At 46.4% G+C, this 55,277-nt stretch carries 64 protein-coding genes, 1 pseudogene and 1 riboswitch (2 of these 66 cut by a window edge); of the genes and pseudogenes, 45 read left to right on the top strand and 20 right to left on the bottom strand.

The genetic code is table 11. The features are described from left to right. Positions 1–637, top strand: the final stretch of a protein-coding gene (locus D2910_RS05505; RefSeq protein ID WP_117312674.1) for a phytoene desaturase family protein. 821 nt of this gene lie to the left of the window's left edge; 637 of the gene's 1,458 nt are visible here — the last part of the coding sequence; the start codon falls outside the window, past its left edge; it ends in the stop codon at positions 635–637. After that, a complete protein-coding gene (locus D2910_RS05500; protein ID WP_117312673.1) occupies positions 637–1,467 on the top strand; it encodes a phytoene/squalene synthase family protein in 831 nt (276 codons plus the stop codon). Before D2910_RS05505 ends, D2910_RS05500 begins: the two co-directional genes overlap by 1 nt. Positions 1,468–1,571: 104 nt before the next feature. On the opposite strand, the gene D2910_RS05495 is transcribed toward D2910_RS05500, so the two are convergent. From D2910_RS05495 to D2910_RS05480, 4 genes are read right to left on the bottom strand one after another with little or no spacing between them, the layout of a single operon-like run. Then, the gene (locus D2910_RS05495) at positions 1,572–3,053 is read right to left on the bottom strand and encodes a phytoene desaturase family protein (RefSeq protein ID WP_117313050.1); all 1,482 of its coding nucleotides are present in this window, start codon (positions 3,051–3,053) and stop codon (positions 1,572–1,574) included. Then, positions 3,050–4,159, bottom strand: coding sequence for a glycosyltransferase family 2 protein (locus tag D2910_RS05490; protein ID WP_117312672.1), 1,110 nt, complete (start codon positions 4,157–4,159; stop codon positions 3,050–3,052). Before D2910_RS05490 ends, D2910_RS05495 begins: the two co-directional genes overlap by 4 nt. A 9-nt stretch (positions 4,160–4,168) precedes the next feature. Then, the gene (locus tag D2910_RS05485) at positions 4,169–4,840 is read right to left on the bottom strand and encodes a lysophospholipid acyltransferase family protein (RefSeq protein ID WP_101801644.1); all 672 of its coding nucleotides are present in this window, start codon (positions 4,838–4,840) and stop codon (positions 4,169–4,171) included. Continuing rightward, positions 4,837–5,595 carry a carotenoid biosynthesis protein gene (locus tag D2910_RS05480; RefSeq protein WP_117312671.1) on the bottom strand — a complete coding sequence of 253 codons (759 nt, stop codon included), beginning with the start codon at positions 5,593–5,595 and terminating at the stop codon, positions 4,837–4,839. The genes D2910_RS05485 and D2910_RS05480 overlap by 4 nt, the downstream gene beginning before the upstream one ends. A 249-nt stretch (positions 5,596–5,844) precedes the next feature. Between D2910_RS05480 and D2910_RS05475 the strand changes: the two genes are divergently transcribed. From D2910_RS05475 to D2910_RS05455, 5 genes are all read left to right on the top strand, one after another. Then, positions 5,845–6,687: a MurR/RpiR family transcriptional regulator gene (locus tag D2910_RS05475; protein WP_117312670.1), complete on the top strand. Its 843-nt coding sequence runs from the start codon at positions 5,845–5,847 to the stop codon at positions 6,685–6,687. A 76-nt stretch (positions 6,688–6,763) separates the two neighbouring features. Continuing rightward, entirely contained in the window at positions 6,764–7,603 is an 840-nt protein-coding gene (locus D2910_RS05470; protein ID WP_117312669.1) for a transporter substrate-binding domain-containing protein, read from the top strand. A 139-nt stretch (positions 7,604–7,742) separates the two neighbouring features. After that, entirely contained in the window at positions 7,743–8,411 is a 669-nt protein-coding gene (locus D2910_RS05465) for an amino acid ABC transporter permease (RefSeq protein WP_117312668.1), read from the top strand. 12 nt (positions 8,412–8,423) lie between these two features. Continuing rightward, entirely contained in the window at positions 8,424–9,146 is a 723-nt protein-coding gene (locus tag D2910_RS05460) for an amino acid ABC transporter ATP-binding protein (protein WP_084243924.1), read from the top strand. A gap of 124 nt (positions 9,147–9,270) precedes the next feature. Continuing rightward, a complete protein-coding gene (locus D2910_RS05455; protein WP_117312667.1) occupies positions 9,271–9,696 on the top strand; it encodes a CBS domain-containing protein in 426 nt (141 codons plus the stop codon). Positions 9,697–9,763: 67 nt separating this feature from the next. On the opposite strand, the gene D2910_RS05450 is transcribed toward D2910_RS05455, so the two are convergent. Beyond that, positions 9,764–10,183: a hypothetical protein gene (locus D2910_RS05450; RefSeq protein ID WP_117312666.1), complete on the bottom strand. Its 420-nt coding sequence runs from the start codon at positions 10,181–10,183 to the stop codon at positions 9,764–9,766. A 146-nt stretch (positions 10,184–10,329) separates the two neighbouring features. On the opposite strand from D2910_RS05450, the gene D2910_RS05445 reads away from it, so the two are divergent. Beyond that, on the top strand, positions 10,330–10,629 hold the full coding sequence (locus D2910_RS05445; RefSeq protein WP_117312665.1) for a cupin domain-containing protein: 300 nt from the start codon (positions 10,330–10,332) through the stop codon (positions 10,627–10,629). Between the two features lie 70 nt (positions 10,630–10,699). Here D2910_RS05445 and D2910_RS05440 read toward each other — a convergent pair whose 3' ends face one another. Together D2910_RS05440 and rluF are read right to left on the bottom strand one after the other, a co-directional pair. Then, positions 10,700–11,416 carry a DUF6904 family protein gene (locus tag D2910_RS05440; RefSeq protein ID WP_117312664.1) on the bottom strand — a complete coding sequence of 239 codons (717 nt, stop codon included), beginning with the start codon at positions 11,414–11,416 and terminating at the stop codon, positions 10,700–10,702. A 12-nt stretch (positions 11,417–11,428) separates the two neighbouring features. Continuing rightward, positions 11,429–12,136, bottom strand: coding sequence for a 23S rRNA pseudouridine(2604) synthase RluF (rluF, locus tag D2910_RS05435; RefSeq protein ID WP_117312663.1), 708 nt, complete (start codon positions 12,134–12,136; stop codon positions 11,429–11,431). Between the two features lie 240 nt (positions 12,137–12,376). Here rluF and adh point away from each other — a divergent pair, with 240 nt between their 5' ends. From adh to D2910_RS05410, 4 genes are all read left to right on the top strand, one after another. Next, positions 12,377–13,897 (top strand): aldehyde dehydrogenase, encoded by a 1,521-nt coding sequence (gene adh / locus D2910_RS05430; protein WP_117313049.1) that lies wholly within the window; start codon positions 12,377–12,379, stop codon positions 13,895–13,897. A 271-nt stretch (positions 13,898–14,168) separates the two neighbouring features. After that, positions 14,169–14,531, top strand: a complete 363-nt coding sequence (locus tag D2910_RS05425; RefSeq protein ID WP_084243930.1) for a DUF779 domain-containing protein — start codon at positions 14,169–14,171, stop codon at positions 14,529–14,531. Between the two features lie 440 nt (positions 14,532–14,971). After that, positions 14,972–15,160, top strand: a complete 189-nt coding sequence (locus tag D2910_RS05415; protein WP_084246736.1) for a hypothetical protein — start codon at positions 14,972–14,974, stop codon at positions 15,158–15,160. A 16-nt stretch (positions 15,161–15,176) separates the two neighbouring features. Next, a complete protein-coding gene (locus D2910_RS05410) occupies positions 15,177–15,743 on the top strand; it encodes a Fic/DOC family protein (protein WP_240633552.1) in 567 nt (188 codons plus the stop codon). A 35-nt stretch (positions 15,744–15,778) separates the two neighbouring features. Here the strand turns inward: D2910_RS05410 and D2910_RS05405 are convergent, their stop codons facing one another. After that, complete coding sequence (locus D2910_RS05405; RefSeq protein ID WP_117312660.1) at positions 15,779–16,582, bottom strand: AAC(3) family N-acetyltransferase; 804 nt, start codon at positions 16,580–16,582, stop codon at positions 15,779–15,781. Between the two features lie 106 nt (positions 16,583–16,688). Between D2910_RS05405 and D2910_RS05400 the strand changes: the two genes are divergently transcribed. Further along, positions 16,689–17,165: an acyl-CoA thioesterase gene (locus D2910_RS05400; protein ID WP_084243934.1), complete on the top strand. Its 477-nt coding sequence runs from the start codon at positions 16,689–16,691 to the stop codon at positions 17,163–17,165. Positions 17,166–17,232: 67 nt separating this feature from the next. On the opposite strand, the gene D2910_RS05395 is transcribed toward D2910_RS05400, so the two are convergent. Beyond that, on the bottom strand, positions 17,233–17,742 hold the full coding sequence (locus D2910_RS05395; RefSeq protein WP_117312659.1) for a DUF421 domain-containing protein: 510 nt from the start codon (positions 17,740–17,742) through the stop codon (positions 17,233–17,235). Between the two features lie 266 nt (positions 17,743–18,008). On the opposite strand from D2910_RS05395, the gene D2910_RS05390 reads away from it, so the two are divergent. Further along, the gene (locus D2910_RS05390) at positions 18,009–18,215 is read left to right on the top strand and encodes a hypothetical protein (RefSeq protein ID WP_084243936.1); all 207 of its coding nucleotides are present in this window, start codon (positions 18,009–18,011) and stop codon (positions 18,213–18,215) included. A gap of 54 nt (positions 18,216–18,269) precedes the next feature. Here the strand turns inward: D2910_RS05390 and D2910_RS05385 are convergent, their stop codons facing one another. Together D2910_RS05385 and D2910_RS05380 are read right to left on the bottom strand one after the other, a co-directional pair. After that, on the bottom strand, positions 18,270–19,292 hold the full coding sequence (locus tag D2910_RS05385; RefSeq protein ID WP_117312658.1) for a YecA family protein: 1,023 nt from the start codon (positions 19,290–19,292) through the stop codon (positions 18,270–18,272). A gap of 113 nt (positions 19,293–19,405) precedes the next feature. Further along, on the bottom strand, positions 19,406–20,311 hold the full coding sequence (locus tag D2910_RS05380; protein ID WP_084243938.1) for an acetamidase/formamidase family protein: 906 nt from the start codon (positions 20,309–20,311) through the stop codon (positions 19,406–19,408). A gap of 131 nt (positions 20,312–20,442) precedes the next feature. Between D2910_RS05380 and lepB the strand changes: the two genes are divergently transcribed. From lepB to hutH, 7 genes are all read left to right on the top strand, one after another. After that, on the top strand, positions 20,443–20,976 hold the full coding sequence (gene lepB, locus D2910_RS05375) for a signal peptidase I (protein WP_338088670.1): 534 nt from the start codon (positions 20,443–20,445) through the stop codon (positions 20,974–20,976). Between the two features lie 23 nt (positions 20,977–20,999). Then, entirely contained in the window at positions 21,000–22,424 is a 1,425-nt protein-coding gene (locus D2910_RS05370) for a response regulator transcription factor (RefSeq protein ID WP_117312657.1), read from the top strand. A gap of 191 nt (positions 22,425–22,615) precedes the next feature. Beyond that, positions 22,616–24,298 carry a urocanate hydratase gene (gene hutU, locus D2910_RS05365; protein WP_117312656.1) on the top strand — a complete coding sequence of 561 codons (1,683 nt, stop codon included), beginning with the start codon at positions 22,616–22,618 and terminating at the stop codon, positions 24,296–24,298. Then, positions 24,291–25,538: an imidazolonepropionase gene (gene hutI / locus D2910_RS05360; protein ID WP_117312655.1), complete on the top strand. Its 1,248-nt coding sequence runs from the start codon at positions 24,291–24,293 to the stop codon at positions 25,536–25,538. The genes hutU and hutI overlap by 8 nt, the downstream gene beginning before the upstream one ends. Then, a complete protein-coding gene (locus D2910_RS05355) occupies positions 25,535–26,479 on the top strand; it encodes an agmatinase family protein (protein WP_117312654.1) in 945 nt (314 codons plus the stop codon). The genes hutI and D2910_RS05355 overlap by 4 nt, the downstream gene beginning before the upstream one ends. Positions 26,480–26,771: 292 nt before the next feature. Beyond that, complete coding sequence (locus tag D2910_RS05350; protein ID WP_117312653.1) at positions 26,772–28,112, top strand: YjiH family protein; 1,341 nt, start codon at positions 26,772–26,774, stop codon at positions 28,110–28,112. Positions 28,113–28,253: 141 nt separating this feature from the next. Continuing rightward, positions 28,254–29,768: a histidine ammonia-lyase gene (gene hutH, locus D2910_RS05345; RefSeq protein ID WP_117312652.1), complete on the top strand. Its 1,515-nt coding sequence runs from the start codon at positions 28,254–28,256 to the stop codon at positions 29,766–29,768. Between the two features lie 45 nt (positions 29,769–29,813). Here hutH and D2910_RS05340 read toward each other — a convergent pair whose 3' ends face one another. The 3 genes from D2910_RS05340 to D2910_RS05330 all read right to left on the bottom strand — a co-directional run bounded on the left by D2910_RS05340 (position 29,814) and on the right by D2910_RS05330 (position 32,734). Then, a complete protein-coding gene (locus D2910_RS05340; RefSeq protein WP_117312651.1) occupies positions 29,814–30,521 on the bottom strand; it encodes a Na-translocating system protein MpsC family protein in 708 nt (235 codons plus the stop codon). A gap of 60 nt (positions 30,522–30,581) precedes the next feature. Further along, positions 30,582–31,277, bottom strand: coding sequence for a Na-translocating system protein MpsC family protein (locus D2910_RS05335; RefSeq protein ID WP_165850138.1), 696 nt, complete (start codon positions 31,275–31,277; stop codon positions 30,582–30,584). Positions 31,278–31,570: 293 nt separating this feature from the next. Next, entirely contained in the window at positions 31,571–32,734 is a 1,164-nt protein-coding gene (locus tag D2910_RS05330) for a pyridoxal phosphate-dependent aminotransferase (RefSeq protein WP_117312649.1), read from the bottom strand. 155 nt (positions 32,735–32,889) lie between these two features. Here D2910_RS05330 and D2910_RS05325 point away from each other — a divergent pair, with 155 nt between their 5' ends. Together D2910_RS05325 and D2910_RS05320 are read left to right on the top strand one after the other, a co-directional pair. Then, positions 32,890–33,339 (top strand): OsmC family protein, encoded by a 450-nt coding sequence (locus tag D2910_RS05325; protein ID WP_117312648.1) that lies wholly within the window; start codon positions 32,890–32,892, stop codon positions 33,337–33,339. Between the two features lie 294 nt (positions 33,340–33,633). Further along, positions 33,634–34,674 (top strand): M14 family zinc carboxypeptidase, encoded by a 1,041-nt coding sequence (locus D2910_RS05320; RefSeq protein WP_117313048.1) that lies wholly within the window; start codon positions 33,634–33,636, stop codon positions 34,672–34,674. Between the two features lie 68 nt (positions 34,675–34,742). Here the strand turns inward: D2910_RS05320 and D2910_RS05315 are convergent, their stop codons facing one another. Further along, complete coding sequence (locus D2910_RS05315) at positions 34,743–35,408, bottom strand: oxidoreductase (protein WP_117312647.1); 666 nt, start codon at positions 35,406–35,408, stop codon at positions 34,743–34,745. Between the two features lie 135 nt (positions 35,409–35,543). On the opposite strand from D2910_RS05315, the gene D2910_RS05310 reads away from it, so the two are divergent. The 5 genes from D2910_RS05310 (at position 35,544) to D2910_RS05290 (ending at position 39,720) form a co-directional block, all read left to right on the top strand. Continuing rightward, on the top strand, positions 35,544–37,652 hold the full coding sequence (locus tag D2910_RS05310) for a type IA DNA topoisomerase (protein WP_117312646.1): 2,109 nt from the start codon (positions 35,544–35,546) through the stop codon (positions 37,650–37,652). Positions 37,653–37,677: 25 nt separating this feature from the next. After that, positions 37,678–38,337, top strand: coding sequence for a potassium channel family protein (locus tag D2910_RS05305; RefSeq protein ID WP_233208535.1), 660 nt, complete (start codon positions 37,678–37,680; stop codon positions 38,335–38,337). Between the two features lie 27 nt (positions 38,338–38,364). Further along, the gene (locus D2910_RS05300; RefSeq protein WP_117312645.1) at positions 38,365–38,571 is read left to right on the top strand and encodes a heavy-metal-associated domain-containing protein; all 207 of its coding nucleotides are present in this window, start codon (positions 38,365–38,367) and stop codon (positions 38,569–38,571) included. 191 nt (positions 38,572–38,762) lie between these two features. Beyond that, a complete protein-coding gene (locus tag D2910_RS05295) occupies positions 38,763–39,005 on the top strand; it encodes a hypothetical protein (RefSeq protein WP_117312644.1) in 243 nt (80 codons plus the stop codon). 205 nt (positions 39,006–39,210) lie between these two features. Then, positions 39,211–39,720, top strand: a complete 510-nt coding sequence (locus D2910_RS05290) for a DUF2243 domain-containing protein (protein WP_101801618.1) — start codon at positions 39,211–39,213, stop codon at positions 39,718–39,720. Between the two features lie 463 nt (positions 39,721–40,183). Here the strand turns inward: D2910_RS05290 and D2910_RS05285 are convergent, their stop codons facing one another. Then, on the bottom strand, positions 40,184–40,765 hold the full coding sequence (locus tag D2910_RS05285; protein ID WP_117312643.1) for a protein-L-isoaspartate(D-aspartate) O-methyltransferase: 582 nt from the start codon (positions 40,763–40,765) through the stop codon (positions 40,184–40,186). 189 nt (positions 40,766–40,954) lie between these two features. Between D2910_RS05285 and msrA the strand changes: the two genes are divergently transcribed. The 8 genes from msrA to D2910_RS05245 all read left to right on the top strand — a co-directional run bounded on the left by msrA (position 40,955) and on the right by D2910_RS05245 (position 46,197). Continuing rightward, on the top strand, positions 40,955–41,635 hold the full coding sequence (gene msrA, locus D2910_RS05280) for a peptide-methionine (S)-S-oxide reductase MsrA (RefSeq protein WP_084243955.1): 681 nt from the start codon (positions 40,955–40,957) through the stop codon (positions 41,633–41,635). A gap of 155 nt (positions 41,636–41,790) precedes the next feature. Then, the gene (locus D2910_RS05275; RefSeq protein ID WP_084243956.1) at positions 41,791–41,985 is read left to right on the top strand and encodes a PLDc N-terminal domain-containing protein; all 195 of its coding nucleotides are present in this window, start codon (positions 41,791–41,793) and stop codon (positions 41,983–41,985) included. Next, the gene (locus D2910_RS05270) at positions 41,982–42,863 is read left to right on the top strand and encodes an ABC transporter ATP-binding protein (RefSeq protein WP_117312642.1); all 882 of its coding nucleotides are present in this window, start codon (positions 41,982–41,984) and stop codon (positions 42,861–42,863) included. Before D2910_RS05275 ends, D2910_RS05270 begins: the two co-directional genes overlap by 4 nt. Beyond that, positions 42,860–43,645 (top strand): ABC transporter permease, encoded by a 786-nt coding sequence (locus D2910_RS05265; RefSeq protein WP_117312641.1) that lies wholly within the window; start codon positions 42,860–42,862, stop codon positions 43,643–43,645. Before D2910_RS05270 ends, D2910_RS05265 begins: the two co-directional genes overlap by 4 nt. Before the next feature lie 76 nt (positions 43,646–43,721). Next, positions 43,722–44,117: a VOC family protein gene (locus D2910_RS05260; protein ID WP_101801612.1), complete on the top strand. Its 396-nt coding sequence runs from the start codon at positions 43,722–43,724 to the stop codon at positions 44,115–44,117. A gap of 1 nt (position 44,118) precedes the next feature. Further along, positions 44,119–44,823, top strand: coding sequence for a CBS domain-containing protein (locus D2910_RS05255; protein WP_117312640.1), 705 nt, complete (start codon positions 44,119–44,121; stop codon positions 44,821–44,823). A 12-nt stretch (positions 44,824–44,835) separates the two neighbouring features. Continuing rightward, positions 44,836–45,663 (top strand): metallophosphoesterase, encoded by an 828-nt coding sequence (locus D2910_RS05250; RefSeq protein ID WP_117312639.1) that lies wholly within the window; start codon positions 44,836–44,838, stop codon positions 45,661–45,663. 39 nt (positions 45,664–45,702) lie between these two features. Further along, complete coding sequence (locus D2910_RS05245; RefSeq protein WP_117312638.1) at positions 45,703–46,197, top strand: GNAT family N-acetyltransferase; 495 nt, start codon at positions 45,703–45,705, stop codon at positions 46,195–46,197. 19 nt (positions 46,198–46,216) lie between these two features. Here the strand turns inward: D2910_RS05245 and D2910_RS05240 are convergent, their stop codons facing one another. Further along, the gene (locus tag D2910_RS05240; protein WP_101801608.1) at positions 46,217–46,540 is read right to left on the bottom strand and encodes a CHY zinc finger protein; all 324 of its coding nucleotides are present in this window, start codon (positions 46,538–46,540) and stop codon (positions 46,217–46,219) included. 82 nt (positions 46,541–46,622) lie between these two features. Beyond that, a riboswitch (FMN riboswitch) is annotated at positions 46,623–46,790 on the top strand. Positions 46,791–46,849: 59 nt separating this feature from the next. Between D2910_RS05240 and D2910_RS05235 the strand changes: the two genes are divergently transcribed. The 5 genes and pseudogenes from D2910_RS05235 to D2910_RS05215 all read left to right on the top strand — a co-directional run bounded on the left by D2910_RS05235 (position 46,850) and on the right by D2910_RS05215 (position 49,457). Next, the gene (locus tag D2910_RS05235) at positions 46,850–47,134 is read left to right on the top strand and encodes a hypothetical protein (RefSeq protein ID WP_117312637.1); all 285 of its coding nucleotides are present in this window, start codon (positions 46,850–46,852) and stop codon (positions 47,132–47,134) included. Then, complete coding sequence (gene ribE / locus D2910_RS05230; RefSeq protein WP_117312636.1) at positions 47,134–47,766, top strand: riboflavin synthase; 633 nt, start codon at positions 47,134–47,136, stop codon at positions 47,764–47,766. Before D2910_RS05235 ends, ribE begins: the two co-directional genes overlap by 1 nt. 13 nt (positions 47,767–47,779) lie before the next feature. Beyond that, positions 47,780–48,376 (top strand): annotated as a pseudogene (gene ribB, locus D2910_RS05225) (3,4-dihydroxy-2-butanone-4-phosphate synthase); the annotation flags it as partial. 44 nt (positions 48,377–48,420) lie between these two features. Continuing rightward, on the top strand, positions 48,421–48,888 hold the full coding sequence (ribH, locus tag D2910_RS05220; protein WP_101801605.1) for a 6,7-dimethyl-8-ribityllumazine synthase: 468 nt from the start codon (positions 48,421–48,423) through the stop codon (positions 48,886–48,888). A 38-nt stretch (positions 48,889–48,926) separates the two neighbouring features. Further along, entirely contained in the window at positions 48,927–49,457 is a 531-nt protein-coding gene (locus tag D2910_RS05215; protein WP_117312634.1) for a histidine phosphatase family protein, read from the top strand. A 33-nt stretch (positions 49,458–49,490) separates the two neighbouring features. On the opposite strand, the gene D2910_RS05210 is transcribed toward D2910_RS05215, so the two are convergent. Then, complete coding sequence (locus D2910_RS05210) at positions 49,491–50,114, bottom strand: flavodoxin family protein (RefSeq protein ID WP_117312633.1); 624 nt, start codon at positions 50,112–50,114, stop codon at positions 49,491–49,493. A 132-nt stretch (positions 50,115–50,246) separates the two neighbouring features. Between D2910_RS05210 and D2910_RS05205 the strand changes: the two genes are divergently transcribed. The 4 genes from D2910_RS05205 to D2910_RS05190 all read left to right on the top strand — a co-directional run bounded on the left by D2910_RS05205 (position 50,247) and on the right by D2910_RS05190 (position 54,825). Beyond that, positions 50,247–51,260, top strand: coding sequence for a GTPase (locus tag D2910_RS05205; protein ID WP_179135733.1), 1,014 nt, complete (start codon positions 50,247–50,249; stop codon positions 51,258–51,260). A gap of 94 nt (positions 51,261–51,354) precedes the next feature. Further along, positions 51,355–52,035, top strand: coding sequence for a response regulator transcription factor (locus D2910_RS05200; RefSeq protein WP_117312632.1), 681 nt, complete (start codon positions 51,355–51,357; stop codon positions 52,033–52,035). Continuing rightward, the gene (locus D2910_RS05195; protein ID WP_240633551.1) at positions 52,016–53,419 is read left to right on the top strand and encodes a sensor histidine kinase; all 1,404 of its coding nucleotides are present in this window, start codon (positions 52,016–52,018) and stop codon (positions 53,417–53,419) included. The genes D2910_RS05200 and D2910_RS05195 overlap by 20 nt, the downstream gene beginning before the upstream one ends. 212 nt (positions 53,420–53,631) lie before the next feature. Beyond that, positions 53,632–54,825: a S1C family serine protease gene (locus D2910_RS05190; RefSeq protein ID WP_117312630.1), complete on the top strand. Its 1,194-nt coding sequence runs from the start codon at positions 53,632–53,634 to the stop codon at positions 54,823–54,825. Positions 54,826–54,902: 77 nt separating this feature from the next. Here the strand turns inward: D2910_RS05190 and D2910_RS05185 are convergent, their stop codons facing one another. Further along, positions 54,903–55,121, bottom strand: a complete 219-nt coding sequence (locus D2910_RS05185; RefSeq protein WP_117312629.1) for a hypothetical protein — start codon at positions 55,119–55,121, stop codon at positions 54,903–54,905. Positions 55,122–55,177: 56 nt separating this feature from the next. After that, on the bottom strand, positions 55,178–55,277 hold the final stretch of the coding sequence (locus D2910_RS05180; RefSeq protein ID WP_084243974.1) for a type 1 glutamine amidotransferase domain-containing protein. Its footprint extends 605 nt past the window's final position; 100 of the gene's 705 nt are visible here — the last part of the coding sequence; its start codon lies off the right edge, out of view; it ends in the stop codon at positions 55,178–55,180.

The following is a 55,277-nucleotide window of genomic DNA, read 5'->3' as shown; positions in this document are numbered from 1 at the left end:
CGACTTTCCAACGGTGTCGCGTTTATTGCCGGAACGGAAAAAGAAGAAATTTGTTCCATCTTCTGCCTGTGTATTGCTGTATTTTGGACTGAATCAAGTCTATGATGAAGTAAACGTACATCAATTTTTTATTGGAAATGATTATGCGAAACACATGAAAGACGTGTTCACCGACAAGCAGAAGCCTGAAGATCCAGCATTCTATACATTCCATCCATCAAAAATCGATGATTCTTTGGCACCGGAAGGGAAAGGGGTGCTGTACACCCTGATTCCCGTGCCTGCAGGGTCGGATGTCGATTGGGCAAATGAAAAAGAGTGGATCGATGGAGTGATCGACAGGATGGAAGAATTGTCGTTCCCTGGATTAAAAGATGCAATCGAGTGGATGGAAGTAAGGACTCCAACCGATGCGGAGACATTCGGCCTCTTCCGCGGAGGGAGCTTCGGAATCGGTCCGACACTATTGCAATCGGGTGTTTTCCGCCCTCAAGTTAAACCTTTCGATGTAGAAGGCCTCTACGCGGTGGGAGCTTCCGTCCATCCTGGCGGCGGTATTCCGATTGTAATGCAGGGAGCCAAATTGCTTGCCGAACAAATTGAACGTGATTCCTTAAGCGAGAGGAGAGGTTCTTAATGGAATTAAGTAAAGCTTACCGTTTTTGCGAAGAAATCATTGCCGCCAATTCCAAGAGCTTTTACAAAAGTTTTTCCATGCTGCCGAAGGAAAATAGAAAAGCTGTCTGGGCTATTTACGCTTTTTGCCGGACGGTGGACGATATTGTGGATGAAGGTGCGGATCCAGTTCGTGGGCTGACTCTCTTCAAACAGGAGTTCAATGATTTTCTGGCAGGTAATTTTGATGTTGAAAATCCGATGTGGCTGGCGCTTTCCGATGTCTTCAAGAATTACGACATGGACGATGAAGCCTATGCCAGCATGATCGCTGGCCAGGAAATGGATTTGCTGATGAAACGCTATAAGACGGTGGATGACGTACTGGATTACAGTTATCACGTAGCGAGTTCTGTTGGCCTTATGCTGTTGCCGGTGCTGGCTCCGGGCAAAACGGAAATTCTGAAAGAAGGGGCGATTGCCCTTGGATACGCAATGCAGATCACCAATATTCTCCGTGATATCGATGAAGATTTAGGGCTAGGCCGGGTTTATTTGCCTTCAGAGCTGATGGTTAAACACAACCTGGAGGAAGCAGATCTTCATAGGAAAACTGTAACGCCGGCCTTCGTATCAGTCTGGGAAGAGATGGCGCAGGAAGCGGAGTATTATTACGAGAAAGCGTTTGAAACCATAAACGAATATCCGGTCAGTTCAAGAATTCCTGTAAAAGGTGCCGGACTGGTGTACCGTGAAATTCTGACAACCATCCGAAAGAAAGACTATAACGTTTTCGGCCAGAAACATTTTGTGACTGATCAATCCAAGCAGCAGATACTTGCTTGTCTATGAAACGAATAAAAAAGATATGCCTCAAGCGGGCATATCTTGTTAAAATCAGCCAATCAATATCAGGCTGATTTTTTATTTGGCCTTTTTATCATTAAGTGCTCTCATTACAGCAGGCCGAACTTCTTCAAAATGCGAGTTGCAACATTATGGCCGCTCATCGTAACCATGGGTGATCCGCCGCCGGGATGTGTGCTGCCGCCAACAAAGAACAAGTTTTTAATATCCGGACTGGCATTTGCCGGACGCAGAAAAGCATCTTTCTTCCGATGCGAAGAGGGCCCGTATAAAGCCCCGCGGAAAGCATTGAAATTCTCAGCTATAAAAGAAGGCGTAAAGACTTTTTCTTCTGCAAGATGGCTTCGTATATTCAATCCATAGTTTTCCAGAAAATCGTATATCCGATTCTTATATGTTTCGGCATCGATCTGCAGTTTTCCATCCGGAGTCAGCGCAGGAGCATTGACAAGGATGAACAGATTATCACCGTCTGGGGATACCGAAGGATCCGTTGCAGAAGACTTGCTGATATACACGGTCGGCTCTTCGGAATAGCTTTTCTTTACAAAGAGTTCATCAAATTCCTTCGGGTAATCTTCTGAGAAATAGACGTTATGATGCTTCAGTTCAGGCAGGCGGGTTTTCAAACCTGCCAGTATAACAAAAGCGGAAATGGAAGGCTCGAAGGATTCGCTCTTTTCATTGCTGAAAGACGGCCGTTCATTTTCAGCGGTGAGCTGGGGGAAGGCAGTCAACAGGTCGCCGTTCAAAACGACTGCGTCCGCCTCAGATACAGTGCCATCATCCAATTCCACTCCTGCAGCTTTACCGTCTTTGACGATTATTCTTTTGACTGGCTTTCCGGAATAAAGACGTGCCCCTCTTTTTTTTGCCACCGCGGCAAACCCTTCCGCTATGCGAGTGTTTCCCCCTTTAGCGTAATAAACGCCGCCGACCAATTCCAGATAAGCGATCATTGAAAAAGTCGCAGGAGCTTTATAGGGAGATGATCCGATATACGTTGCATACCGGCCGAACGCCTGGAGCAAAACGGGATCTTTGAAATACTTCTTGTAGAAATGATCCATCGTCTCTGCCGGCCGAACCTGCAATAGGGCTTTTCCAAGTGACGGAGACAGATAATCACGCCATGACTGAAAAGTGGAAGGGAAGAAATAGCGTTCCGATAAATTATAGATGCGGCTGATTTCACTGAGAAAACGACTATAGTTCTTCGCGTCATCCGCTGCAACGCGATTCAACTCAGCCTGCATAATTTCCTGATCGGAAGAAAAATCAAGGTGGCGGCCATCGGAGAAATGGTTTCTGGTATGGGTAGTCAATGGGATCAGATCAAAATAATCGGCGGCGGCTTCTCCTGTCTGTTCAATAACCGCTTTAAAAACTTCTGGCATCGTGATGGTATTAGGACCGAAATCAAACGAGTGGGTGCCGAGTTGGACCGGCATCAGCTTGCCGCCGAAATGATCATTCTTTTCATATAACTCTACTTCCATTCCTGCATTGGCAAGAGTCACTGCTGCGGACAGCCCGCCGAGGCCGCCACCGATGATAATCGTTTTGCTCATAAATAATTCCTGCCTTTCCATGAGTATGATTGCCTTCTGCGGGATTTTTGCATTGCGTGGAGGAGCACAGCAATCATCGCGCCAGCCTGAAAAGGCATCAAAAATGCCAAAAGAGGATTCTGCCGGGTCCTCAGCATGACGTACAGCTGCTGCAGGCAAATAAGCAGATAAGGGACAACGAGCAGCGGCTTGAGCATAAAAATGCCGATGACAGCCAAGGCGAAAGGAATAACATAAAACAGTATATAAAATAGAGTGAGCAAAACTGCCATCACCGACGATCGCCCGATGCCTGTATAACTATTTTTCAAAAAACCTTCCCAAACTTCCTTGTTGGTGTCATACATTTTACTGCTGACGGACTCTGTAATATTGGCCAGCAGCATGCGATGGCCGGCTTTCTTTATTTCCCGGGAAATATGGACATCTTCCACGAGGGAGTTTCGAACCGACTGGTGCCCGCCAATATCTTCATATACTTTTCTGTCAAAAAGCATCCATGCTCCGTGCGCTGCTGTTGCTGCAGGAAATGAGGCATAATTCGCCAATCCCAGCGGCAAATGGAAGAAGACAACAAAATGCTGCATCGGAACCAGCAGTTTACTTAAAAATGGCGCGACTTCGAAGGCCGGAAAGCCAGACAGCGACTTTGCGTTCTTCTGCTGCATCAATGCAATAGACTGTTGGAATGCTTCGGGACCGAAATTGATATCAGCATCCACAAACATTAAAAGCTCCCCGGCAGCAGCCTTTTGAAGCTGATGGCACGCATGAACTTTTCCCACCCAATCTGTTGGAAGTTCGGCTCCCTGCAAGATCGTAAAACGGCTGTCGCCGCCAATTTCTTCTTCAAGCAATTGCTGCGTCCGATCGGTGGATTGGTCATTCAGGATGATAAATTCTATCTTCGGGTATGTACTGTTTTTGAGCGAAGCAACAAGCGATTTGACATTCCGTTCTTCATTGCGCATGGGCACCAAAACCGACAGCAAGGGATGCCCATTGACTGCAGGATTTTTTTTAGGAAGAGAAGGCATGAAAAAGCTATTGAAGATCGTCCATAGCAGAAAAGCGGCCAGGCAAAGGATGAAAATCCACATAATCATTGTTTTGCTTCACTCCTTTCCCAGTAAATCGTTGAATTCAGACACGTTTTCAGCGATGGCTTCTTTCTTTAATGCATCCAACTGAGCGGTTACAGTATCCTGAAGAAACGCTGTGCGCTCTTTTCTGGAAGTTCCAGCGATTTTCTCTATAGATAATGGTGAACTTTGCCGTATCCAAACTTCGGGTTTCTGATCGTGCCGGAATGAATAATAGAATGTAATCGGAACTACCGGTACATCGGGATGTTTTTCAACCAGATAACCGATTCCGGTGGAAAAAGCGAGCGGGCGGATTTCCTGGTGATATTCATCGCCTTGCGGAAATAACACAACCGACTTGCCTTCAGCCAACAATTTTTCAGCATATTGAAGGGACCGGATGATATCTTTCGGATTTTGCTTATCAATCGAAAACGCGCCTAGATAACGGAAGAAAATATATTTCCTCAGGTTCTTTTCATGCATCATCATGTGGATGTCATGCTTCCAGACTGTGTGGTTCAAAAAGAAGAACAGCAGGCCGTCCCACCAGGAACTGTGGTTTGCGATGAAAATCACCGGTTTTTCAGGAATCTTTCGGATGCCGTATCCCAATAGATGAGAAAACGACCTGCGAAGCAACGGCAAAAGATAGAGTGCAAACCCTTTTTCAAATAAACGGCTTTTTTTCGCAATTATCATAGTGGCCTCCTTTTCCATGCAAGCACTACAAGCAACACTGCCGGAATAGTGCTGGCTGCCACAGCCAGCCATAATCCGCCCAGGGCACCCAGCATGGCGAACATGGCGATCATGAGAAGATAAAGCAGCACAAGCCGGCGCTCGGCCGGGTCATTGGCAATTGCCATCGATTTACGGCGCATCACCCAATCGATCAGCAGATGAAGAACGAACGATACAATAAACCAGCCCCAAAAATTGGTCCAGGGAATCCCGTAATACCAGCCGGTGTCTTCCCAAATCCAATAAGTCTTTATGCGATAGGCAACAGGATCGATTATAAGGTCCATGATGACCGCCCCTATTCCGCCGGTTACAGCATAAGCGAAAGTGCCGTTCGGAAAAATCCAGCGCGCCAGCACATGGGACGTTGCAACCACCATCAGCCAGGCAAAGCCGATGGCGATGGGCACACCGAACAGGTTCGGAGCAAAATGATCTGTGTAATCATACGAACCGAACAGAAACCCGGAATTCGCGCCTGCACCTTCAACGATAAAAGTGGCGAAGAATATGATTAAGCCGATGGTGATTCCGGCAGGCTTGCCAAAGCGTTTCAAAAAGTATAGAAAACCTATTGTGCCAGCAAGTATAAGAAAGACGGCGTTAGCCCATTCCAGCCACGAAGGCAATAAATCAAAAGCCAACAGTATGATGCCGATTGTATACCATATTAAAAAAAGTCGATAAATTCCTTCTTCCCAGTTCAAAAACATCACTCCATTACAAGTTATACAAACAGTATACTTGAAAACCGTTTGAAGAGAGAGAAAGAGGACAGCGGCAGGGTGTCTTAAAAAAATCCGTAGTAGTTTAGGTGTAAGTAAGGTGGGGAAAAAGAATTAAATAATTCTTCAAATTTTACTTTCTACAAAGAATATTCGGATAATTATTGAAGGAAATCCTGCATTATAGTATACTTGAATTAGTATAGAAGCTTGTTTTTACATTGGGGGCTGTAAAATATGCAGGATTTACTGCGAAACGTTTCGAACTCGTATAAAGATTTTAGTTCTGGACAAAAAAAGATTGGGGATCTTTTTTTCAAAGAGCCCATCTTTCTTGCCTTTTCATCGGCACTTGAAGTAGGCAGGAGGGTCAATGTCAGTGAATCCACAGTAATCAGATGGTCCCAAAAACTCGGTTACCGTGGATACGCGGAATTTCAGCACGTGCTGCAAAGGAAGCTGGCGGAAGAACGCTTTGAACAAGTGGAGGAATCCGATACCCAGCCGGCGGTCGAACAATCCTTTCTTGCAAATCTGCTGGATGCGGATATCGCCAGCATCACCCAGTTGAAGCAGTCTGCGGACGAAGACCAGCTCCTGCAGGCGGTGGATTACATCGGCCAGGCGAAGGATATATATGTAACGAGTAATTTTTTCGATTTCGGCCTCGCACATTTTATGACGTCCTGGCTGAATTTGACGCTCGATCATGCTGAATTGATGATGCATGGAGACGCCCAATACTACCGGCAATTATCAGCACTGACTGAAGGTGATACCGTTATTGCTTTCGTGTTTCCACGTTATACGAAATCAGTCATCGACACATTGGCGACTGCCAGTAAACAGGGAGCCAAAATTGTGCTGATTACGGATGCCGCGGATTCTCCGGCAGCAGAATATGCCGATATAAAGCTGGAGGTTTCCGTAAACTCGAATCTGAACATCGATTCTTACACCGCTGTACATGCGCTGATTGCTTCAATCATGCGTTTTGTATATGTCAAAGAACATTCAAAAGTAAAACGGAATTTGGCAAAGGTGGAAGCGATATATATGGAGAAAGAAGTTTTTATCTGATTAGACCCAATGTAAAGGCAGGTCCCGGAACGCCCAGGCGTTTTGGTGAATCATAAAATGAAAAGGGGAGAACGATATGAAAAAGAAATATCCATTTTTAGGAATAGTTTTATCAGCAGGGATGATCATGGCCGCATGTGGTGAAGACGATTCGTCTTCCGGTTCAGAAAGTACAGGATCAGAAGGATCGGGGAGCGATTTCGATCTATTGGAAGAAGGCCAATTCACAACTGCTTCAAGTGGATTATACAAACCCTTCAGTTTTGAAGAAGGCGGCGATTTGAAAGGCTTCGATATCGATATCGGGAATGCGATTGCAGAAGAAATGGGACTGGAGCCGAATCCCGTCACTACACCTTTTGAAACAATCATCCAGGGGTTGAACTCAAACCGTTACGATGCCATTATCGGATCAATGTCGAACACGAAAGAACGCTCGGAGCAGGTTAGCTTCTCTGACCCATACTATTATTCAGGCGGAGCAATCTTTGTACGGGAAGGAAATACCGAAATCCAATCAGCTGAGGATCTTGAAGGCAAGAAAATTGGCGTAGTTGGACAAAGTACTTATGAAACAGCAGCAGCCGAATATACAGATGACATCCAATACTACACAAGTGATGTCGTAGCGCTTCAGGATTTGACGATTGAAGGCCGTCTGGACGCAGTAATTACGGCAGATGTAGTTGGTTTTGAAGCACAGAATGCCGGACTTGAAGTCGAAATGGTCGGCGAACCGCTATGGATCGAGCAGCCATCCATCGCTGTGCGTAAAGACGATGAAGAACTTCTTGCAGCAATCGATGAAGCATTGGATACAATCATTGAAAATGGAACATATGAAGAGATTTCAGAGAAATGGTTCGGCCGCAATCTCCTCGATGTAGATCTTGAAGGTGTGGAAGTGCTCGAATAGAAGCTGTTTGATTGAGTTTACAGCAGCCTGCACTCAGAAAGTGCAAGCTGATTCAATCGGGCTTTTACGGCCAGTGGAACTCTACTCGTATAAGTGGAGTTCCTCCTGCCGTTAAAGAGGGAAAAGAGGAGTGGAATTTATGCCGGACTTATTTGTCGACGTTTTTGACGTATTCATGCGTACTTATCAGGGATTCCTGGAAGCGACAGTGGTCACTCTGGAATTGACAGCGATCGGCGTCGTTCTCGGAACGGTCATCGGCCTGATTTTCGCATTGATGAAAATCTCAGGATCAAAAATCCTGAGAGGAATCGCTAATATATATATCACAGTAATACGAGGCACACCTTTAATTGTACAGATCATGTTCCTGTATTTCGGGATTGTTGAGATTTATACTATGTCTAATTTCTGGGCAGGCGCTATTGCACTCGGCGTCCATAATGGTGCTTATATCGCGGAAATCTTCCGTGGCGCCATTCAGGGGATTGACCCGGGCCAACGTGAAGCCAGCCTGTCACTTGGGATGAACCGCAAGCAGACCATGCAGCGAATTGTATTTCCACAGGCATTGCGCCGCTCAATTCCGCCGCTCGGCAACCAGTTCATCATTACGTTAAAAGACTCATCACTTGTTTACATCATCGGTGTGGCGGAAATCTTCTCACTTGCAAACCGTGAAGCGGCTCAATCCTACCAGGCTTTCGAATCCTTCCTGGTGGTCGCGCTCTATTACTTAGTGCTTGTAATGATTTTCACATTCCTGTTGCGCTTGTACGAAAATAAACTTGATGTGGACAAAGCCTAAGGAGGGACAGACATGATAGTAGGGAAAAATATACACAAATCCTTCGGCGATCTGGAAGTGCTCAAAGGGGTTGATTTGCATGTGAAACCCCAAGAAGTGGTTGTTCTTGTCGGTGTCAGTGGATCGGGGAAAAGTACACTTCTGAGGTGCTTTAACTTTCTGGAAATGATCAACAGCGGAGAAATTACTATTGACGGGCACACAATCAACCCCAAAAAAGAGGATTTAGCCAAGATACGTGCTGAAGTTGGTATGGTATTCCAGCATTTCAATCTTTTCCCGCACAAATCAGTTCTGGAAAATGTGATTGAAGCACCGATTACAGTCAAGAAGATGAAAAAAGAAGAAGCGAAAAAACTGGGTATGAACCTTTTGAGAAAAGTCGGCCTTGAAGACAAAGCGGATGTTTATCCGAGCAAATTGTCAGGCGGTCAAAAGCAGCGTGTGGCCATTGCCAGATCCCTGGCGATGGAACCGAAAGTCATGCTGTTTGATGAACCTACTTCTGCGCTTGACCCTGAATTGGTCGGGGAAGTCCTGCAGGTTATGAAACAGCTTGCAGAAGAAGGCATGACAATGGTTGTCGTCACCCATGAGATGAAGTTCGCCAAAGAAGTGGCGGACCGGATCATCATGATTGACCAGGGCACTATCATTGAATCTGCGGATCCGAAGAATTTCTTTGAAAATCCCCAGAATGAACGTACAAAACAATTCATCCAATTGGTTGAGTAGTCGATGAGAGCGATTCCGTCTGTAATGCGGAATCGCTTTTTTCGTGGCCAAAAGGTTTCGGGCGTATGATAAAGGATAAACAACGTATATAGTGTAAATACAAAAAACTAAGGAGGAACATTCAATGAAAGTCGCAGACATAATGACCAAAGAAGTTGATACATGCAATCCCGGACACTCGCTTCAGGAAGTGGCCGCCAAGATGAAGGAAATCAACGTCGGCTCTATACCGATATGCAAAAATGAAAAATTAGTCGGCATCATTACAGACCGCGATATTGTGGTTCGCGGCATTGCGGACAACCTGTCATTGGAGTCAGCTGTTTCTGAAATTCTTTCTGAAAATATGGTGACGGGCAATAAAGACATGAGCGTTGAAGAAGCCGCAGAACTGATGGCTGACCACCAAATCCGCCGTTTGCCGATTGTGGAAAATGACAAAGTCGTTGGAATCGTCTCTCTTGGCGACATCGCTGTAAAAGATAAATCATATGGCAATGCTGATATTGCGCTTGATGAAGTTTCAGAACCGGCTGAACCCGAGAAGTAAGAAAAAGAATAAGCAAAAAACCGGCCGAAGTTTCGGCCGGTTTTTTAGTTTGCAAGCTTGCTGGATTTTATTCGACTGTAATGACTGAAGCGGAAATGAGTGGCATGTCCTCTTCTGCGTTGCCGTCATAGATGCCTTCCAATTGGATAGTGTCTCCCGGTTCAACTGGCGTTTCAGCCATATTCCGTATATATACCTGCTGGCCGTCATTGGAAAGGATAAAGGAAGGGAAAGCGACATCATCCGCCAGTTCTTCTACTGTACCTGAGATTTTTACTGCTGCGCCTTCTTCTATATTCCCAGCAGCCAGGTCTGAAACAGGAGTCATCTCTGCATTTTCCACTTCTTCAGGATCAGTGGGATCAAGGTCGTCGCCTTCAGGAGCGGAAACTTCCGTTTGCGATTCCTCTTCAAGCTCGGGCGTATCATCGCCTCCACAGGCTGACAGCAATAGTGCAACACTTATCGGCAAATACCATTTCTTCATTGTGATCACTCCAGTACGTTGAATTTGATCGTTTCAGGAAATATACCCTTCTTTCGGAGGTTTTAAAACGATAGGCGGAATTCGCGGGCAGGGATTGCCTGTCATTTGTCGAATGGAATAAACAAGGAAAGAAATGAGGTGCAAGCATGGAGTTATTTGAAATGCCCAATCAGCTGGACAATAAGAAAAAGCACGTACAGAAAGTTGCGGAATTCGAAAAGACCAATATTGTGAATATGCAATTGGCAGCAGGGGAAGAGATATCGGAACATGACGCCGACGCGGATGTTCTGATCATCGTAAACAGCGGACGAGTCGAGTTTACAGTAGAAGGAACAGTCGCGGAAGTATCTACAGGTGTCATGATGAGGATGACGCCGAAAGAGAAACACAGCCTGAAGGCGATAGAAGATTCAAACTTCCTCGTCATTCAAATTAAGCAATAGAAAAATCCCAAGTCAAACGGCTTGGGATTTTTTCTGTCAATCTATACTTTTTGAGATGGAAATTCTCAAATCACCATTCGAAGTCCTCGGGATACTTTGCGGATACTTCGATTTCATGTATTTGCTTCTTGCCGGGAGTGGCAGCAGAAAGAACCTGTTTGCGAAATGCCTGATAATCATTGTCCTGTACAGCCAGTTTCATAGCAATTGTGGAAAGGCTCTTTTCGCGCTGCTCTTTTGTCATGCCGATATACTTGAGGTTCATCAGGTCCACATATTGAATGGCGTAATCATCCACTGTGACGGGCTGGTTAAAACCTTTTAAAATCGACTCGTATTCTTCATCGGGAACATGGCCCTGCAGGCAATCCAGAACAAGCGACTGGAAACGATAGATGACCGGCAGATGAACATCCCATATCGATTGTGAAACCCGTTTCTGATAAAGGCTCACGAAATCCTTCAGCGCAATCGCCGCGTAAATCAATTCAGGCCAAAGGATTTCTGCAGAGAAATAGATGTTTTTATCAGGTGCGATAAATCCGTGCTGCTTCATCGTGTGTTCATGGAGGCCGTTGAAGACGAAGTCCACATTGCGGTCGCCTTGGGCAGCATGGCGGATTTCATATGAAATCCCGAGTATGCGCCGGCGTGAACCTTCATAGCCGTGATACTGGTCTTCTTTGCCGATCACTTTATAAAATGCCTGGTTCAACTCATCCAGGTCAAAATAATCACCGCTAATTTTTACACCGGTATGATTCGGTGTACTCTTCATCGTCAGCATGCAGAATCCTCCTCAACGTTTCGGTTTGTAGTCGAGCTGCTTGAATAATCCATTGCGTTCATCATCTGTTAGATCACGCCATTCGCCTATCGGCAGATCTCCGAGCTGGATATTCATGATCCGGATCCGCTGCAGGCTGCGAACTTCATAGCCAAGTGCTGTACACATCCGGCGGATCTGGCGGTTCAATCCCTGTTTGATCGTCAATTTGAAAATATATTTCGTCAGTTTCTCGGCTTTTGCCGGAAGCGTGACTGTATCCAGAATTTCAACGCCTTCCCGCATTTTTTTCAGGAAAGAATCGGTGATCGGCATATCGACTCTGACAATGTATTCTTTTTCGTGTTCATTTTCCGCTCGCAGAATTTCATTGACGATGTCACCGTCATTTGTCAGAAGGATCAATCCTTCAGAATCTTTATCCAGGCGTCCGACATGGAAAATCCGTTCAGGGTGATTGACGAAATCGACGATATTCCCTTCGATGTGGCGTTCGGTCGTGCTTGTGATGCCCACAGGCTTATTCAAGGCGATATAAACGTATTCCTGCTGCGGCTGTTCGATCAGCTTGCCGTCGACATGCACTTGATCACCCGGCTGCACTTTGCTGCCGAGTTCCGCCGGAGCGCCGTTGATGGTAACGCGGCCGGCTTCGATAAATTTATCCGCGCCGCGGCGGGAGGTGATCCCGGTCTCACTTAAAAATTTGTTAATTCGCATAATAAAATCCCTTCGATTTGTAGAATTTGCTGTGTGTTTCCATTATACCCTCAAAAGGGACAGAACAAAACGAAGGGCTGATTACTTTTACAGCGAAAAAGAAAGTATAATCTATTGCAATTTTCTAAGTTGTTTGACAATATAGAAGGTAAGCTGTTTCATTATGCGCAGCCAAATCGACAGTATAATGAAAGCGCATACATAACGGCAAACCAATCAAGGGGAGGAAACAGAATGGTAATGGAATACGCAATTCCGAATACAGCTGGTGCAAAGAGTTCGTTCAAGGAAAGGTACGAAAACTATATTAACGGCGAGTGGAAAGCGCCGGCAAAGGGACAGTATTTTGATAACGTGTCTCCTGTAAACGGCAAAAAATTCACGGAAATTGCCCGTTCGACAGCCGAAGATGTTGAAGCTGCGATTGACGCGGCCCATGCAGCGAAGGATGGCTGGGGCAAGACATCAGTTACTGAACGCGCTAATATTCTTTTGAAGATCGCCGACCGGATGGAGCAGAATCTTGAAATGCTGGCAGTTGCCGAAACCTGGGACAATGGCAAGGCGGTACGGGAAACCCTGAATGCTGATATTCCTTTGGCGATTGACCATTACCGGTATTTTGCAGGCGTTATCCGTGCGCAGGAAGGATCGCTCAGCCAACTGGATGACGACACTGTCGCGTATCATTTCCATGAGCCTCTCGGAGTGGTTGCGCAAATCATTCCGTGGAACTTCCCGCTCCTGATGGCAACCTGGAAACTGGCGCCGGCGCTTGCTGCAGGAAACTGTGTCGTATTGAAGCCGGCAGAACAGACGCCTGCAAGCATCCTGGTGTGGGCTGAACTGGTAGGGGATCTGCTGCCGCCGGGCGTATTGAATATCGTCAACGGCTTCGGTCTTGAAGCAGGGAAACCGCTTGCGTCCAGTCCTCGTGTCGCTAAAGTTGCCTTCACAGGTGAAACGACTACTGGCCGGATGATCATGCAATATGCATCTCAAAACCTGATTCCGGTCACTTTGGAGCTGGGCGGCAAATCACCGAACATCTTCTTCAAGGATGTGATGGACCAGGATGATGCTTTCCTTGATAAAGCGATTGAAGGGTTTGTCATGTTCGCGCTCAATCAGGGCGAGGTGTGTACTTGCCCATCGCGTGTGCTCATCCAAGAGGATATTTATGAAGAATTCATGGAACGTGCGTTGAAACGCGTTGAAGCGATCAAACTTGGTAATCCGCTTGATCCGGAAACGATGATGGGAGCTCAGGCTTCGCAGGAACAGATGGAAAAAATCATGTCCTATCTGGATATCGGCAAGCAGGAAGGCGCCGAAGTCCTTGCAGGCGGCGACCGGAATGTGCTTGAAGGCGATTTGGCGGAAGGTTTCTATATCAAACCGACTGTATTTAAAGGGAACAATAAAATGCGGATTTTCCAGGAAGAGATTTTTGGACCGGTCGTTTCCGTAACGACTTTTAAAACGAAAGAAGAAGCGATGGAAATCGCCAATGATACATTATATGGCCTTGGAGCAGGCATCTGGACCCGCGATACGCATACGGCTTACCGTTTCGGCCGCGGCATCCAAGCGGGACGCGTCTGGACAAACTGCTATCACCAATATCCAGCCCATGCTGCATTCGGCGGCTACAAAATGTCCGGTTTCGGCCGTGAAAACCATAAAATGATGCTGGACCATTACCAAAACACGAAAAACATGCTGGTCAGCTACAGCCAGGACAAGCAAGGGTTCTTTTGATCGGCACTGTCTAGACTCCAGCGGCCCAGCCCCTCGAGTCGCTTCGGACTTGTCAGTAATGGCAAAGAACGCCATTACTGACAAGTCCTCCAGCGCTTGTCGGGGCTAACCGGGCGCTGTCGCTTTTCTAGTGTCTAGACTCCAGCGGCCCAGCTCTTCGGGTCATAAGTTCAATCAGCTGCGCGGCAAAGAGCGCCACTACGCTGATTTGCCTTATGCCTATCAGAGCTAAACGGGCACTTTCGCTTTTCTACGAAAGGAAGGGATTGCAATGGTTGAACGTGTAACAGCTACTGATGCCGCCCTTGAATTGATCGAGTTTTTAAAAGAGAAGCATGGCCCACTGATGTTCCACCAGTCAGGCGGCTGCTGTGACGGCAGCTCGCCGATGTGCTATCCGGAAGGTGACCTCTTTATCGGTGACCAGGATGTGCTGATGGGTGAAATCGGCGGAAGCAAATTCTATATGCACAAAAATCAGTTTGATTATTGGCGACACACCCAATTGATCATCGATGTAGTGCCGGGACGCGGAGGGATGTTTTCACTGGAAGGCGTTGAAGGGAAACGTTTCCTGACAAGGTCCCGCGCGTTTACTTCGGAAGAATCGAAGGAATTGCAGGAACAGGTTTAAAGAGAAGGCGGGATGTTCATCCCGCCTTTTTTATTTGGTAAAAATATTGAGTGGGACTGTTATATATATACAATTAAATCGCTTGCGAATTCCTGAAATGAAATTGGAAAGTATTTGAGCCGAATTGGAAAGTATTTCAGGCATTTTGGAAAGTATTTTAGGAGAACTGGAAAGTATTTTGGTTGAACCGGAAAGTATCGCCAAATTATGGAATTATAAATTCAAGTAATTTAATTTTTGAGCTGCCAAAACTTAAAAATAATTATTTCTGTAAAGAATTTGAAATGAAAAACTGCATGATTTTCATTCCTTCTGAAATCCATAAAAATACGAGGAACAGCAAGCGGAATAAAGTGAATTTTTTACTCAAAACCGCTTGCTGTCAATAGATTCCGCGCTTGTAAAATGGTATAATGGAAGAATGAAAGGTGGTCATCAATTTGACGAAATTAGTTAACCGGATTTCTTTTGAACAAGCCGAACATGCGATTTCCTATGCCTCACATTCACTCCATATCGAGGGCTTTGATGTGACACATGAGGACTGTAATTTTGTACGGTCGGTTCTGACGGGGGAAAAAACGGAAGCTCAATTCCATAAGGCCATTCGAAACAGATTTGATGTCTAGGTATAAGCATTCTTCTATGTATTGCTATCCAGGCTCGGATGTTCTGATCAATCATTTTTCAATTCATGATGACAATAAACTGAAGGAATTGGAAACGGTGTACACCTTGCTGCGCCTCTCCGAACTGAAGTTGAAGAAGCCGGCTGATCCTTTGGATATGGACGCTTTTATCGATATTCATCGGACTATTCTTCAGGACATCTATCCGTTTGCCGGTGAATTGCGCAAAGAGATGATTTCCAAGGGCTCGTCGTCTTTCGCACACCCCGATCATATCGAAGTGCAGATGCACCGGATTTTCAATGAATTGAAAGAAGAGAATTATTTAAAGGACCTTCCGCGCGATAAGATGATCGAGCGTTTGGCCCATTATCTTGCAGAGCTTAATGCCTTGCATCCATTCAGGGAAGGCAACGGCCGGACAGTCCGTGAATTTGCACGCCAATTGATGGCCAATGCAGGCTACCAGCTGGATTGGGAGAAAATTGCAGGGCCAGCTGAAATCATCAACGCATTCGTGGATTCGTTTAATTCGACTAACGACCGTCTGGAGAATCTTCTGGATGAAATGATAAAACCATAGGATTTCCGCATTCGAAAAGCGGCAATCCTATGGTTTTATTGTTTTTTATTTTCCTGCAGCCACTGAATGCCGAATTCCACCAACGGCTTCATAGCGACCAGTTTGACCTCCGCTTGCCCGAGTTTGCCGGTTCTGAATTCGCACGGAAAATCTTTGGCGATTTCAGGGAAGCGGTCCGAATCCATATCCACGCATTCGAATCTTTGCCAAATCCGCTCGCCGTTCAGCATAATCGCAGCGCCTTGCGGAGAAGTTGTCCGGTCGTCCTGTGCAAATTCGGCGTAATGCAAAGCGGTGCACGAATCAAAGCCGACGCCGATGAACAGGATTTTTACTTCAGCCTTCATCATTTTCGCAAGCGGTGAACCTTCACCGAATGAATCTTCAATGGGATGATCACGCATCCACTCTGCTGCGTCAGCGCCCCAGGCCATAAAAGAATGGGACGGATGGGGGCTCCGGATCGTGGCAGGGTGCCGGTGAAAGCATTCGGCGATTTTCCCCATGCCTCTGAGCCCCGTCAGATAAGGGTCATAGGCAGGAAGGTTCTCCCGCAAATCCGCGTGCCAGTTTTCAGGGATCGGGGGCTCCATCCAATACACCGGATCCGAGTTGTCAGCGGATTGTGAAGGCATTACGAGGGTGCCGCTCCCAGTAACTGTTTCCATCAGCGCTTCGACGGCTGCCTGGGCACCTCCCGCAATCCACCCCATCGACTTCAGCGAAGAGTGGACCATAAGCTGGTCGCCTTCTTGGATGCCGAGTTCTTTAAGTTGTGTTTTCAATGAATCTTTCGATTGGAACTCAGGTGTATTTAAAATACTCATTAATTCTGACATAATGCACCTCCTGTAAGTTCAATATATCATACGGCTAAAAGTTGCCGACCTGAAATATTGCGTATAGCATTAGTATATATTGATTAAAAAAGTAGGAGTGAAAATTATGGAAGCAAGGCTAATGAAAGAATCACGGACAATCCAAACGAAATTGGTGCTTCCGCCAGACACGAACCACATGAATTCAATTTTTGGAGGGAAAGTTCTGGCGTATATCGATGAAATTGCAGGCATTACGGCAATGAAACATGCCCGCCGGCAAGTCGTAGTGACAGCTTCCATCGATTCGGTCGACTTCCTTTCTTCAGCACACGTAGGAGATGTGCTTGAGCTTGAAGCGAATGTCACGTCAACGGGCCGCACTTCCATGGAAGTCTATGTAAGGGTGAAATCGAAAAATCTGCAGACAGGGGAAGAACGGCTTACAACTGAATCCTTCCTGACCATGGTGGCGATGGGCGATGACGGCAAACCAACGCCAGTTCCGGCTGTCATCCCCGAATCAGAAGGCGAGAAGCTGTTTTTCGAAACGGCGCCAGCGCGCCGGGAACACCGCAAGCAGAGAGCGAAAACGCCGCGTTAATCCCGAAAGGCCCGGCAGCTGTATCTTATCAGAAAAAGGTTCCGGCAAAAAACTGCCGGAACCTTTTTTATATCTTCTTATCAGATTTAACATTGGCCAGCGTATTGCCCGGCTCTCCTTGAATGACCGACATACTGCCATCGGTTTCAAGCACCACAGCCTGCACTTCTTCAAGGCTGCCTTTGCCCTGGTTGCGGATGGACTGCAAAATCTCCACTTTGTTGATCCGTTCTTTTTTCATCGCATCTTCCAAAAAGTTGCCGTTCAGATACAATAATTTGGGTTCGGATTTTATGAACTTATTAAAAGTCTTTGATCGTACCGCCAAGAATGTCATGATGTATTGTCCGCCGATCAATAAACCAAATGCAGTCAGCCCTTCCAGAAGGCTGATTTTATCATTCAGCAATATGGTAGCCAAAGTGGAACCGAGGGCCACAGTCACAACAAGATCGAATGCATTCAATTTAGTCAGTGTCCGTTTTCCTGAAATTCGAAGGAAAAAAACCAAGCCGATATAAGCCAGAAAACCGACGGTCACGATTCGAGTAAAGCTGCTCCAGGTTATTTCAAACATTCTTCAGACTCCTTTCTGTGGAAAAGATACTCTTTTTCCAACTTATCAACATGTTGATACCTCCGCTTTATTTTTTTGGGAATTATGCAGAGTTACCCCCATCATTCACAGAGTTTTCCCATATTCCATCTTTTCCCCATAAACTTCTGAACAAACAGTTTTGGGTGAATCCGTTCCTGAAAAAGATAAGGCTTTGTTCAGGGAGCTTAGATTGCGCAAAGAGGGTATGTAAAGAAGTAAGAAATTCAGTAAAAGGAGCGCTTGTGATGAAAACGTTTCTGAAGTTCATCCGCTATGCCGGATTGGTTATTTTCGGATTGGCAGTTCTTATGCTGCTGGCAGCCATACTTAACTACTTTATATCGTTTACAGATATATTGTGGTTTGAACCGGCCTTCATCCGTCTCTATCTGTTCCTTGCAGTCACTGGGATCCTTGCGTATATATTGGTCAGATTTCGGAGGAGAAAATAAAAAAGCAAAGAGTCGGCCGAAATTTCTTCGGCCGACTCTTTGCTTTATACCTGCTTATTTAGCTTTAGCCAATAGCTCATCAAAATAAGATCCGAATTCTTTTGAACGCTTCAGGATGGTGCTTGAAGCCACGCCGAACTTTTCGCTTAATTGTTTAGGAGCAAGCATAGGTCCCTTGATCAATTCATGATCCTGCAGGAATCTCCAATAGCCTCCGACAAGTGCCTCGGGTTTTTGGACGCTTGGCTGCTGGCTTGCCAGGTAGCTGTTCATGATGCTGGTCACATTATCTACCGTTTCCGCGTCAAAATCGGCTTCCTGGACATGCTTTTGCAATTCGTCCATGACAGACTGGTGTTCAGGTGAAAGGTCGATGCTTTCATCAACAGTTCCAGTAGAGTATTTGACGATGCTTTCAACTACCGCCAAATAATTGTCGCGAACGTATTGTTCGCCGTCAGTTGCATTCTCTTTCGCCATCTCAGCTTTTAATTGCTCAAGGTAAGGAGCGAATTCGCCGACAATCGTCAAATAGCCGTTAAGGAATAAAGCACCTTCTTCGCCGACGCGTGAATCAGGCAACAGGATTGCAAGCAAGCCTTGTCCGTCTTCCATATCTGTCGGTGGCTGATCAGCCATTGTGTACATATCGCCGGTAAAGGCATCTTTGAATTGAGCAGAGCTTTCATCGCCTTTTACATATTGGCCGACGAAGACTTTTACGTTGCTCCAGTTTTTCAGGATGTCCTGAGTGGTAGGGCGCTGGGAAAGATCAATCTGCTTATCCAGGTGCTCCTGCCAAAGTTCAGGTTTTTTCATGAACAGAAAATTCTCGATGACAAATGCCTGTGCATCATTTTCTGCCATTGTCTTCATCAGGCGAGGCTGCCATTCCTGCTGCAATTCACGGAAATCAGCAAGCTGTTCCTGATTCGGGTTTTCTGAAAAGAACAACTGGCGCACTTTGAATAGTTCTTCGTTCACCAAGTCATTTACCGAGACAGTTTGTTCTTTTCCGTGACATTTCTTGTATTTCTTTCCGCTGCCGCATGGGCAAGGATCATTTCTTCCTACCATTCTAATCACCTACATTTTTTCTTGAGTGTACCATACATTGCGGTTTCGCTCAAAAGTCCGACGATTCTGACGCACTTTTGGTATGGGAATCGCAAATGATTGGTCTTTTAGACCTATGAAAACAACTTGATTTCTAAAGCTTCCAGAATGTGCTGAGGAACGAAGAAGCGCGCCGTTACCAGTGGGTCGACGACTTGGCTGATCTGCGCTTCGCCGGCCGCACTCATGAGCATGGTCATTTCGCTGACACTTAAATCAGTGAATGGCAATAAAAGATCGATCATCTCTTCAGTGGCGACTTTCACCGCTTCATCGAGCGTCATCGCGGAGACGAGAAGTGAAACCCCTTCATTGTTGATCAGTACAGGGAATTTGGAATGGAAGCCTTTCACCACTTCAAGGGTCACCGTGGCGCGTCCTGGCACTTCAATGCCGGAAACGCTGACTTCGCCGTCGCCCATGGCGGCATGGAAATCACCAAGGGCAAACAATGCGCCTTCGGTAAAGACAGGGAAGTAGAGGGTGGCGCCTTGCGTGATGTGCTTTGTATCCATATTGCCGCCGTGAGCACCGGGCGTCCCACAGGAAACCGGTTCACCTTCAGGGGCAACACCGATGACACCGATCATCGGGTTCAACGGCAGATGCAATTTTTCATTGAAAATGGCTTTACCGTTCCTGATCGGAATGATTTTGGATTCCATCTCCTCAAGGCGGTGGCCCATGACACCAAGATCCGGCCCTGTGACCATGACGCCCTGATCGCCGATTTCAAGTTCATCGATTGTCACTTTGAGTAAATCGCCGGCGGAAGCTCCTTCTACATAGACGGGACCAGTTGCCGGATTGATCCGGTTCCAGTCGATTGCAGCCACTTCCTGATCCGCCGACTGGATCTGGTCGGTGAAGCAATCGCAGGTATCAATGCTGACCGTATCTCCCGAATTCACACGGAGTACGGGGGCGTTTTTTCTTGAAAAAGAATAAATGACATCATCAGTGGACAGCTTGTGCACAATAAACCACTCCTTTTCTTACTATTTAGTCAATTGTAGCAACTGCACCTTTGAATAGCAAAACCCAGGATGCGCCCAGTTCCGCAGTATAGTATGATGAGAGAAAATGATTTGGTGCCAAGGAGGAATCCGAGTTGATAGAAGAACCTTCCCATCGATTGATTGCATGGATGAAAGTGATCATCCTGGCATCTCTGGTGCTTTTGGGTGCCCGGCAGTTCATCTTTGAACCTGTGGAAGTTCATGGCAAATCCATGATGCCGACATTTGAGGAAAATGATCGGATCCTCCTGATGAAGATAAGTGACATTGAACGTTCCGATATGATCGTTTTCAAAGTAGCTGAAGACAGAAACTACTTGAAACGTGTAGTGGGGGTTCCGGGAGACGTGGTGGAAATGAACAATGACCATCTGTATATAAACGGTGTAGAAACAGCAGAACCTTATTTGGAACAAAATAGAAAAGTGGCGAAGCAGCTGGGATTCAGCAAACTGACAGAAGATTTTTCCGCGGTGACTGTGCCTGCCGGTTATTACTTTGTGATGGGCGACAATCGCCTGAACAGTGTCGATTCCAGGATGCTCGGCTTTATCAAAGGCGATAATATTCTTGGGGAAGTGAAATTCAGGCTGTCACCGGTTGACCATTTGGGACCGGTCAAATAGCGTCGAAGGAAAGGGGAGTCTTTATGGAAATTGCGGTGATTTCTCAGAACGAGCTGGAAGCCCAAGGATTGAAGTGGGTGATGGAGTCGCATATGAACGGGGTCTCCGTCTCATTTTCAAAGGATGCTCCTGCCGACTGCCTTGTGGTTGATATGGATATGTGGACCGATGATCTGGAAAAGGAACTCACCCAGCGCAATATTCCGTGGGTCGGTTTGTCATCCGATCGCACATTCATGACGGCTTACCGGGCTTTAAAAGGGAAAGCGGCCGATTTGCTGTTTCGGCCATTCGATCCACTGCTTCTCATAAAGCAGCTGCAGCAGATTCGCTTCCAGCTTCGCAATGAAAAAACAAGTGAAGGAAGCTTGAAACAGACGCTTCTCAGATACGAAGATTTCTTTGATGCTGAAGTTCTGACCCCAGCTGTGACGTTTGCTGCATTCGTGTTGCCGGATAAAGCGGGCTATCCGCTGTTGAGCAAGCAGCTGAAAAATTATCCTTTTCATAAAGGAGCGGAAATCTTCGCTTTTTCCGATTTTGTTTTAGCTGCGTTTCTGACGGATGATGAGCAGGCCTGCATCGAAGAAAGCCGGATGTTTTATGAATCCTGGAAACGGGAGAGCCGGGAGGACCTGTCGATTTTCGTCAATGCCAACCGCCAGCTGCGGCTGAAAGACTATTATCAGGGAACAAGGGATATGACTTCACTGATCTTTTATGAAGGCTATGATATTACTGTCATTGAATATGAACCCATTGGCTGGCAGCCGCTGGACCCATTTTTGACGCCGGTTGAGCAGCGCGAATGGATTGAAATGCTGGAGAGGAAAGACACACGGGCCATCCATGCCTGGATGCAGCATGAATTTCTTTACTATTCGCGTCCATATCCCGATCCGGAAATGATACGCGTCCGGCTGACGAGTGTGCTGGCCCAGGCGCGCCGATATATGAAGTCCGTCCATTTGCAGGATGAGCAATGGGAGCAGCGCTATCATGAAATATTCGAAGTGATCGTCAAAGATCCCGTAGTCTATAAGATCGCGCAATCCACATTGAACTTTATTGTGAATGTGGTGTCCGCAGCAGTGAAGCATGCGGAAAGCGGAGAATCCCCCGCTTCGGAAGAAATCCGTGCGCTCATGGAAGCGAATTACTGGAATCCGGATTGGAATTTATCGGCCTGTGCTGAACAGCTGCGGATGAATAAGAGCACATTAAGCCGCAGATTCCAAAAGCAGAGCGGCCGGAAGTTCAGCGACCTGCTGATGCAGATCCGCATACGTGAAGCCAACCGGCTCATGAAAGAGACGGATATACCGCTCGATGAAGTGGCTCGGCTCAGCGGCTTCGGCAATGCTTCTTATTTCAGTGCAGTCTATAAGAAACGTGAAAAATTGACTCCTTCCCAATATCGGCAGGGAGAACTTCATTTGGTGGATTGAGCGGCTTTCTTCGGAAGGCCGTTTAAAATTTGTTTAAAATTCATGAAAATAAAGTAGTTTGAAAAATAATTCTAAAATCGACTGTTTTATTCGAAATTAAAGTAAACAAAACTAAATAAATGAAATAAATTATAAATAATTAACTGAATAATTCATATAGAATGAAAATATACACAAAGGAGGAACTCGAAATGAAAACGATTTCAGAACAAAAAGTAATGCAATATACAGGCACAAAGCTTAATACAAAAGGATGGCAGCAGGAAGCGGCATTGCGTATGCTGATGAATAATCTGGATCCCGATGTGGCGGAACGCCCGGAAGACTTGGTTGTTTACGGCGGAATCGGTAAGGCCGCAAGAAACTGGGAAAGTTTTGACGCCATTGTCCTGTCGCTGAAAGAACTGGAGAACGATGAAACGCTGATGGTGCAGTCCGGCAAACCGGTCGCTATTTTCAAGACGCATGAAAATGCGCCGCGAGTGTTGATTGCCAACTCGAATATTGTTCCGGCTTACGCAAATTGGGAAACGTTCCATGAACTCGATAAGAAAGGGTTGATGATGTATGGCCAGATGACAGCCGGCAGCTGGATCTACATCGGTTCGCAGGGCATCGTGCAAGGGACGTATGAAACGTTTGCGGAACTTGCGAAACAGCATTTCGGCGAGTCGCTGAAAGGGACAATTACGCTGACTGCCGGACTCGGCGGCATGGGCGGCGCACAGCCGTTGGCGGTTACGATGGCCGGCGGTGTCTGCATCGGCATTGAAGTGGATGAGACCCGCATCGATCGCCGCATCGCCACACGCTATACAGACGTAAAAACAGATTCACTCGACGAAGCGATCCGCTTGGCTGAAGAAGCGAAACAGGAAGGGCGCGCGTTATCCATCGGCTTGCTGGGCAATGCTGCGGATGTATTGCCGGAAATGATCGACAGGGGCTTTACACCGGATGTCCTAACGGATCAGACTTCGGCGCATGATCCATTGAACGGCTATATTCCGTCGAAGATGTCATTAGAAGATGCCGCAGCGCTCCGCGAATCGGATCCGGCGGCATACGTGAAGCTGTCGAAAGCGTCGATGGCGCAGCATGTTCGTTCAATGCTGGAAATGAAAGAAAAAGGCGCCATTACGTTTGATTACGGCAATAATATCCGCCAGGTGGCAAAAGACGAAGGCGTCGAAAATGCGTTTGATTTCCCTGGATTTGTACCGGCTTATATCCGTCCGCAATTCTGTGAAGGCAAAGGTCCATTCCGCTGGGTGGCGCTATCCGGCGATCCGGAAGACATCCGCAAGACGGATGAAGTGATTTTACGTGAATTCAGCTACAACACGCATCTTTGCAATTGGATCAAGATGGCGCAGGAAAAAATCCAGTTTCAGGGATTGCCTGCGCGGATCTGCTGGCTCGGGTACGGCGAACGCGCCCGCTTCGGAAAGATCATCAACGATATGGTGGCGAGCGGCGAGTTGAGCGCTCCGATCGTTATCGGGCGCGACCACTTGGATTCCGGTTCCGTGGCATCGCCGAACCGCGAAACCGAATCGATGAAAGATGGCTCGGATGTTGTTGCTGACTGGCCGATTCTTAACGCCATGGTCAACGCGGTCGGCGGCGCGACATGGGTTTCGCTTCATCACGGCGGCGGTGTCGGCATGGGCTACTCCATACACTCGGGTATGGTCATAGTTGCGGATGGCACGAAAGATGCCGAAGCGCGTCTGGAAAGAGTATTGACGACAGATCCGGGAATGGGTGTAGCGCGCCACGTCGATGCCGGCTACGAAATCGCAGAGAAAACAGCGCGTGAAAAAGGCGTTAACATTCCGATGATGAAAGGTGGAAACCCCAAAAATGACTAAAGCGGTTTGGATTAAACATGCACAGCTTGCAACCATCAAAGGCCAGCAGGGCCCAAGATCTAAAGAAGCGATGAGCGAATTGGGATTGATCGAAGATGGCAGCATCTGGCTGGAAGACGGAAAAATAGCGGCAGTCGGCACAACAGCTGAGCTGGAAGAGCAATACACAGCCCGCTCATCGGAGGCTGAGGTCATCGATGCCAAAGGGCAATTGGTGACGCCGGGGCTGGTCGATCCGCATACGCACGTCGCGTACGGCGGAAGCCGCGAAGGCGAATTTGAAAAACGGCTGCAGGGCGTTTCCTATATGGATATCATGAATGCCGGCGGCGGAATCCATGCCACGATGCGCATGACCCGCGAAGCGACGGAAGAGGAATTGATTGCGCAGACGACGAAACGGCTCGATTCTTTCCTTGAACACGGCGTGACAACGGTTGAAGGCAAAAGCGGCTACGGTATGAACCTGGAAACCGAGCTGAAGCAATTGAAGGTCATGAAACGATTGAACGCGGAGCACCCGATTGATCTGGTGCCGACGTTCATGGGCGCGCATGCGGTGCCGTCCGAATACAAAGGAAAAGAAGATGAGTTCGTCGATTATTTAATAGAAACAATGCTGCCGGAAGTTGCGGACTTGGCAGAATTCAATGACGTGTTCTGCGAAAAGAATGTCTATACGCCGGAACAGTCTGAGCGCATTCTGGAAGCTGGCAAAAAGTACGGCCTGACGCCAAAAATCCACGCTGATGAAATCGTCTCTTACGGCGGAGCGGAACTGGCTGCAAAAGTCGGCGCCATTTCAGCGGAGCATCTGTTGAAAGCTTCCGATGAAGGCATTAAGGCGATGGCCGATGCCGGCGTCATCGCTTGCCTGCTGCCTGCGACAGCTCTTTATCTCCGCGAGGAAGCGGCACAGGGGCGGAAAATGATCGATTCGGGAGTGGCGGTTGCGATATCGACGGACTGCAATCCTGGATCCTCGCCGACCGTCTCCATGCCGCTGGTCATGAACCTGGCCTGCATCTCGATGCGCCTGACGCCTGCGGAAGCTTTGGTGGCTGCGACGTATAATGCCGCCTGTGCCATCAAGCGTGAAAACCGGGCCGGATCGATTGAAGTCGGCAAACAGGCGGATGTTGTTTTATGGAAAGTGAAATCGTATCAGGAGCTGCAGTATTTATTCGGCGTGAATCATGTTGAATCGGTTTGGAAAAATGGCGAGAAGGTGGTCGGATGAGTTATTTGAAAAGACCGGAATGGGCATGGCAGCCAGCGGACAGAGTGACTCATGTGCATCATTGGGTGAAACAGGAAGGGGAAGCGGATGTCGTCCTTTTCGGCGCGCCGCTCTCGCGTTCGTCCATCTCCGCTTCAGCGGCTTCGGAATATCCCGAAGCTTTCCGTAAAATGTGGAAAGGCTATGCCGCCTACAATCTGGACGAACGAATCGATCTGACAAAAATTTCAGTGCGTGATGCGGGTGACGTCGCCATGCACACGACGAACATCAAAGAATCGCACCGGCGCATTGAAGAATCGGTGGAAGGTTTGGCCGACAGCAAATTGACCTGCATGATCGGCGGCGACCACTCGACGACGGCCTGCGCTGTCAGAGGGGTGAAAAAAGCCTTTTCCGGTGAACGGATCGGCATTCTGCAGCTCGATACGCATCTCGATGTGCGCGACCCCAAGGAATTGGGGCCAGCCAACGGTACGCCAATCCGCCAACTGATCGATGGTGAAACGGTTAAGGGTGAAGATGTCGTGAACATCGGTCTGCACGGCTATTTCAATACGAAAGACCTGGTTGAATACGCGGATCAAAACGGCATCAGGATGGTGACGATGCGGGAAGCGAGAAAGGCAGGTTTGACTGAAACAATCCGCAAAGCAGTGGAAGCTCTTGACCATGTGGACCGCATCTACGCCACGATCGACATGGATGTGCTCGACATCAGTGTGGCTCCGGGGGTCCCTGCTTCGACGCCGGGCGGAATGAAATCAGAAGAGTTATTTGAAGCTTTATTGGAGATAGGAAAAACGGAGAAAGTGCGACATATCGATTTTGTCTGCCTGGATCCGCAAAAAGATGATCATGTGGCAGCCACAGTCAAAACAGGGGTGTATGCGTGGCTGCAGTTTATGACCGGAGTTGCAATGAGAAGTTCTACAAGTTGAAATAGCTTTTATATACCGCTTCGGCGCTTTGGACAAGTCTCCCGCAATAAGCCGAGAAGGACACTCGTCTTATTGCTCCGACCAGTCCGGAGGCGCGCCGGCGCTGAGGGAAGTCTCTAAAGATATGGAGCAAAACAGCGAAGACTCCCAGGGGAGCAAGCGCAGTGCTGAAATCCACTCGGGCGTTTAGCCCGAGTTAGTTCAGCTCGAGCCCCCAGGAAAGCGCAGCTGTTTTGCGGAATATCGACTACATTAGATTATTGATTCAACTTACTTAATCCAATAAAAGGGGATGGGGAAAATGGTCACAAAAGGGGTTAAAGAAAACGATCTTCCGAAAGTGAAAAGCAATACGGGGATGTGGAAATTCTTCGTTTACAGTTTTATTGGCGCGTTCATGTTTTTTGTACCTGTGACAATCGGTGAAAAGAACTCGATCATGCTGGATCACATCGTTACTTTTCTGCGCGCTAATGTCAGTGGCGTTCTGCCTTATTATGCACTTGCTATAATTGCTGCAGGCGCGGTTTATCCATTTGCATCAGGAACCTGGAAAAAGAGCGGTGTTGATAAAGTATTCTCCATCTTTAAAGTGGTCGGCTTGCTGGTCGGCGTGATGATCGTTTTCAGTATCGGTCCCGCCTGGCTGTTTGACCCTGATATGGGGCCGTTCCTTTTCAATGCACTGGTTATTCCGGTCGGCTTATTGGTGCCGATTGGTGCGGTGTTCCTGGCATTATTGGTCGGTTACGGCCTGCTTGAATTCATCGGTGTTTTGCTGCAGCCGATCATGCGTCCACTCTTCAAGACACCGGGGCGTTCTGCAATTGATGCAGCAGCGTCGTTTGTCGGCAGCTATTCATTAGGGTTGCTGATCACAAACCGTGTTTATAAAGAAGGGAAATATTCAGCGAAGGAAGCGGCCATCATTGCAACCGGCTTTTCAACTGTTTCCGCCACTTTCATGGTTGTTGTCGCATCAACGCTGGATATTATGGATATGTGGCTGACATATTTCTGGGTTACTCTAGTCGTGACGTTCCTGGTAACAATGGTGACCGTCAGAATCTGGCCGTTATCAAAAATAAAGGACGATTACCATCCGGATGCGACTCCGCAGCCTGAACAAAAAGCAGAGGGTAATCGCTTTACTGCTGCTTGGAAAGAAGCGAAAGAAACAGTTGGACAAGCGCCGCGGCTCGCAGATAATGTCGTTCAAAATCTCAAAGACGGCTTTTTGATGACAATGGCCATTTTGCCGACAATCCTGTCGATCGGTCTTTTAGGGCTGGTGCTGGCTGAATTTACTCCGGTATTCGACTGGATTGGCTATCTTTTCTATCCATTTACATGGGCGCTCCAATTGCCTGAACCGATGCTTGTTGCCAAAGCCAGCGCACTCGGCATTGCAGAGATGTTCCTGCCTGCGTTATTCGTGGCAGAAGCCGCTCTATTGGTGAAATTCGTCATTGCGGTGGTTTCGGTTTCATCCATCATCTTTTTCTCGGCGTTGGTCCCTTGTATCGTAGCGACGGATATTCCGCTTTCCATTCCCAAATTGGTTGTCATTTGGATACAGCGTGTTATTTTAACTTTGGTTTTCGTTACGCCAATCGCCTATCTGATCCTTTAACGCACTGATACGTTACCACTGTATCTTGTTAAAATATGGTAATTAATACTTGAGCTTTGGTTAGCTGAAATTTATACTGAGGGTAACTCAAGATGCGATAGCGGCTGCTATCGCATCTTTTTTCGAAGGGATGGGAAACGAATGATTACATTAACAGGGAACGATTTAACGATTGAACAATTGCGCAGAATCCTGTTTGAGAATGAGAAGATCAAATTGGACGAAGAGGCAATGGAGCGCGTCCGTAACAGCCGGGCAGCGGTTGAACGGATTGTAGCGGAGAAAAAGACCGTTTACGGCATCAATACAGGTTTCGGGAAATTCAGCGATGTCAGCATATCGGAAGAAGATGTAAACCCGTTGCAGCTCCATTTGATCCGCTCACATGCATGTGGCATCGGCAGCCCTTTTTCGGAAGCGGTTTCACGCGCCATGGTCGTGCTGCGCTTGAATGCGTTATTGAAAGGTTTCTCCGGAATCCGTCCGATTGTCGCTGAACGACTGGCGATGATGGTCAATGAAAAGATTCATCCGGTCATTCCACAGCAAGGTTCACTGGGAGCTTCCGGTGATTTGGCTCCGCTTTCACATCTGGCATTGGTGCTGATTGGGGAAGGCGAATACTGGAAAGACGGCGAACCGGCAGACGCTTCATCAGTTTGGCAGGAAAAAGGCCTGTCTCCTGTGGAATTGCAGGCGAAAGAAGGGCTTGCACTGATCAATGGCACCCAGACCATGACGGCTCAGGGAGTCGTCACATATATTGAAGCGGAAACACTGGCACTTCAAAGTGAGTGGATCGCTGCAATGACTTTTGAATCCTTATTCGGCGTCATGGATGCGTTTCATCCGGCGGTACACAAGGCGCGCGGCTATAAAGAACAAATGGCAGTTGCCGAGCGCATGCGCTGGTGGCTTGACGGCAGCCGCCTTTCAACGGTACAGGGAGAAAAACGCGTCCAGGACGCCTATTCACTGCGCTGTATTCCGCAAGTCCACGGTGCCAGCTGGCAAACTTTGGCGTACGTAAAAGAGAAACTGGAAATCGAAATGAATGCGGCAACTGATAATCCACTGATTTTTGAAGACGGCGAAGTGGTGATTTCAGGAGGCAACTTCCACGGGCAGCCCATCGCTTTTGCGATGGATTTCCTGAAAGTTGCAGTGGCTGAACTCGCGAACATTTCTGAACGGCGCATTGAGCGTCTTGTCAATCCGGCATTGAACGAAGGACTGCCTGCATTCCTCAGTCCTGAACCGGGTCTGCAATCGGGAGCGATGATTCTGCAATATGCTGCGGCAAGTCTTGTGTCGGAAAATAAAACCTTGGCACATCCCGCATCAGTAGATTCGATTCCATCTTCCGCCAATCAGGAGGATCATGTCAGCATGGGCACGATCGGGTCGCGACATGCGAGCGACATCACAGAAAACGCCCGACGCGTACTTGCAATTGAAGCGTTCTGTGCGGCTCAGGCAGCCGAATATCGCGGAGCGGACAGAATGTCGCCAAGAACAGCAGAGCGCCTCGGGGCAATCCGGAAAGTAGCCGGTCCGATCGACGAAGACCGCGTATTCAATCCGGACATCGAGCGTATTGCGGCGTTTCTATTGGAAGAGGCTTATTTAGGAATTAAAAAATATGTAGTTTCCTGATTTGAAAAAGCGCTGCAGTAAACAGCGCTTTTTGTGTTGCAATAGTCATTTTCGGCTGCCCGAATCTGAGTCCAGGACAAAAATGATATAACCCATATCCTCCCCGAAATTCCAATCCAGAAATGTTTCAAGTATATTGCGCTTCAGCACTTTTTCTAAACCTACATTTTCAAGCAAAGTTCGTTCAAGCGGGCGTTTGACTAATTTTAAGGTTTCCGTATATCCTTCTTCTATCAAAGCCTTCTCAATCCCGACCAGAATCCCTACTCGTTTCACCAGCAGCGTCCGGTTACTGAGCCAATAGCTTTCTACCCGTCCGGGTTTACGTTCCGCTTCTTCATGGACCTTCTCAATTTTTTGATAAAAGCTTTCTTTATCCAGTCCATTTTGCCAATCGAACTCTGACTGTTTCGGTTTTTCATCCATGATTCCCAGTAATAATCCGGATTCCATGGAAAGATTCCAATCAGCATACAGTTCTTTAAACTCCAATCCTGTCACTTGCAAAAGCTCATGGAGGATCTTTGGCTTCAGATCATTCAACAGCAGATCTCTCGTTTCCAGGACGCGTTTCCACTCGTTTTGCTTGAGCAGCGTCTTTTCAACAGGATTGATGAATCCTCGAAAATGGATGGTGATGTAAGGTCTGGCAATAGTGACATAGACAGAAGTGGGGCCTTTGCCAAAGTGATTGCGCAATAAGGTAGATATATAACCACTGGTTTCTGATTGGACGGTTCGTTCTTTAGGCATATCGAGCAGCTCCTTTTCAGCACAGTAAAAGCTGGTATTCCCTTTAAAGGCAGATGATGTTTAAGCCTGCTTTTCAAGCAGGAGAACCATATAACTGACATCCTTATGGAAGTTCCAATCCACAAATAAGTCCTGAACCTGTCCATCCAGCAAAGATTCGAGATTGAACAGACTGGTAATCCGTTGTTCCATTGGACGTTTGGCTAAACGCAGTTCTTCGATGACGCCATTCTGAACAAGCTTTTTTTCAATTTCTACAAGAATGCCGATACGCTCAATCAGCAGGATTTTGTCGCTCAGCCAATAGAAATTTGTTTGTTCCGGCTTTTTCTGAGTCCGAATACTGTTTAAGATGACGATTTCCTTCAAGGTTTCCTGATCCACAGCTTCAGGCCATGGCAATTCTTCAGGCAAATGGTCTTTTTCAAAGGGAATAAACAGCAATCCGCTCTTTTTCTTTAAATTCCAATCTGCATACAAATCTGACAACGGTTGATCAATATAAGCTCTGAGTCCATTTAGCATGTCCTGTTTCAAAGAGCTGATCATCAGATCCCGGGTTTCAAGCACCCGGTCCAATTCCTGGCGCTCCACAAATATTTTTTCAGCAGGCAAGAGAAATTCCTGCAAGTGGATAAGAAGGAATGGCGGTTGAAGAATCACAGTTGTTTTCCCCGGTTTTTCTCCGAAATGATCCTCCAGAAATTGTTCTGCGTATTTGGCGACAAGGGTTTTCACATTCTGCTGGTTGGTCAATGGAAGGGCTCCTTTCATAACTGACTGTGAAGAAAAAAACATCTTCATGGTAAAAAAAACGCCAAAAAGAACAGACAGTCCTTTTCGGCGTTATTGCCAGCACTATTGTCTGGAATACACTGCGCTTAGATATAATTATTTTAATAATCTGATTTTCGTTATCTGTAGTTCATTCCAAGCTAACATAAACTTGGTGACAAGTGAAGCAAAACAATCAAAAGACACCTTAATTCTTATACTAACTGAATTAATCGATTCGAATGCCATTTTACATCAGCACTTTTCTATTAGCTTCAGAAAAGGTCCAACTTTTCAATCCTTCTGATCGCTTCCGCAATTCGCTCTTCATCCACCAGCAGGCCGACACGCACAAATCCTTCGCCGCTTCCGCCGAATCCACTTCCTGCCGCAACGGAAATATCCGCATGCTTCAGCAGGTAATTGACGAATTCAATGCTTGTGAATCCTTTAGGCACCGGCAGCCAGGCAAAGAAAGAGCCTTTCGGCGCTTCGATTTCCCAGCCGATGCGGGCACATTCCTCAATCAGCACCTGCCGGCGTTTTTCATAAGTGTCAACGAGTTCTGTGACGCAGGACTGATCTCCGGTCAACGCTTCGGCTGCAGCATGCTGCAAGGCAGGCGACAGTCCTGCGAATAGATGATCCTGAATCAGATTCAGCGCTTCAATCATTTTCGAGTTGCCAACGGCGAAACCAATCCGCCAACCGGCCATATTATAGGTCTTCGATAAAGTATACATCTCGATTCCAATATCCTTGGCTCCTTCAGACTGCAGGAAGCTTGGCGGCTTTATGCCTTCATAACCGATGGCGCCGTATGCAAAATCATGGACGACAGCAATGCCGTTGGTTTTCGCAAATTGAACGGTGTCGTCGAAAAATTCTTTGGTGGCGACTGCGCCGGTCGGGTTATTAGGATAATTCAGGTACATCATCGAAGCCCGGTCGAGCGTTTTTTGTTCCAGTTCGCTGTAATCAGGCAGATAGCCGTTCTCAGGTTTCAATGTCATCAAATCCATATCGATTCCTGCCAAAGGGGCGCCGGACATGTAATCCGGGTAGCCCGGATCAGGCAGGAGGAGTGATTCGCCTGGATCCAGGAATGCGAGCGGCAGCTCTACAAGTCCGATTTTCGTACCGGCCAGCAAGGCAACTTCAAGGTCAGGATCGATATCGACATCATACTCGCGTTTATAGAAATCAGCAGCGGCCTGACGCATCTCCTTTATCCCCCGGAACGGTGAATATTTATGATTCTTCGGATCAGCGACAGCTTCCTGCATGGCTTTGATGATATGTGCAGGCGTTGGCTGATCAGGATTTCCTTGGCCCAGATTTATGACGTCGCGTCCTTCAGCCAAAGCTTTTGCTGTCTGTGCCGCCAGTGAAGAAAAGAATTGTTCCGGTAATTGCTGCAAACGCTTTGAAAATTCCATTATGCATTCCCTCATTTTCTAAATAATTGCGCATCTATCCCAAATCTTATAGAGTTTAACCATATCTGTCCACACTGGAAATTGCCGATTTCATTGCGGAGCTGCGCAATGAAAGGCGGAAACAGATGGTAAACGAGTTTAATGGAGGAGATTGGATGGCTGTTCACAGTTTTCATGTAAAAGCGGATTGGCCAGGTCTGCGCAATGATGTAGGAACAATTGAAACGGGCAATTTGAAGACGGAGATATCGATTCCACCCGAAATGGATGGCCCGGGAACCGGGACAAACCCGGATGAAATGCTGCTCGGTGCTGCGGCGACTTGTTATATTATCACGCTTGCTGCGATGCTTGAGCGCAGTAAAATCGAAAAAGAAGCGTTGACGATGGAATCGGAAGGGGTTGTGGATGTCACCAACGGCGTCATCACGTATAAAAAAATCATTCACCGGCCGAAGCTGGTGTTGAAAAAGGACGCTTCTGAAAAAGATTTCTCGATGGCAGGGAAGCTTGCCGAGAAAGCGGAAAGTTCCTGCATGATCACACGCGCCATCAAAGGCAATGTGGAAGTCGAACTGGCAGCGGATATTTCCGCAGCCGAATAAAGGATGCAAGCCACCAGTGAAAAGAGCTGGTGGCTTCTTTTATTGCTGTATGGATGAAAAATGGATCATATAGAAATAGGTACAATATCTCTTAATAATATTTATTTATGGAACAATTTACCTCTTTTTAAAATTAAGAAAGGAATTCCCAAAAGACTTAAGGAATCTATTTAGGGTAACGAAACGCTTAAGGGGGAAGGAGGACGCTCAAGTATAGGAAAAGAAATTATCGCTTGGAGTTAAGGTGAAAAATCAAACACAAAAGGAGCCGATCATTTGATGAAGAAGATGGGAATGAAGAAAAGCATGTTAAGTCTTTCTGTTGCAGGCGCATTGGTTTTCAGCGCATCGCCACTGGCTTTGCCGACAGCACTCGCAGTAGGTGAAGGTCCAGGATACGGCGGCAATGAAACAATCAACACTTCAATTTTGACCACTTATGATGAAATGGCAGATTTCCTAAAAGAGCAGGACGCAAAGCAGGCAAACATGGAATTGGAAGTCATTGGGCAAAGTGTAAAAGGCCGTGACCTCTATCTAGTTAAATATATGACAAATCCGGAAAATCCGACAATCCTGTTTCTGACGCAGCAGCACGGCAATGAACAGTTGACGACTGAAGGCGCCCTCGAATTCGTCAAACACATGGGTACAGGCAAGATGAAAGGTGTAACGGATGGCGTCAACGTGCTGATTGTACCGATGCTGAACGCTGACGGTGCAATGGGTGATGTGAATTTCTCACTTGAAGATTATGTAGCTAAAGGCGACCGGAACCTGACCCGCTACAACGCGAATGAAGTGGATTTGAACCGTGACCACGTCAATAAAATCCAGCCGGAAACTCAGGCACTTCACTATAATGTTATGCAGAAGTACGACATCGATTATATGATAGACTTGCATCACCAAGGCACGCAAAGTGAACGCGATGGCGAATTGGTTTCAGGATCGATCCTGTATCCGACTACCCCGAATGTCGATGAAGATGTACTGCTGAAATCCAAACAACTTGGTGCAGTCGTTTTTGACGCGGTGGATTCGACGGGCTGGGGACATCTCGGCAAATACAATGGCGGCAACGCGGAAACGATCAGCCGAAACGGCATTGCAGTGGAATACGGCATATCGACGCTGTTGTTTGAAATGCGCGGCATGTCTGACCATGAATACGAGCCATATGTTCTTGGGCAAAAGAGCAATGGCTATTTGATCAAGCAAACAATTACCACACTTGATGCGGCTGTGCGTGCAATTGCTGACGGTTCGATTGAAAATGCCGATATTTCATTCTGGGATACGCTGGCGACTCAAACTACCCGCCGTACAGAGTGATTTATTTATAACAGAATGACCGTAAAGAAAGCGGAGCCGATTGCCGGCTCCGCTTTTGTTTTGAAAGATTATTGTCCAGCCAGTTCGGCAATTTCATCAGATGGATGTATATGGACGCCGCCACTTTCACTCTGCGCTGCAGCATACATTGCCTGTGCAACTTGCTCCGCCTGTATCGGCTTGTATTTTTTCATGCCGCCGCGCAGAATAGGGCTGATGAAAGGAGAGACCAGACTGGCGGCTTTTTCGCCGAGCCTGAATTCTTTCCGGTCACCAAGCAAAAGAGACGGGCGGAAAATATGCAGCGCGGACAAATCCAACTTCTTCAGGCCGTCTTCCATTTGGCCTTTCACCCGGTTATAGAAAATATTTGAGCGTGAGTCTGCGCCAATTGCGGAAATGACGAGGAATTTTTTTGCGCCGGCTGATTTCGCCAGCTCCGCAAGTGCCACAGGATAATCGTAATCGACTCTTCGAAACGCTTTTTGTGAACCTGCCTTTTTAATAGTGGTACCCAAACAGCAAAATACATCGTCCACTTGAAAGTGCTTTTTATAATCTTCTAGTCTATAATAATCGACCTGGATTTGTTCCAGTTTCGGATGCTCCAGCTCCAATGGACGGCGGACAAGAACGGTTACTCTATCATATTCAGGACGATTCAGCAGGACCTCCACCAGCTTACTGCCGGTAAGTCCGGTTGCTCCTGCGATCAATGCGGATTTTCCAGTCATGGCAATGCCTCCTCTTTTTTATTATTATACCGCTTCCAGCTGTAATCTACACATTCGCCCGATGTCTATTGGTTATGAAATATTGACCGGCAGGGTACAATAAAGGAAAAGAAAGTTTATGGAAGGAAGAAATTGATGAAACCAGTGATAGTGGCTGAAAAGCCAAGCCAGGCCAAAGCTTATGCGGAAGCCTTCAAAACAGCTAAAAGGGAAGGTTTTTTGGAAATCATGCCGGACGCCATATTTCCGGAAGGCGCTTATATCACTTGGGGAATTGGCCATCTGGTGGAGTTGAAGGAGCCGAAAGCGTACGATCCGAAATGGGGGAAGTGGTCACTCGCTGCTCTTCCTATATTGCCGGGGGATTATCAATTCCAAGTGGCGCGCGGCAAATACCAGCAATTCAATATCATCAAGAAATTGATCCAGCAGACCGATACGGTCATTAATGCCTGCGATGTAGACAGGGAAGGGTCGAATATTTTCTACAGCATCTATTATCATACAGGCGTAAGAGGAAAAAACATCAAACGGCTGTGGATCAATTCGCTGGAGGCAGATGAAGTGAGAAAGGGTTTCCAGCAGCTGCGCGATAATAAGCAGGATTTGCTGCTGTACCAGGAAGCGAGGGCACGTCAAATCAGCGACTGGCTGGTCGGCATGAACGGTTCCCGTTTATATTCACTTCTCCTTCAGGAAAAAGGGATCCGCGAAGTGTTCGCTATCGGCAGGGTGCAGACGCCGACGGTCTATCTGATTTATCAGCGCGAGAAAGAAATCGAGGCATTTGTGCCGGAACCTTTTTATGAAGTCGAAGGTGACTTCCAGGCGGAAAAAGGGAAATACAAAGGCAAGGCGAAGATTAAAGCGAAAGTTCGGCAGGAAGCGGAAGATCTTCTCGCAAAACATGCCATTGATCCGAAAGAAGAAGGGACAGTGCTGCAGGTCAAGACTGCTGAAAAACGACAGCCGGCGCCGCAGCTGCATTCATTGTCAACGCTTCAAGCCGCGGCAAACAGAAAGTGGAAATACAGTCCGGCGAAAGTGCTGTCCGTGATGCAGACTCTGTATGAAAAGAAGCTGGTGAGCTATCCGCGTACAGACACCCAGCATATTACGAACGCGGAATTCAGTTATTTGGCGAAGCAGGTGGAAACCTACCAGAAATTGATTGGCGCAGAATTTCCGGTTGCGTCAAGGGCCCCCAAAAAACGTTTCGTGGATAACGCAAAAGTGCAGGAGCATTATGCCATTATCCCGACAAAAAGCATACCCACAGCAAGAAAGCTGGAAGGGCTGGCCCGGGACGAACGGAATTTATATGAAGAAGTGCTGCGGACAACGCTTGCGATGTTCCATAGGGATTACCGCTATGCGGAGACGAAAGTGACAACCGATGTCAAAGGTCTGCATTTTTTCACAACAGGAAAAACGGAAATTGATAAAGGCTGGAAGGAACTGTTTCCTGTTGCGAAGGACAGCAAATCAGACCCAGCGCTGCCCGAACTTCGCGAACAGGAGAAAGTGGCGGCCAAAGTTGCGGTAAAAGAAGGCATGACGACACCTCCGAAACCATATACAGAAGGGCAATTGATCGCGATGATGAAGACTTGCGGTAAATTCGCTGAAGACGCCGAAGACAGTGAAATACTGAAAGAAGTGGAAGGACTGGGTACAGAGGCGACGCGCAGCAATATTATTGAAACTATTAAACGGCATGAATACATCCAAATAAAGAAAAACATTGTATCTGTTACTGAAAAGGGACGGATTTTATGTCAGGCCATTGAAGGGAATTTATTATCGAGCCCGTCCATGACTGCTAAATGGGAAAGTTACCTGAAAAAGATCGGACGCGGAGAGGGGTCGCCGGAAGTATTTCTGGCCACAATCGGAAAGTTCATTGAAAAGCTGCTGACAGATGTTCCTTCTCAGCTGCAGACAAATGGCTTGCCGGACCGTGTGGAAATGGCCAACAGCAAAGATGCGATCGCTTTATGTCCGCGCTGCAAAAAAGGGAGCATCGTCTCCAGCAGAGGATTCTTCAGCTGTACCGAGTATGCCAATGGCTGCAAGCAGTCATTTCCGTCAACATTCCTGAAGAAAAGGCTGACAGCAAAAACGATTGAATACTTATGCACAAAAGGGAAGACGCCTGTAATGAAAGGCTTCGTATCAAAAAACGGCAAAAAGTTCAGCGCTAAGCTGATTCTGGAAGACGGCAAACTGAAAATGGAATTTTAGTTTTTATTGGAAATGAGGAGAGACCGTGAAAAAAAAGCAAATAGTAGTTGTTGGATTGGGAAGGTTTGGCAGCAGTGTGTGCCGGGAATTATATAAACTCGGCCATGAAGTGATGGCTTTGGATATGGATCCTGACAAAGTTGAGAGCATGGCTGAATATGCTTCGCAGGCATCTGTTGCCGACGCGACGGATAAGTCCCAGCTGAAAGCTTTAGGAGTCAGGAATTTTGACCAGGCTATTGTAGCTATTGGAGATGATCTGCAGGCAAGTGTTTTGTGTACACTGATGCTGAAGGAAATTGGATTGGAAAGAATATGGGTGAAAGCCCGCGATCTTCAGCATAAAAAAATTCTTGAAAAGGTCGGTGCCGACCGTGTTATCCAGCCGGAATATGAAATGGGCGTCCGCGTCGCTCACCATGTCGATTCGGAAAAAATCGTCGATTACATCGATCTTTCGGATGACTATAGTATCGTGGAGTTGGCGGCGACAGAGAAAATTGCCGGTAAAACGCTGATGCAGCTGGACATTCGGACAAAATTCAATTGTATTACCCTCGCTATCAAGAGAGGGCAAGATGTTAATATCGCTCCTCATCCAGATGATGTTATTTCAATGGAAGATATTCTAGTGGTAATGGGACATCGTAATGATTTGAAAAAACTCGAAGATAAGAGGTTATAAATAATTCTGTTATGGAAGGATGATTCGATGCAGACAATGACTATCTACATTAAAGAGGCGACAGCAGAAAAACCGATACAATCACTGGAAGGGATTTTAGCGGATGTTCCCGAAGTCGAAAGAGCTTTGATCGATGTTGAGGATGGAGAAGTGAAAATCACTTTTGACGAAAATCAAACTTCTGAAGAACAGATTATTCAGCGAATACAAATCGAAGGTTTTCATATCGCATGAAAGCTCTCTTTCCTTTACGCATAGAGGTATCTATAGTAAGGTGAAACTACTTGGAAAACAACTAGCATTTCCATTTAATATTTTATCCATAATTCATCAGGGCCCAGCCCTGGACTAACAAAACACATACATTCATTGGTAAAATGTTTCAGACAATAGAGCTGGAAACAGAGCCGGAAAGAGCCCCTATAATGGGTTCTTTTCGGTTTTTTCTGTTTAAGGGAGAGAAAGGAGCTTTTACTATTACTTATTTTATAGACCATAAAAATAAGAAGATACACGATCAAAGGTTTGCGGGTGATGAATGCGGCTTTCTGGATACACCTGTAGATAAGAGGGAATTTACTGCGGCAAGAGATTATGTTCTGACACTTGAATCAGCAGAGGGATTTGAATTTTGTACGTATTGCCATAAACCTCAATTAGTCATGTGAATGGTAATTAACTTTCATAATTGGTATTTATTTGTTTGAAAAGAACGATAGAGGGTATTTTATCCTAAGAGGCTTAATAGAACCTGAGTAAAATGGATAATGGAATTTATCCTCAGTTTTTGTTTTATAGTTCTACTTTCAATATGTAATTGCAGCAGCCGTTCTGTTCTGTCTCTCGAAATTCAAATTCTGGGAGGGGGATGGAATGGAAAACAATTCGGATCGAGTGGTTTCTTATGGTAATTTAAGAAACCGGGAAGTATTCGCTCCCCGCAATTTTTGGTCAGGACTCCTCTTTGGAATCGGAATGATGTCATTTTTCATCGGGACTGTATTTAATCAGTTACTGCAGTGGAATCATTTTTATGATCTTGCCGATGAAAAGACAGGTGTTTTTTCGGATGGTTTGGTGAATTTATTCGCTTGGATTGCGACAGTAACTGGACTTTTCCTGCTTTCCAGTTTGCGCCGGAGAAATGCTGTCTGGCCGAAAAGGTGGGTGGGTTCTGCGCTGATGGGCTCAGGGCTTTACTTGCTGTTTGATGGTTTTGTCATCCATAAGGTGTTCGGTTTCCACCAAGTCCGCTATGGCATGGATGTCCTGCCTTATGACATTGCCTGGAATGCAAGCGGCGGACTTTTTTTACTGACCGGATTATTTCTGGTGCTTCAGACAAAAAAGGAAAATCAACGAAAGAAAAAAAGCGCGAATTAATATAGGTTCCATTGATCGGAAAAGAAGAAGCTGTGCTCCAGTCCCTGTGAAAGATGGACGGAGTACAGCTTTTGCTATTTATCCTTTTTAGCTTGTCGGAGCTGAACGGCCGTTTCCGCTTTTCTGTGTCCAGACTCCTGTGGCCCAGCTCTTCGAGTCATAAGCCAGCCCAGCTGCGAAGACATTAGCCGACGCTTGCGAGGCTAAGTCTTTGCGACGAAGCAGCGAAGCGATGCAGGAGCATGGTTTTAAACTGCCCGCTTGCATTAGCAATACAACTGTCTACGTGGTCTGTCTTATGCTTGTCAGAGCTTAACGGGCACAGTCGCTTTTCGTATTGTCCAGACTTCAACGGCCAACTCCTCGAGTCGTAAGCCACTTTGGCTGTGCGGCTGAAAACACGCCGCTTCGCCAAATCGTCTTACGCTTGTCGGAGCTGAACGGCCGTTTCCGCTTTTCTTATCTACTCATACTTCCCCTTCAACGGCACAAAGCGGACGTGGTTCAGTACGGTGGAATGGATTTTGCCATTTTCATCTTTTTCAATCAGCTTTAATTCCTGACTGAAGGAAGAACCGACCGGGATGATCATTTTACCGCCGAAAGCCAATTGGTTCAGCAGCTCTTCAGGGATTGCCGATGCCGCAGCGGTCACCATTATCCGGTCATAAGGGGCATTTTCTTCCCATCCCATGCTGCCGTCATCGAGTTTAAAAGAGATATTACTGAAACCTGATTCATCAAGCCGCTCTTTTGCGCGATGATACAGTTCTTCAATCCGTTCGACCGTGTAGACTTGGGAGGCGAACTCAGCCAATAAAGAAGTTTGAAATCCTGAACCTGTTCCTATCTCCAGCACTCTGGAATCGGTTTCGGGCTCAAGGGCAAGAGTCATTTCGAGGACGAGGGAAGGCTGGGATATAGTTTGTTCGTGCCCGATTGGAATTGCTTCATCGAAGGAAGCCATTTCCTTGAATCTGTCCATGAAAAAACTTCTGTCGAGCTTATTGAAATAAGCTCTGATGTCCTTCTCCTTATTTTTCATTTTCAACACCCGCTTTCTTTTTTTGAAGCAGCAGCCTGTCATGAAAAAATATTTATTAACTCCATTTTATTGGATGCTTCAAGTCTTGTCGTGTGATGTCCCTTTACAATTCATTGTATTTGGCCGCTTTTCAAATCGCCCGCTTAAGTTGTGGTATTTGGGGAATAAAATAAACAGGGAGTGGTGAATATGTTTCAAGGTTATCAGACTGTCGAAGACATGATAAAAAAATATAATCCGCAAGCTGTAACGGTTGAGACCGCAACATTCGGCATGGGGTGTTTTTGGGGGCCGGAAGCGATGTTCGGCAGCACGCAAGGTGTATTAAGGACACGTGTAGGCTTTGCGGGCGGCACTTCTCCGAAGCCGACCTATCGTCATATGGGAGATCACACTGAAACAGTGGAGATTGATTTTGATCCCACTATAATCAGCTATGAGGAAATTCTGAGGAAGTTTTGGCAAAATCATTACCCGAACCGCGGAAACTATAAAGGACGCCAGTATATATCAATGCTTCGCTACCGGAGTGGACAGCAAAAAGAAGCGATAAAGAAAGTCCGGAAGGAAATGGAGCGAAATCTCGGTGAAGCGATTGAAACGGAAATTGCAGAATACGAGAATTTCACAATGGCGGATGAGCGGCATCAAAAATACTATTTGAAGCGATATCCGAATACGCTGCAGCAATTACAAGATCTGTTCCCAAAACCGGAACTGCTCATCGATTCAACTTTTGCGGCAAGGCTGAACGGATTTGTCAAAGGCTACGGGAAATTGCGTTTGCTTAAGAACGAAATAGCCTTATGGAATATCGATGAAGAGGATAAAGAAGTTCTGCTCAATAAATTGGAGACCATTAAATGGTGAAATGGCTAAAACAGTCTGCGGCTTTCTGCTGCAGGCTATTTTTTATGTGCTTATAAGCAGTGCAAATTTAAAGCACATATGGCTATAAGGTAAGCTTTGTTCTATATTAGTATCAAGGAACAATTTGTAAACAGCCAAAAAAAGGGGTTGCGAAAATGGAAGAATCCAAGCTTTTACTGCTATTATTGCCGGTACTGCTCATTCAATTGGGGTTAATGATCTTCGCTTTGATTGACTTGATAAAGATTCCTTATACGAACGGACCCAAATGGATGTGGGGAGTAATCATTGTGGTGGTGAACATCATCGGTCCGATTTTATACTTTGTGGTTGGGAGGCGGAACTATTGAGTTTGCTGGAAGTGAAAGGACTGACAAAATCCTATAACGGTAATTTGGCGGTGGACCGTGTTTCTTTTGCGCTTGAAGAAAGAACCGCTACTGCATTAATTGGGCCGAATGGTTCCGGAAAAACGACTACGCTGTCAATGATCGCGGGGCTATTGAAGGAATCGGAAGGTTCGATTCAACGGGATTTCAAATCGGGGGTCGGCTTCTTGCCGCAGTATCCACAATTTTTCCCTTGGTTAAGCGCGTTGGAATTTACTGAAATGGCGGCGCAGATCAGCGGTGTAGACGGGAAAAAAGTGCGGCAGCAATCGATGAGGACATTGGATTTTGTCGGACTTGGTTCAGCTGTCAATAAAAAGACCGGAACCTTTTCAGGTGGAATGCGGCAGCGGCTGGGATTGGCCCAGGCAATTGTGCATCAGCCGAAATTACTATTGCTGGATGAACCGGTGTCAGCGCTGGATCCTGCGGGCCGACGCGAAATTATGGATTTATTGAAATCGCTTCAGCAAGATACGACCATTCTATACTCCACACATATTTTGAATGATGCGGAAGAAATGACCGACCAATTATTATTTCTGAAAGAAGGAAAACTCGTTGAGCAGGGGTCCTTGTCAGAAGTGAAGAAACGTTACGCTGAACCGAGAATCCGTCTTCGTTTTGAAACGGAACAGGCCGCCATGCAGTTTGAGAGCCGCAAGTTATGGCCGATGATCAGAGACAGGCATGTTATTGCACTTCCTTTAACTGATGAAGGCCCCGCGATGCGGCAGGTTCTTGCAGTTTTGGCAAATGAGGAAAGCGGAATCGCGGGAATCGACAGGCAGAGCGCTTCGCTGGAAGAAATATTCCTGAAGGTGGCGGGTAAGAGATGAATCAATTTGGTGTGTTGCTGAAAAAAGAATGGCGTGAAAACCTGAGAAATTATAAATTATTCTGGATTCCGGCAGTGTTCATCCTTTTAGGGATCACTGAACCCGTCAGTAATTATTTTTTGCCTCAAATCCTGGATTCGGTGGGGAATTTGCCGGAAGGCACCATAATGGAATTTCCGGTGCCTGAACCCGAGCAGGTGATGGTTGCCATCATGGGGCAGTATCAGCTCCTGGGTCTTCTGGTTTTAGTGCTTGCGTATATGGGGACCATAGCTGGCGAGCGGAAGAGCGGAACCGCGACTTTATTATACGCCCGCCCTTTATCGTTCAAGGCATATTTTATGAGTAAATGGATGATGGCGTCTATTATTGCGCTGCTGAGTGTCTGGCTTGGATTTTTGGCAGGCTATTATTATACATACCTGCTGTTTGGCAGTATCGACCTTATGGATCTTATCCGATTCGGCTTTACTTATAGTTTTTGGATTCTTCTCGTAGTCACGGTCGTTCTTGTCGCCAGTGCGTTAATGCCGAATGCGGGTCTCGCCGCGGCAGTTTCGCTTGGTGTTATCGTCATCAGCCAGTTGGTGGATGGTTTGCTGGGAGCTTACTGGCCAGTTTCTCCGTTGAAGCTGACTGCATATGCTGCGGCCTGGTTTGAAAATGGTCCGGACCTGGCTGACTTCTGGTGGACAGCAGGAACGACTGTACTGTTAATCGCCCTGCTTCTTGTACTTGGAATTTACATTTCATCCAGAAAAGCGGCATCTACAAAAATTTAATGGAAGTGCCGTGGCTCCGTATGTAGTTGGACTGCGGCATATTTCTGTTTACAGACATGATTGGAGGAGAGAGGCTTTGATTCACCATATCGAACTGAATGTTTCGAACCTTAAGCTTACCAGGAAATTTTATGACAGCTTACTGCCTTTGCTTGGATATCATCAATTCCAGGACTGGAGTGAGGGCTTCAGCTACCGGAAGGACAAAGAGTATATCGTCTTTGTCCAAACCCCGCCCGAATATCTTGAAGCCGGTTATCACAGGAAAGCTGCCGGGCTGAATCATATAGCCTTTCACGCACCATCATCCTTGGAAGTGGACGCAATTACAGCAAAAATGCGACAATCAGGTATAAGCATTCTCTATCAGGATCGCCACCCATATGCCGGTGGCGCCGAAACTTATGCCGTATTCATGGAAGATCCGGATCGTTTGAAAATTGAAGTAGCAGTATGGGGAAGCGGGGATTAGAATGGATAAGCAGAATTCCGAACGGTTCTTAATTGCATTCAATAAAATCGAGAAGATTATGAAAGGCATGGTCGGCCAAAACGGCCACATCAGCTTTTTTAAAGCGATTGAACTTTCGAAGAAAGAACACGCGGCAATAAGGAAATATGAAGATGAACTGCGTGAATTCGGAGATTTGCGGAATGCGATCGTCCATCACCGGACAGAGGTTGAATATGTTATCGCCGAGCCGCATACAGAAATCGTGGAATTGATTGAGCATATTGAAAAGCTGTTGTCGCAGCCGGTCACAGTAGGAACCAGCTTTGCCAGGGAAGTTCATACTTTCCAATCAAATGACACTTTGAGCGAAGTATTACGTAAGGTGAGAGATAAGAAATTCAAACACATTCCTATATATGATAAAGAGGAATTCATGGGTTTACTTACAGCAAGCGGCATAATGCGCTGGCTCGCGGCTACAGTTGAAGAGGAAACTATTTCCCGGGAAATAACTACAATGGATGACATATTGAAATATGAGAGAAACGGGAACACTTACCGGTTTATCGCGTCAAATACATCAGTATATGAAGCTGAGGAAATATTCAAGAACTCGGTTTTATCAGGGCATAAGCTGGAAGCGCTGCTGATCACACGAAATGGCAGAAAAGATGAAACGCTGACAGGCATCATAACGCCGATAGATTTGATTCAAATAGAATAGTAGGTTGATAAAATGAAAAAATTAATTGTGTTTTTAATTACGGCAGCTTTGATCTGGCTTTTTATATGGGGGAGCAATAACTGGATTCAAACTACAGAATATACCATTTCTTCAGAAAAACTGCCCGAGGCTTTTGATGGCAAAAAAATTGTGCAAGTTTCGGATTTGCATAACGCAATGTTCGGAAACAATCAGAAATCATTGATTGAGAAAGTGGAGAAAGCGGAGCCGGACGCCATATTCATCACCGGGGACCTGATTGACAGTGAAAGGTACGATTTGGATACTGCTCTCATACTGGTGGATGCGTTAGTTGAAATGAGTGACGTCTATTTTGTCACCGGCAACCACGAAGTGGCGGTCAATAAACTCGAGGACATTAAGGCCGCTCTTGTTGAGCGTGGTGTCATTTATCTGGAAAATGAAGCAGTGGAATGGGAAGTGGACGGTGAAGTTCTCCAGATTGCCGGCATCCATGATCCTTTGATGGATATGTATTACCGTGATGAAGAATACACAAGAGATGCAATCGCCACCGCTTCGCTGACGGATGATTTCACTTTGCTTCTTGCGCATCGCCCCGAACAGATTGCTGTATATGCGGACAATGAAATTGATGTTGTTTTTTCCGGGCACGCACATGGTGGGCAAGTGAGGATCCCCGGTCTGGGCGGTTTATTTGCACCTGGACAAGGCTGGTTCCCGCGAATGACTGAGGGGATCTTTGAAAACAGGGAGACGCAGCTCGTCTTGAGCCGCGGTCTGGGTAACAGCGGTTTTCCTTTGCGTATTCTGAACTTGCCGGAAATAGTGTCGGTTACATTGGAGAAAACTGAGTAACTTCATCAATTCACAATGCTACAGAGAAGGGGAGAAATCATGATCAAGAAAAAGGAAGTTTCCCTCAGCTTGTACAATCCGAAAATCTCTGTTGAATATGAGCTGCCTACAGAACAATTGGAGTTTTCTGGAATGCCGCAGGATATCATTAAGCGCGATGTGGAGAATCCGCTGAAGCATCTTGTCATTATTCATGCGAGAGGCGAAGCCGCGGGTTTTCTCGAACTGGATGAATCAGAGGACAGGAAAAAATATTCCAATAATCCCGACGCTTTATTATTGAGAGGTTTTTCTGTAAATCCAAAATTCCAGGGGCGCGGGATTGCAACAGGTTCGATATACGCTCTGCAGGATTTTATTCGTATTGAATTTCCTGATTTTAATGAAGTCGTTCTGGGAGTGAATGCAAGGAATAAACCGGCGAAGAGACTTTTTGAAAAAGCCGGGTTCGAAGATACGGGCAGGCGTTTCATGCGTACGAGCGGGGAACAGATTGTAATGAGTATGAGAATTGAAAAACAGCACAAGGCGTAAATTGCCTTGTGCTTTTCTTTTATTCGAAATAAAGATGTTTATGGAGGCTGCAGCCAGGATTAAATGCTGCTGAACAATTTGGGCACGTTGATTCACATTGCAAATATTGTGCTGTTGTAAGCTCGTAGCCACAGGAGCCGCAAAGCACCGTTTTTTGGCTGAACTCTTCTTTAGGCCACACTTGAGGATTGCCGCAGCCGACAGCCTGGTGGCATTCAAAGCACGGATAATATTCGCGGCAACAATAAAATTTAATGGCGATTCGGTCGATTTCAGAATGGTAATGGGTGCAGCGGGTTTCCGGGTCAACGCCAATGCCCTTCACTTTTACAGCATGTGCCATTTACAATTCTCCTTTCGCTGGTGGTGAAATGATGTTTTCTTCTTTTATCCTATGCTACTATGGAAAGGACAAATAATCGAATTGAATTCTTCGGGGCGGGGTGAAATTCCCCACCGGCGGTGAGCAGCGCCCTGCTGCAAGTCCGTGACCCGTATCCGCAGGAAGGCACCAATGCTGCCTTCCTGCGGATGCGGTGGAGCTGGTGAGAATCCGGCACCGACAGTTAAAGTCTGGATGGGAGAAGAATTCATGCTCTATTTGTTATGTGCCTCTTCTTTTCGATAACCGAATCGGAAGGAGGAAAATTATATGAAACGAACCAATTCAAAAAAGTATTTCAAGTTCAAAGATTCTCAAACTGCAAGTGAATTTACACACACCCTCGCAAAAGAGGGTTATTTGGGCACGGCAAAAATTTGTTTGCCCGCAATTCATGAAGAGAAGTTCGGCACATCGGTAATAGTAAAACCATCTCAAACCTACTCTGCAACCCTATCCCCACCACCCATTCGCCCCATGGTGGAAAAATACCCATACTATCGATCGAAACAATCAGTTATCAATGCCAAAAAAAGAATAGAGGAGTGTGCCTGATGTTCACAGGAATTGTGGAAGAAGTGGGACATGTCACTTCGCTTCGCGCAAAACCTCAAGCTATGGAATTGACGATTGCCTGTGCTCTGATTTTGGAAGACATCAAAAGAGGGGACAGCATTTCAATCAACGGTGTTTGTTTGACAGTGTCAACTTATGATCAGCATTCTTTTACAGTCGATGTCATTCCCGAGACAGTGAAATCCTCAACCATGTCTGACCTGAGGACCGGTGCGCGTGTAAATCTTGAAAGGGCGATGCCGGCCAATGGACGTTTTGGCGGACACTTTGTAAGTGGCCATGTTGATGGCGTTGGTGTCATCCGTACAGTGAATAAAGAATCGAATGCAGTAACAAAAACAATCGAACTGGAATCTTCATTGATGAAATACATGATGGTCAAAGGGTCCATATCCGTAGATGGCACATCTCTGACGGTTTTTTCGGTTGGCAAAAATACAGTCGCGATTTCATTGATTCCTACTACACAGGAAGATTCATTGCTGGGTGAAAAAGGGATTGGCGAACGCGTCAACATCGAGTGTGATCTTTTGGCGAAATATACAGAACGGATCCAACAGTCCGATAAACCGGAAATGTCGAGAAGCTGGCTGGCGGAACATGGATTCTAAGGGAGGCATAACTTTGTTTTACAAAGTGGAACAAGCGTTGGAAGATTTGAAACAAGGCAAGGCAGTCATTGTTATTGATGATGAGGACCGTGAGAACGAAGGTGATTTTATTGCGTTGGCAGAACACGCGACACCTGAAATCATCAATTTGATGGCAACTGAAGGCAGAGGGTTGATATGCGTGCCTGTCACAGAAGGACTCGCCAAAAAACTCAAAGTCGGGTTGATGACTGACGAAAATACAGACGAATATGGCACTGCCTTCACCATCAGTGTGGATCATAAAGATACGACCACCGGAATCAGCGCTTTTGAGCGTTCCCATACAATATTGAGCTTGATCAATGAAGATGCGCAGCCTTCAGATTTTAAGCGTCCAGGCCATGTGTTTCCGCTGATCGCTAAAGATGGCGGCGTACTCGAACGTTCTGGGCATACCGAGGCAGCAGTGGATTTGGCAAAGCTTGCAGGTTCAGCTCCGGCAGGTGTTATTTGTGAAATCATGAATGCAGATGGAACGATGGCGAGAGTCCCCGATTTGGTCAAGGTGGCTGAAAGGCTGGGAATGGGCATTTTGACGATAAAAAATTTGATTGCCTATCAGCAAAAAACAGCAGCTGAGGTTTCAAACCGCAGCGAAGGAGGAGAATGAATATGACAGTACATTATGAGGGATATTTAAATGGAGAAGGATTAAAGATTGGAATCGTTGTCGGCCGTTTCAACGAATTTATCACCAGCAAGCTGCTGAGTGGTGCTGAAGATGCATTGAAAAGACACGGTGTAAACGATGAAGATGTGTCCATTGCCTGGGTGCCGGGTGCATTTGAAATTCCGTTGGTTGCAAAAAAGATGGCGGTCAGCGGTAATTATGATGCGGTCATTACGCTTGGAACCGTAATTCGCGGAGCAACGCCGCATTTCGACTTTGTCTGCAGTGAAGTGGCAAAAGGTGTATCACGTGCCAGCGACCAGTCCGATATTCCGGTGATATTCGGTGTATTGACAACGGATTCCATTGAGCAGGCAATCGAACGCGCTGGAACAAAAGCGGGCAATAAAGGCTGGGAATCGGCAGCAGGCGCCATTGAAATGGCCAATTTGATGAAGAAAATCCAATAAAGCTTACTGATTTAAAATATATTCAATGAGGTGGACTTATGCAGAAGACTTTCTATTTGATCAGGCATTGCAAGGCTGAGGGCCAGGCACCCGACGCGGAATTGACAGCCGAAGGCAGGGAGCAAGCCGAGGCATTGACTGCATTTTTCGAAGATATCGAAATCAGCCATATTATCAGCAGTCCTTTTACACGCGCCATCCAGTCCATTGAGCCGTTGTCGGCATCACGTGATTTGCCGGTCCAAATCGATGACAGGCTGGCAGAGCGAGTGCTGAGTACAGAAGACTTGCCTGATTGGATGGAAAAACTTGAGCAATCCTTCAATGATTTCGATTTGAAATTTGAAGGGGGCGAATCTGCAGGGGAAGCTGCTGAACGGGGAGCTGAAGTGCTGGCTGAAGCTCCTGGCAACGCGGTACTGGTGACCCATGGGAATATGATGGGCTTGCTGCTGAAAAGATTCGAAGAAGCTTACGGTTTCGAGGAATGGAATGCTTTGTCGAATCCGGATGTATACGTTCTTTCCATTGAAGGAGAAAAAGCGACTGTAAAAAGAATGTGGAAATAAAAAAAGTCCGGAACCTTCGTTCCGGACTTTTTTCTATTCCAATGTATTGCCTTCAGCTGGAATCGGATTGTTTTTCAGCAACCCTGCAAAGTGGTATGTGTTGTAGGCCAGTCGTTCGATGGCTGATTTGGTGAAGTCATTGTCACGGCCGGCATCCATGTAAGAATCTCCCGGACCCGCTTCGCCGACCCAATAAGCGTCGACATTCGGCGGTACCGTAAAGCCTATGTGCGAAAGGCTGTAAAGAATTTCTGAAGCAGCATGCTTGGCGCCGTCTTCATTGCCGGTTACGACAGCTCCGCCAACCTTATTGTAGAAAACTGCCTGTCCCTTATCATTGGTTACACTGCTGCTGCCGTAAAGCCGTTCGATTGCTTGAGTGCACAATGAACTTTTTTCACCGAGCCAGATAGGCGTACCGATGATCAAAATGTCAGCTGCCATCACTTTTTCCAGAATCTGCGGCCACTGGTCACCGTCTCCCATATCTTCCTGGACTCCATAGGCGATGTTATAATCCGCCAGACGGACAATTTCCGATTCAACCCCAAGCTGATTGAAATGGACTTTCACGTCTTCCATAAAGCCTTCCGTATGGGAAGGGTCCGAGGTGCTTTTTAAAGAGGTATTAAGAAATAAAGCTTTTATATTCTGCATATGAACACTCCTTTTCTTCTGATATTCCTTGTTATTCCCTATCTGTTATTTTTTATTCACAGCGTTAGAATAGTTACAAAGACGGGAAACGACTATAATAAGTGTAGATATTCTCTAAGGAGGCGACTGGGTTTGGTGAAGAAGTTTGAAGATGAAGTTATGCAGACAATGAATAAGATGTTTGAAAATGAGATGAAAAAAGTGAATGATACATTGGAACAGGATTTGCTGATCTCGATGATCGGCGAAGTCAATGCTGGAAAATCCTCAACGGTTAATAGAATCATCGGAGAAGACATTGCGAGTACAAACCCGATGCCGGGCGAAACAGTCAGTGTCGACCCTTATAATATGCGTGGGCTCGAAAACATCAAATTTATGGATACGCCGGGATTGAATGATCCGAACGATGAGAACCCCAAAAAGACGCTTGAATTCGTCCAGAAATCTGATGTCGTCTTATTTTTCCTCAATGCTGCGGGAACAGTATTTTCCGACAGTGAAAAAGAGAAATTTTCTGCTATCGAAAAGAATAATAAAGATATCCTTATTGTCTTGAATAAAATCGATGCTGCTGAAAATATCCCTTCTTTAATCCAATTTGTGAAAAAGCACACCAATCACAAATACAAAGTCATACCGGTTTCGTCAAAAACAGGCGAAAACTTTGAAGATCTCAAAAGGGAAATTCTAGTGATGCTCGAAAAAAAGGGTAAAGACCTGCTTTTCGCTAAAAGTATGAAAGAGAAATCAGCCGCAGCTACCAGATGGATTGTCGGAGCCGGTGTCTCGGCCGGGATTATCGGGGCATCCCCGATTCCGGGTTCGGACGTTGTACCGCTGACGTCCCTTCAAGTAGGTCTCATTATCAAGCTTTCAAAACTATACGATAAGCCTTTATCCAAAAAAGCTGCGAAAGATATGATTGTGATAACGGCCACCCGGACAGTCGGCCATACAATCTACCGCCAGGCATTGAAATTCATTCCGGGAGCAGGTTCGATTATTGGTGGAACTGTGGCCACTGCCATGACAGTCGCGCTTGGTTACGGCGTAAAATACGCTTACGAAAATAATATGGCCATCGATTATGATATGATCGGCAATATATTCGATAAATATAAACAGAAGGCGGACAAAGCCTGATAATTCGAGCCACTCTAATTTGAGTGGCTTTTGTTCAATTGCCTTAATAACAGCTTTGGTTTAACTTAAGTACATAGAAGCGGAGGGATTTGGGATGCATATTTTAGTTGTGGAAGACAATCCGAGCGTCAGTTCAATGCTCGAATTATTCTTTTCAAAAGAAGGGATCACTGGAGACTTCGCTTCGGATGGCATCGACGGGTTCGATAAATATCAGCGGAATGACTATGATCTATTGGTGCTGGATTGGATGCTGCCTGGCATGGATGGCATTGCCCTGTGCAGGAAAATCCGGGAACAGGGGGATCAGGTGCCGATTATCATGCTGACAGCAAAAGACAGTGAATCGGATCAGGTGATCGGTTTTGAAATGGGGGCGGATGATTATGTCACAAAACCCTTCAGCCCTCTAACTTTAATGGCGCGGATAAAGGCTGTGACAAGACGCAGCCAAAAAGGGGAAGCCATGGAAGACCGCGTGCAAACAAAGCATTTTACAATTAATAAAACGACGAGGGAAGTATTAAAAGATGGCGTTGTTGTAGACGATCTCACACCGAAAGAATACGATCTGCTCGTTTTTCTCCTGCAGCATCCTAAACAGGTATTCAGCCGGGAGCAGCTGCTTGAAAGAGTATGGGGGTATCAATTTTACGGTGATGAGCGTACAGTCGACGTCCATATCAAACGGATCCGCAAAAAAATAACCGGCGGTGAACAATACTTCCACACCGTTTGGGGAGTTGGCTATAAATTTGAAGAACAGGCGGATTAATTATTTTTATCAATTGATGGGAAGCCATCTGAGCATCCTGCTGATATCTTTCCTGATTCTCAGTCTTTTATTCGTGCGCTTCGTCGAAGATTTTGCCTATCAGGATAAAGCGGAGGAATTGGAAAACTACGGTGAGCAAATTTTGACTGAGTTGGAAGGTCCGCGTCCCGGCGTAAATCTGGAGCCGTATGTTTCCATTTTACAGGCTCAGAATATCAACTTCATTGTTTTTGACCAGCAAAGCAGAATCCTCTATCCGATTTCGGAAGCTTTCCCGCCAGTCGAATTGACTGGGGAGGAATGGGATACGATTGAACGCGGTGAAACACTTGTCGTCAATCGGGATGTTCAGCGCTTTGAAGACACGGTGACATTTGTTGCCTTGCCTTATGTTGAAAGCAACCAGCTGGTGGGCGGGGTGCTGCTTGCGGCACCAGTCAGCGGAACAAGCGAAATGATCTTCGAACTGAACCGAACCTTACTGACAGCGATGCTGGCGGCATTGGCCATAGCCCTTCTGCTCAGCTATTTGTTGTCGAAACTGCATGTCAGCCGGCTGCAGCGGATGCGGAAAGCGACAGCGATGGTCAGTGAAGGAAATTATGACGTGAAATTACCGGAGTCCGGATATGATGAATTCGGGGATTTAGCGAAAGATTTTAATGACATGACAGCCAAGCTCCATAAATCCAATGAAGAAATTGAACGACTTGAAAATAGACGGCGCCAGTTCATGGCGGATGTATCGCACGAAATGAGGACGCCGCTGACGACGATTGCAGGAGTCATTGAAGGTCTCCGCAGTGATATGATCAGAGAAGAACAGCGGGAAAAGGGCATTCGGCTTGTCAGCGAAGAAACGAAAAGGCTGATGCGGCTGGTCAATGAGAATCTGGATTACGAAAAAATCCGGTCAAACCAGGTTTCGTTGTTGAAAGAATCAGTGGAAACAAAAGAATTACTTGAAATCATCCAAGAGCAGATGGAGTTTCTGGCAGCTGAAAAAGGAAATTCCATCATCATTGATGCCCCTGAAGACCAGAAAGTATATGTGGATATGGACCGCATCATTCAGGTGCTTACTAATATTGTGAAAAACAGTATCCAGTTTACTGAAAATGGGGAGATCCGCATCACTTCTTATTCTGAACCCGGCTATGCGATTATTGAAGTGGAAGACACAGGGAGCGGAATCGATGTAGAAGAGATTGATCTGATTTGGCGCAGGTTCTTCAAATCCGATGTTTCCCGAGGAAGCGGTCAATTCGGCCTGGGACTATCCATCGTCAAACAATTAGTGGAACTTCATGGCGGAGACGTAAGGGTAGAGAGTGAACTGGAAAAAGGTACGAAATTCATCATTCGTCTCCCTGATGAAAAATGAAGCACAAGCGAATTTTGCTTGTGCTTTTTTATGTCTTCAAAATGTGTTGAAAGTTTCCACATTATTTAAAGCTTCGGTCATAGTTTATTCATATTTGCTTGTTATTGTTTATACATCGGCATAAGTAATTCGGCAAACAGTAATTGCCGGCACTGTTATTTATGGCCAAAACACGATAGGTGAAGAAAATTATAACTCAGGAGGAATTTAAATTGGGATACTATAATTCGACAGAACCAAAAAGAAGAAATAGAGGGAACTTCGCTTCAGGATTTACGGGTATATTGGCGGGTGCTGTATTGGCGGGCGTCGTATTGCCTGGATTTACAGATATTGAACAGGGAATAGGGATAGGTGAAGATACTCAGCAAGTGGAAAATGTCAGCGGAGTGGAGAATGTTTCTTCGATTGTCACTTCTGATGTTACAGAAGTCGTTGACGCCACTTCGGCAGCAGTTGTCGGTGTAACGAATTTGCAAAGTGCCCAGCAAAACCCTTTCACACAGAACAACGGCGGTGAGCCGCAGGAAGCGGGAGCCGGTTCTGGTGTCATCTATAAAAAAGAAGGGGATTCTGCTTATATCGTTACAAACAACCATGTGGTCGAAGGTGCTGAACAAGTCAAAGTGACATTGTCCGATGGCACAGAAATAGATGCCGAAGTGTTGGGTACAGATATCTGGACAGACCTGGCTGTATTGAAAACTGATTCCGCAGAAATCAAAGATGTGGCGGAATTCGGTGATTCTTCAGTCCTTAAAGCAGGCGAACCGGTTATCGCAATCGGTAATCCACTTGGGCTCCAGTTTTCTGGATCAGTGACAACGGGCGTGATTTCAGGAACTGAACGTTCGATACCGATAGACATCAATAAGGACGGAACAGAAGACTGGCAGGCAGAAGTGCTTCAAACTGATGCAGCCATCAACCCTGGTAACAGCGGAGGCGCTTTGATCAACAGCCAAGGCCAATTGATCGGAATCAACTCGATGAAAATTGCACAAGCTTCAGTTGAAGGAATCGGCTTGGCTATCCCGATCAATTCAGCAATTCCAATCATTGAAGATTTAGAAACGAAAGGCGAAGTTGAAAGGCCGGCGCTTGGTGTAAGCATTTTGGATCTTCAGAATGTACCGGCCCCGATTCGGCAAAATGAACTGAATTTGCCTGCTGAATTGGAAAAAGGTGTAGTCGTTGAATCGGTCGCTAAAAGCTCTGGCGCAGAAGCTGCCGGTCTGCAGCAAAGCGATGTAATTGTCGAGATGGGTGGAGATGATATCACCTCTGTACTCGAACTTCGGCAATACCTCTACACAAAAGCGGAAGTTGGCGATACTTTGGATATTAAATTCTATCGCGGATCTGAACTGATGGAAGCGAAAGTGGATCTGACAGAAGGTATATAATCTTTTCAACCAAAAGAACTCTCCCATTTAAAAAGGGAGAGTTCTTTTGGTTCCGCGGAATATATTGGTGGAGATCGTCAATCCATAAGGCCGAACAGATCGAAACCGATTCCTATAGCTAGAATAATCAGGACGATGACTACGAAGATGGCAATACCGATTTTGATCTTAGGCATTTCCTTTACATTGGGTTCTTCCAGCCCTTCTTTTCTCTCAGGAGGATGGTCCATGTTGTCTGTGCTGTCTCTCATGTAATCTTTTCGTTCATCTGGTTCATTATTATTTTTATCATTCACAAATACTACCTCCCCGTTCTGTTTATTTCTGTATATATACCCTAAGAAGAGGGGTATTAATCAAAATACTTCTCTTCCTGTTCCAGTTCCCGGCGCGTTAAGGCTTTGGCCAACTCTTTTCCGAACAGTTCAGAAGAATGGGGATCACGGCCGGTC

Source organism: Planomicrobium okeanokoites (assembly GCF_003428875.1).
Classification (GTDB): domain Bacteria; phylum Bacillota; class Bacilli; order Bacillales_A; family Planococcaceae; genus Planococcus; species Planococcus okeanokoites.
Note: the sequence above shows the minus strand (reverse complement) of the source record. Positions and strands in the feature narration are given on the sequence as shown.

What these genes read in the sequence shown, in the direction of transcription:
- hutH (WP_117312652.1), top strand. Translation starts at nt 28,254, where the DNA reads ATGATTACATTAACAGGGAACGATTTAACGATTGAACAATTGCGCAGA.
- D2910_RS05250 (WP_117312639.1), top strand. Translation starts at nt 44,836, where the DNA reads ATGAAAAAATTAATTGTGTTTTTAATTACGGCAGCTTTGATCTGGCTT.
- D2910_RS05245 (WP_117312638.1), top strand. Translation starts at nt 45,703, where the DNA reads ATGATCAAGAAAAAGGAAGTTTCCCTCAGCTTGTACAATCCGAAAATC.
- D2910_RS05405 (WP_117312660.1), bottom strand. Translation starts at nt 16,582, where the DNA reads ATGTCAGAATTAATGAGTATTTTAAATACACCTGAGTTCCAATCGAAA.
- adh (WP_117313049.1), top strand. Translation starts at nt 12,377, where the DNA reads ATGGAATACGCAATTCCGAATACAGCTGGTGCAAAGAGTTCGTTCAAG.
- D2910_RS05355 (WP_117312654.1), top strand. Translation starts at nt 25,535, where the DNA reads ATGAGTTATTTGAAAAGACCGGAATGGGCATGGCAGCCAGCGGACAGA.
- D2910_RS05500 (WP_117312673.1), top strand. Translation starts at nt 637, where the DNA reads ATGGAATTAAGTAAAGCTTACCGTTTTTGCGAAGAAATCATTGCCGCC.
- D2910_RS05350 (WP_117312653.1), top strand. Translation starts at nt 26,772, where the DNA reads ATGGGGAAAATGGTCACAAAAGGGGTTAAAGAAAACGATCTTCCGAAA.
- hutI (WP_117312655.1), top strand. Translation starts at nt 24,291, where the DNA reads ATGACTAAAGCGGTTTGGATTAAACATGCACAGCTTGCAACCATCAAA.
- D2910_RS05370 (WP_117312657.1), top strand. Translation starts at nt 21,000, where the DNA reads ATGGAAATTGCGGTGATTTCTCAGAACGAGCTGGAAGCCCAAGGATTG.
- D2910_RS05320 (WP_117313048.1), top strand. Translation starts at nt 33,634, where the DNA reads ATGAAGAAAAGCATGTTAAGTCTTTCTGTTGCAGGCGCATTGGTTTTC.
- hutU (WP_117312656.1), top strand. Translation starts at nt 22,616, where the DNA reads ATGAAAACGATTTCAGAACAAAAAGTAATGCAATATACAGGCACAAAG.
- D2910_RS05275 (WP_084243956.1), top strand. Translation starts at nt 41,791, where the DNA reads ATGGAAGAATCCAAGCTTTTACTGCTATTATTGCCGGTACTGCTCATT.
- D2910_RS05295 (WP_117312644.1), top strand. Translation starts at nt 38,763, where the DNA reads ATGGGTTCTTTTCGGTTTTTTCTGTTTAAGGGAGAGAAAGGAGCTTTT.
- D2910_RS05445 (WP_117312665.1), top strand. Translation starts at nt 10,330, where the DNA reads ATGGAGTTATTTGAAATGCCCAATCAGCTGGACAATAAGAAAAAGCAC.
- D2910_RS05340 (WP_117312651.1), bottom strand. Translation starts at nt 30,521, where the DNA reads ATGCCTAAAGAACGAACCGTCCAATCAGAAACCAGTGGTTATATATCT.
- D2910_RS05385 (WP_117312658.1), bottom strand. Translation starts at nt 19,292, where the DNA reads ATGGTAGGAAGAAATGATCCTTGCCCATGCGGCAGCGGAAAGAAATAC.
- D2910_RS05285 (WP_117312643.1), bottom strand. Translation starts at nt 40,765, where the DNA reads ATGAAAAATAAGGAGAAGGACATCAGAGCTTATTTCAATAAGCTCGAC.
- D2910_RS05450 (WP_117312666.1), bottom strand. Translation starts at nt 10,183, where the DNA reads ATGAAGAAATGGTATTTGCCGATAAGTGTTGCACTATTGCTGTCAGCC.
- D2910_RS05240 (WP_101801608.1), bottom strand. Translation starts at nt 46,540, where the DNA reads ATGGCACATGCTGTAAAAGTGAAGGGCATTGGCGTTGACCCGGAAACC.
- D2910_RS05470 (WP_117312669.1), top strand. Translation starts at nt 6,764, where the DNA reads ATGAAAAAGAAATATCCATTTTTAGGAATAGTTTTATCAGCAGGGATG.
- D2910_RS05485 (WP_101801644.1), bottom strand. Translation starts at nt 4,840, where the DNA reads ATGATAATTGCGAAAAAAAGCCGTTTATTTGAAAAAGGGTTTGCACTC.
- D2910_RS05400 (WP_084243934.1), top strand. Translation starts at nt 16,689, where the DNA reads ATGGAAGCAAGGCTAATGAAAGAATCACGGACAATCCAAACGAAATTG.
- D2910_RS05310 (WP_117312646.1), top strand. Translation starts at nt 35,544, where the DNA reads ATGAAACCAGTGATAGTGGCTGAAAAGCCAAGCCAGGCCAAAGCTTAT.
- D2910_RS05315 (WP_117312647.1), bottom strand. Translation starts at nt 35,408, where the DNA reads ATGACTGGAAAATCCGCATTGATCGCAGGAGCAACCGGACTTACCGGC.
- D2910_RS05210 (WP_117312633.1), bottom strand. Translation starts at nt 50,114, where the DNA reads ATGCAGAATATAAAAGCTTTATTTCTTAATACCTCTTTAAAAAGCACC.
- D2910_RS05215 (WP_117312634.1), top strand. Translation starts at nt 48,927, where the DNA reads ATGCAGAAGACTTTCTATTTGATCAGGCATTGCAAGGCTGAGGGCCAG.
- ribE (WP_117312636.1), top strand. Translation starts at nt 47,134, where the DNA reads ATGTTCACAGGAATTGTGGAAGAAGTGGGACATGTCACTTCGCTTCGC.
- D2910_RS05495 (WP_117313050.1), bottom strand. Translation starts at nt 3,053, where the DNA reads ATGAGCAAAACGATTATCATCGGTGGCGGCCTCGGCGGGCTGTCCGCA.
- D2910_RS05390 (WP_084243936.1), top strand. Translation starts at nt 18,009, where the DNA reads ATGAAAACGTTTCTGAAGTTCATCCGCTATGCCGGATTGGTTATTTTC.
- D2910_RS05475 (WP_117312670.1), top strand. Translation starts at nt 5,845, where the DNA reads ATGCAGGATTTACTGCGAAACGTTTCGAACTCGTATAAAGATTTTAGT.
- rluF (WP_117312663.1), bottom strand. Translation starts at nt 12,136, where the DNA reads ATGCGAATTAACAAATTTTTAAGTGAGACCGGGATCACCTCCCGCCGC.
- D2910_RS05255 (WP_117312640.1), top strand. Translation starts at nt 44,119, where the DNA reads ATGGATAAGCAGAATTCCGAACGGTTCTTAATTGCATTCAATAAAATC.
- D2910_RS05410 (WP_240633552.1), top strand. Translation starts at nt 15,177, where the DNA reads ATGTATTGCTATCCAGGCTCGGATGTTCTGATCAATCATTTTTCAATT.
- D2910_RS05480 (WP_117312671.1), bottom strand. Translation starts at nt 5,595, where the DNA reads ATGTTTTTGAACTGGGAAGAAGGAATTTATCGACTTTTTTTAATATGG.
- D2910_RS05455 (WP_117312667.1), top strand. Translation starts at nt 9,271, where the DNA reads ATGAAAGTCGCAGACATAATGACCAAAGAAGTTGATACATGCAATCCC.
- D2910_RS05460 (WP_084243924.1), top strand. Translation starts at nt 8,424, where the DNA reads ATGATAGTAGGGAAAAATATACACAAATCCTTCGGCGATCTGGAAGTG.
- D2910_RS05440 (WP_117312664.1), bottom strand. Translation starts at nt 11,416, where the DNA reads ATGCTGACGATGAAGAGTACACCGAATCATACCGGTGTAAAAATTAGC.
- D2910_RS05235 (WP_117312637.1), top strand. Translation starts at nt 46,850, where the DNA reads ATGAAACGAACCAATTCAAAAAAGTATTTCAAGTTCAAAGATTCTCAA.
- D2910_RS05465 (WP_117312668.1), top strand. Translation starts at nt 7,743, where the DNA reads ATGCCGGACTTATTTGTCGACGTTTTTGACGTATTCATGCGTACTTAT.
- D2910_RS05265 (WP_117312641.1), top strand. Translation starts at nt 42,860, where the DNA reads ATGAATCAATTTGGTGTGTTGCTGAAAAAAGAATGGCGTGAAAACCTG.
- D2910_RS05325 (WP_117312648.1), top strand. Translation starts at nt 32,890, where the DNA reads ATGGCTGTTCACAGTTTTCATGTAAAAGCGGATTGGCCAGGTCTGCGC.
- msrA (WP_084243955.1), top strand. Translation starts at nt 40,955, where the DNA reads ATGTTTCAAGGTTATCAGACTGTCGAAGACATGATAAAAAAATATAAT.
- D2910_RS05395 (WP_117312659.1), bottom strand. Translation starts at nt 17,742, where the DNA reads ATGTTTGAAATAACCTGGAGCAGCTTTACTCGAATCGTGACCGTCGGT.
- D2910_RS05490 (WP_117312672.1), bottom strand. Translation starts at nt 4,159, where the DNA reads ATGATTATGTGGATTTTCATCCTTTGCCTGGCCGCTTTTCTGCTATGG.
- D2910_RS05290 (WP_101801618.1), top strand. Translation starts at nt 39,211, where the DNA reads ATGGAAAACAATTCGGATCGAGTGGTTTCTTATGGTAATTTAAGAAAC.
- D2910_RS05330 (WP_117312649.1), bottom strand. Translation starts at nt 32,734, where the DNA reads ATGGAATTTTCAAAGCGTTTGCAGCAATTACCGGAACAATTCTTTTCT.
- D2910_RS05200 (WP_117312632.1), top strand. Translation starts at nt 51,355, where the DNA reads ATGCATATTTTAGTTGTGGAAGACAATCCGAGCGTCAGTTCAATGCTC.
- D2910_RS05425 (WP_084243930.1), top strand. Translation starts at nt 14,169, where the DNA reads ATGGTTGAACGTGTAACAGCTACTGATGCCGCCCTTGAATTGATCGAG.
- D2910_RS05300 (WP_117312645.1), top strand. Translation starts at nt 38,365, where the DNA reads ATGCAGACAATGACTATCTACATTAAAGAGGCGACAGCAGAAAAACCG.
- ribH (WP_101801605.1), top strand. Translation starts at nt 48,421, where the DNA reads ATGACAGTACATTATGAGGGATATTTAAATGGAGAAGGATTAAAGATT.